Origin of the sequence: Segatella copri (genome assembly GCF_026015295.1) — a bacterium.
Taxonomy (GTDB): domain Bacteria; phylum Bacteroidota; class Bacteroidia; order Bacteroidales; family Bacteroidaceae; genus Prevotella; species Prevotella copri_C.
Window position 1 is genome coordinate 1,095,755 of the sequence record NZ_JAPDUW010000001.1, and the last position, 57,671, is coordinate 1,153,425.

Below are 57,671 nucleotides of genomic sequence, written 5' to 3' on the forward strand. Positions count from 1 at the left end.
TCTCAGGCATGATGAAACTCATCTATCCTGATGGTAAGATGACAGACCAAGAGGCCTATGAGTTGGTTGACTTTGCTGCAGAAGGTCGTAAACGTGTGAAGGATCAGCTCTATGTGATTGACGAAACTTTCATGGCAGAGCCTGCAAAGTTCAAGTACATCAACTTGAAAACTGGTTTCGAAGTGAGCATAGAGACATTGGAACAAGTAAGCAATCAGGTAGTAGAACATACTACGACTGAAGATAATACAGAAGAAGCTGAAACTTCCACAGAAAATAACGAGGCTTCTACAGAAGTTACTAATGCAGAGGGCGGTTCGAATCAGCACCCGACCAAACGTCCACGCATTCCTATTCTACAAGAAAAGAGTATGTCATTCAGAATGGGACAAACAGGCGTAAGTTATGAGAAGTTATTTGCACCTTATATGAGAGAAGCAAAGGAAATAACCGTTGAAGATCCATATATACGTGCTTCATGGCAAATCAAGAACTTCATGGAGTTTGCTCTGATGCTTATCAATACACGTCCTGTGGATGACTTGAAACTGAACCTTTTCACTAATGAAGAGGAAGACAAGATTCCAGACTTGATTGACAAGCTTGATGACATCAAGGACGACCTTGCTTCTTATGGCATTGAGTTTACATACAAGTTCAGAGACTTCCATGACAGATGTATCAAAACAGATACAGGATGGACAATTACACTTGGACGTGGTCTTGACATGTTTGAAAAGTATAGTCCCTACTCTATTGCATCATCAAAACAGGATATGCGCAAGTGTAAGGAGTTTACTGCGACATTCATGAAGACTAAACATGCGTAACACAATATCAGAGCAGCCACGGTATTCAATGAATACCAAAAGGCTGCCCTAATTGTAATTTATAGAACTGATAAGGTAGAGTTCTCTGGAGGAAATTTAATTTTAATCAGAAAGAACAAATATGAGTTTAAAAGATATAGTTACATTATTCAAGAATCACCAAATCCAATATGGACTAAATGGCGATTCTAACTTAGAAGAATTATATAAATGGGAATTGGTGTCCAAACAAAATGGACATCCAGACCCTAATGCTGTAGATTTTTCCAACGAGATTAACTCTCTTGATCTAAGCAATCTCTGCTTCAGTTCACAAATTACCGCAATTAGAAATTTTGCGAAATATGAACCAGAAGAGTATCGAAAACTCTTTAGAGTACTGTTTGATGAAAGCATCCTTCTACAGGAAAGAATAGAAAAATTCACTGATAGTTGCAAAACATTATGGGATAATAAGATTAAGGCAAAGTTCACTACTCACACGAGTGCAATGTGTGATGAACGACTTATCAGCTGTTTCTTGGCATTCTACAATCCTCAGAAATATACTTTTTATAAAAATGACGTATATAAGAATTTATGTAAGCTTTTAGAGATCAAGCCTCGAAAGGCTGGGCACAAGCTTGTTCATTTTTACGAATTATTGGAACAATATGTTATTCCTGAAATAAAGGAAGAGGAAGATTTGATTTCATCAATCAATGACGAGTTAGCAGATAATGGATATATTCAAAGTATGCCACTTACTGCCCAAACGGTTTTATGGTATTATAATAGTGCTTTATTAAAAATCACAGACACTGACTATGAAGTTATTGAAAATGAACTTGTTGAAGCAAAAACAAGCAACGCCATGATGTATCAAAAATATATTGACTTGCTTAAAGAAAGCAAGAACTTAGTTCTGACAGGTGCTCCTGGTACAGGTAAGACCTTTATGGCACAGGCCATAGCAAAAGAAATGGGATGTGGTAAAAACGAAATGTGCTTTGTGCAGTTTCATCCTTCTTATGACTATACAGATTTTGTAGAAGGACTCCGACCTATCATGATGTCAGAAGGACAGATGGGATTTGAGCGTAAAGATGGAATTTTTAAAGAGTTTTGCAAAAAAGCTATCAAGAACTTGATTGATTCTGCAAAGAGTATTGAAAATCTGTCTAAAGAATTATCTTGGGAGAATAAGTTACAGCAATTTATTGATGACTCTATAGATAACGATACAAAATTTAAATTATCAAATGGAAGTGAGTTTACGATAGATGAAATCAAAGGGAGAAACATTATAGCTCATAATGATAGTAACCCTAAAACGCCACTTATTCCTATAAACGCTGACGAAATAATAGAGTTGCTGACCAATGATGTTCCACTAAATATAGTGCGTGATATCCGTACCTATTTTAACAGAAAATTTGGTACACAACCTGATTCTTATGCATTCATTATTACGAAAGCTATTCGTGAAATGAAATATAAGACGCAAGTTATATCAGCAAACAAAATTGAGCGTAAGCCATTTGTCTTTATCATTGATGAAATCAATCGTGGAGAGGCTTCAAAAATATTTGGTGAACTATTCTATGCCATTGACCCTGGTTATAGAGGCAAGAAAGATATTCGAGTAAAGACTCAATATCAGAACCTTGTCCCTGAAACAGATGTATTTGCAGAAGGATTTTATATTCCTGAAAACGTATTCATTCTTGGTACAATGAATGATATAGACCGTAGTATCGAGAGCATGGACTTTGCTATGCGTCGCAGATTCACTTGGAAGGAAATAAAGCCAGAAGATACACAATCTATGCTCGACAAACTCGAATGTGCCACTAAGGCAAAGAATGTTATGGTAAGATTGAATAATGAGATATCCAAGATTGAAGGGCTTGGACCTGCCTACCAGGTTGGACCATCATACTTCTTAAAGTTGGGTGATAATGGTGGAAACTTTGAAAAGCTGTGGAATATGAATATCGAACCATTGCTTAGAGAATATATACGTGGTTTCCGCAAATCAGACGAAATTATGGAAAAGTTGAGAAATGCTTACTTCGATACCAAAGAAAGCAACTCAAATATTAATGATAATGAATTAGTCGATGAGAATTAACTTAACAGACAATAATATTGGACAGGTGAAAGCTGGGACATTTCTTCGCAAAGATGTCTCAGCTTTATTCCCTATTGCCGACAAGACAATAGCTCAATTATGTCATGAAAATGAGAATCTGCTAGTATTTCCCTTTAGTATAGAGGATTCAGACGACAAAGTCGGTGAAGCTTCAGTTATGACCATTCTAAATACAAGTGACTCTGAAAAGGTACGTATTACCACAGGAAATGTGATGGGGTTTATCGGTGTTGGAAACCTGCAGATAAAAATCAAATCCCGCTTTGACGAAGGACGCGACGACTATCTCTTACATTACATGCTTCAAAAGGTCTTTTCATTCAATCTCTTTGACCTTAATCACAACAACGAAAAAGAGGATGTATTTGACTTTATCATGTTTATGTTCCCTCACTTGCTAAGGAACGCAATGCGTCAGGGCATATACAGAGAGTATCAGAACTTCAAACATAACGATGCAAAATTAAAAGGTACTATTGACTGGGGGCGCCATATTGCCCAAAACATTCCGTTTGCAGGAAATGTGGCATACTCCACTCGTGAATATTCCTATGACAATGACATGACAGAGTTAATCCGTCATACAATTGAGTTTATGAAGTCAAAGAGATATGGTCAATCCGTATTAGGTTTAGACCAGGAAACTATAGACAATGTAATATCTATAATTTCACTAACTCCTTCATATAACAAAAATGAGCGTGGTGCAATTATTGGTAAGAACCTTAGACATAAGAGTCATCCTTACTATACGGAATACCAGCCACTGCAATGCCTATGCTTACAAATTCTTAGAATGGAAGAAGTAAAGTACGGAGAAACAGATGAGGAGATTTGCGGTATTCTGTTTGATGGAGCCTGGCTTTGGGAAGAGTATCTGAATACCATTCTACAAAAAGAGGGCTTCAAGCATCCAGAAAACAAGAAACATAAAGGTGGCATCTATTTGTTTGAAGATCATAGTGGAATCCGTTATCCAGATTTCTATAAAGATGATATTGTTCTCGATGCAAAATACAAGAAGCTTGAAAGTTATGAAAAAGTTTCAAAAGTTAATCGTAATGACCTTCATCAGTTAATCACATACATCACTAACTTACAGGCCTCGAAAGGAGTTTTTATAGCTCCTTTGACTGAAAGACAGCAGAAAATTCCAAAATCACGATTAAAGGACTCATCTGCATCACTATATATATTAGGTATTGAGATTTGTCATACGTCCACATCTTATGCAGACTTCTGTGAAAAGATGAAAGCAAAAGAAGCATACTTTGTAGATACATTAAGGCAATTATAATAGGTCAAAACAGCTAATTTAAGCAGGAAGAAACAGTTCTTTCTGCTTTTTTATCCAGTAATATGCACTATCTTTTTATAGTGCAGATAGACTGCACAAGACTTTCATACCTTTGCATCAGAAATTAAACATTAAATAGGAAAAGGTATGGGACTATTCGATTTTTTATTTTCAAGCGGCGTTTCAAACAGCCAAAAGAAAGCGCATCGCAACGCTGGTAATAATACAACCTCAGACCATGAAAACTATGCTCGTGGCTATGAAGATGGTTATGACGATTGCTGCTGCGACCATGATTGTTCTTATGAAGACTATCATGATAGTAGTTATTGTGATCGTGATGAGTATGAAGGCATCGAGAATGATGAGTGCTATGACGATAATTGCGGTTGGTAGTTACCTTCTGAAAATGGATATTCCACATTATTATATTATAAGGTTATGAAGAAAATAGCAATTCTTTTAGCTGCTACTATAGCTTTCGCCATCAATAGCAATGCGCAAAGTATGCAATCTGGCTATAAAGGCCATGTTGAAGCAGGTTATTCTGTTGGTATTGGTGACTATGACTTTGGTCGTTTTGAGGTCAACACAACACATGGCTATCAAGTGAATCCTTATATATTCCTTGGTGCTGGTACAGGCTTGCATTTTATGTCATCTTACAAAACAGGTGATATGGAAATACCACTTGATGTAAGAGACAGTAAAGTAGATATTCCGGTTTTCGCAAACTTCCGCAGCAATTTCACGAAAGGCAAGATTTCGCCTTTCTTTGACATCAAAGGAGGAACGTTTGTTACCAATAATGGTGGTCTATACGTGGTGGCTTCATTGGGTGTAAGATATGCTCTGAATAGCAAACAGGGACTTAGCTTATCTGTAGGATATGCTGCTGAGAAACTTGAATTTGAAACATTTGAACGTTTCAATGGCAGATATGATATGAGTTATACTCGCAAACCTGCGACATATGACAAAGAGTCAGTTAGCGTCAAACTTGGATTTGATTTTTAAAAGAATAATGTCTATCAAAACAATATAGAAGATGAAAAAGTTTATTTTAGTTACACTTGTTGCATTATTTGTATGCAGTGCGGTAGATGCTCAAATTCTGCGAGCAGAAGAGTTGGAAAAGTACGCAAAAGAAAAGTATGGAGAGAAATGGGTTGATGCAGCAACCAATCTCGGTACCCAGTTGACATTGGATAAGAATAATGCCATCACCTATACTCAGGTAATCCCTGCTGAAGGCAAGACCAAAGATCAGCTTTATGTGTTGCTTAACTATTGGTTCACCGCAACTTTCAATGATGCGAACTCCGTCATCAAATTGAATGACAAGGAATTGGGAACCATCATCGCACAGGGTTTTGTAGAGAGTATTGCACAACATGCAGGTGGTACTAACGCTTACAACGTTAATTTACGCCCTGTTATCAAATGTGATATAAAGGACAATAAGGTTCGTGTTACCTACACTGTACCATTCTATTCTGTCAATGTTGCCGTTGGTGGCGGTTGGATGGGTGCAATGGGAGGCACTATCCCTACCCGTTCTGATCAGAATTGGCCACTGGATAAATGTTATCCTTTTGCCAAGAAGGACTCTCACAAGAAGACTTCCTGCAAAGCACTTGTCATGGCTCATGCCTACTCTAATGTTGTAATGGACAAGATTGAGGAGTGCATCAAGAATGGCTTATCTGGTAATGAAAACGACAATTGGTAAATTCAAAATAACAAGAACATTATGAAAAAGTATTTATTTTTCCTTCTTACCCTCGTGGTAGCATCTTTTGCATTCATATCATGCAGCAGTGATGACGATTCAGACAATGGAGACTATGATAAGTCTATGATTGTAGGAACCTGGGAGATGACTGCAGTAAAGACATCTGAGTCTGGCACTTATGTTGATTGGCCTTTCAGAAAGACTTACGCCACATTCAATGCTGACGGTTCTTATTACGGCTCAGGATATTTCGGAACTGGTCGTGGAATATGGTCTTTGAAAGGAAACACACTAAACACATATGTTGAGGGTGAACTATTTGCTTCTTATACCATCATTACTGCGACATCTACAGTTTCAGAGATGAAAATGTCTATAGGTGACGAAGCTATTTGGGTAAAATGCAAGAAGCAATGATGCTAATCAAGCACTACATTGTAATGCTTTGAACATACTTCAGAAGGATGACAGGGTCAAACACCTTGCCATCCTTTTTTGTTGTCAGGTGCAGATGAGGGCCAGTTGACATTCCGGAACTTCCAGATACCCCAAGCACCTCTCCTGCATTGACGAACATCCCCTTTGAAACCCAGAAAGCAGAAAGATGGCAATAGCTGATGGTATAGGCAGCAGTTCTGACTGTGACATACTTGCCTGAGCGATTGTCATGGCCAACGCCAGTCACTTCCCCTGGAAACATGGAAAACACTTTCTCGTAATGAGCTGCCAGATCCACGCCATTGTGCATGATAGTCTTGTGCTTCACCGGGTGATTACGCATTCCAAACCTTGAATTGATCTGAATGCTTTTCAACGGAAACGAAGCCCGAAGATAAGGAAGAACATCTTGGGAAGAATCCGGAGGCAGAGAATCAGCCTTCATCACAGAGTCCACAGAAGCAACATGAGTTGTTTCTTGTGGACTCTTCTTTTTAGATATACTATGCTTCTTCACATACCCAATCGTATTGAATTGGGCATGTGAAGGAGTCTTTGTAAGCATCATTGTCAGTATCAATATGAGTGTCTTTATTGCTTTCATGTTGCAAAGGTAATCAGACTCAGCAAAACAACACGAAAGAAGTTACCTCTTCCCTATTATATCTAACTTTATTTATGTTTATAGTATGATAATTGAAGAATAATCATACTACTTTCATAACTATCTATAAAACTTTGATGATACTAACGTACATGTTTAACTTCTTCTATATCTACAATGTAACTTTGTTGACGGTTTGGCTTTAAGCGCAGTCTGAATAAGACCTGTCATAGGTCAGCCACCAAATAAAAAACAAATAAAACAGAAGCAAATGAATTACAATTTCGATGAGAACGAGATGCCTTATGGCATCCTTGAACGTTTCGGACTCACCCAGACAATGATTGACGACTTACCCACCGATGTCCTCCAGAACATCTACAATGGCCGCAAGTCGCCAGTCCTGCCAGTTCATATCACAGCCGATGATGGTGAGGAAGTCAAAGCACGAACCAGATTCAGCCTGGTAAGAACAGCCGAAGGTGGCGTTGATGTACTCTTCTATCCACAGCTCGATGAGTTAGACTTGAAACTCTTCAACGAGCAGCAGGAGAAGAACCTTGTTGCAGGAAAGCCTATCGTTGGCCATTTGGAGAGCAACGAGGTTGGCAAGGAACTCGGCAGTAAGTGTTTCTTCCAGCTTGATCCAGAAAGCAAGCAGGTGCTCAGTGTTCCAACCCCAGTCATCGGCAGAAACATCCAGTATGTAGCAGACCGCTACCACCTTACTGGCGCAGAGATGCAGAAGTTGCAGAATGGTGACATCCTTACCATCGTAGAGGATGACGAGGAACAATCCATCGGTATCGACCTCAACTCCAACACCGGCATCCGTTTCGCAGCAGGCAACGAACTTGTCTGGAAGAGAGAAGCCAAGCGTGACTGGGATAAGTTCAACTTTGGCATCTTCGGCTGTTGGACTATGGATGAAGATGGCAATCTCGACTACATCCCAGAAGAGAACTATACCGAAGAGATGTGGAACGAACAGAAGAAACTGGGTATGCGCATGATGCAGCGATAACCCAAAGTATTAACCCATAAAACAAGATTTCATGGCAAATGTAAAGTACTATCCAGAAGACGTGCTCGTGGAGAAAGTCCAGAGCGGAGAATATGGCTGGCTTGACTACATCAACCACCACTCCCCTGAATGGCAGGAGGAATACACTGCCTTCTGCAAAGAGAAGGATCTCATTGTCAATGAGGAATCGGCAGAGGATTTTGTCGATTGGAAGGGCGAGCAGATTGAAGCTGGCGAATAATCACACAGTACAGAATCAATAAACAGCATTAGAATATGTCAATCAGATCAAATGCATTACCAGTAGGCAGAGACCTGGCACCAGAGCTTCAGGAGATTCTCAGAAAGAATGGTATGCAAGCACATATCATCAGACAAGGAGAAGGTTATCAATTGGCCGTTCAAGGTCACGATTCCCCTCTGCTGACCTACGCCATCACCACACAACAGCACAGAGCCTTGGTTGACTGGGGAGCAAACTCAGCCAACAAGCAAGCCTACAACACCGTGGCAGAACTCGTGAAGAATGATTTCTACATGCCTCGTGACTTCGTTCATGCCAGAAATGCCAATGGCCGTGTTGCCATGGGACTCCACGGCTACCGCATAGGCGTTGGCGAATACGGCAGACTTCCCTGGAACAAACGACATGCCCACATGATGATGGATCCATATCACGGAAGATTCCTTGGTTGGACTCCACGATGCCAGGAAGGATTCCACATGCGCAGAGTTGGAGGAGCCATGTTCATGCAGGGTGCTCCAATCGTACCAGAACGTCCTGACGGCAGAATGAAGCCGGGCGAGTTGCAAAATGGCGGTTATGGCTTCTATTATAAAGGTGGTCAGCAAAACATGGTACAGCAACCTTCGCAGGATGTGTTGGCAGACCTGCAATCAGTCATTACCCCTGTAGTGGTTCGTTCACGTCCCCAGGAACCTGCCAAGCCATACAAAGAACTCATCACCTCCAAGGTCTATTTCTGCAATGACAAATGGCAGGAGTGTCTTTCGTCTCATGGCATTATCGTAGATGCAGCCAACAAGACCCTGACCATTCAGTCCACTGCTGCCAAGCAGGACTTTGTCTATGACCTCACAGAGGATGAGGTGAAGAAGTTGACCAACAATTCCATCAAGCAGGTACCAGTCCAAAACCGCATCGACATCATCAACAATGCCATCAGAAACGATTTTCAGGACAAACTGACGATGGATATGCTCAATTCCAAAGAGCAGATCAGCTTGAAGCTCAGACCAGAGATTGAGGCAGAACTCAACAACCGCCAACAGATGGTGATTGACCAGTCACTCCCATCTAATGGCGACCAGATTACTATTGAGCCAGAAGACCGCAGTGTTGCCCATGTAGATGGCAATAGCCTGTATGAGCAGAACGAAAGCAAGGGATGGTTCCGTGAAGGCAAGCATGGCAGAGAGGTTCAGGTTGATGACATCAAGGTTGAGCCAGTACGTAATGAGCAGGGAGAAATCCAGAAGGATGAGAAAGGCAACGCCAAGTTTCGCATGACAGCCGTCATCAACGGAGAGAGCATCAGCCATGAGATTACCCAAAAGCAGTATGACAAGTTCATGGCTATCGATGACTACCACCGCATGAAACTCTTCTCCCACATCTTCAAGGAGGTGGATATGAAAACCATCCCTGGAGAAGGCAAAAATATCGGGGCTCAGATTGGAGGAGCACTCCTTGCAGGACTTGCCGTGATGAGTGAACTGGGCAGAGACCGTCCAGCACCGGCAGTATTCGTAGAACACCATCATGACCATGCCCATGGGCCACATGTATATTTTAAGGGCAGCGTGGATTCACCGCAAGACCTTGCTTCACGAGCCTTCGATGCAGGACTCAATGCAGGAGAACACGGTGTAGGCTTAGGTCATGGCAGATAAACAACAATTCACATTCAAGAGATGACAGACGAACAGACATTTGCAGACTACAGAAGCCGTCTTAACATCAAGGACGTATTGGAGGACGCAGGCTACACGTTTTACAAGCGTGATGGCTTGCGCTATCCTGCGTATGTACGCCTGGGCAGCGACGGAAAAAGAATCAGTGGAGACAAGTACATTGTCATGCCCAACAAGAACTGCTGTTTCCAGCCGCCAACCATCAAGCTCTACTCTGTTACCTCCTTCATCTGGGAACATCCAGATCTTTTCAAGGAGTACAAGTATGGCATGAAGGAATCAGCCCTTGTCCATAAGGTCTGCCAACGCCTGCTTAACATCCCGGTAGAACATCGGAGTCAGGACGTGCATAATCCAACTGTCAGCAGCAAGCCATTTGATATCAATGACTACAAGATTGACCGTTTCAATCCCAAAGACTTCGAGTCACAGAAGCCGTTCTACGCCTTCTTCAAGTCAAGAGGAATTGATTTCGCCACCCGTTGTGCCTTCCATCACAGCTTCTTCCTCGCATCGAAAACAGCAAAAGATGGCAGCACCTATAAGAATCTCTCCTTCCCCATGCACATCCCTTGGCAACATGACAAATGTGTAGGCTTAGAGGAAAGAGGCTATCCACGAAAGGACGGTTCTGCCCGAAAAGGCATGGCTACCGGCACCAACGCCAGCGAAGGATTATGGATGGCAAGTCCCAAGAATACGGCACTCCAGGATGCCCGTATCGTACTTGTCTTTGAAAGCGCATACGATGCCATGGCATTTTACCAGCTGCAGATGCGCAAGGAATCAGGATTGGATCAGCGTGGACGGCAGGATCTGAAAGCCGGAGTCTATGTCTCTACTGGAGGTAACCCAAGCTATGGGCAGATACAGGGATTGTTGAAAGCTGCACCCCAAGCCACCTTCCACCTTGGCTTTGACAAGGATGTGGCAGGAAAGCAGTTTGTGGCAAACTTCGAGGATATAGCAAGCAAACAGAGTCCTGTAGCTCCAGGAAATGTACCTGCTGAAATGAGGGAGTTCATGGAAAGCTTCGACAAACAGCCGAGAACCATCAAGGAACTGCTAAGTTTCAATGATGAGAACTACAGCTTACTACCCCAAGAACTCAAACAGCTCTACCTAATTTACGATTCTGCAAAAGAAGAGGCATTGGAGTATCACTACTCTCCCTTCTTGTGTAAAGAAGACAAGCAGGAAGCTGCTGACAAGATGAATAAAGCTTTCAAGGACTTCAAGGATGCACTGCTACAGAAGCTCAACCTGCACGAAGACCAAGACCTCGCTCCCGTGAAGATTATACGGGAAGAGCCATCGGAAGGCTACAAGGACTTCAACGATGAGCTACTTGACAAGAAACAGTTCTCTATGACCGACGTAGTAGAGACCGCATTTGACGAGAACGGTGTGGACTTAACCATTGAACGGCAAGAAGAGAACGAGGAAACCAAACATCATGGATTTAAACGATAACGAATATGGCAGACCCAATCAGACGATACAACATCATCACCCTACGCCCTCATTGGGCGCAGTATATCATCTCGCAAGGGATGTCGTTCATCATCAGCTGTGCCCTGTTCCTTGTTGCCGGTCATGACAGCATCACCTACAAGATGCCTTTCGTGGTACTTGGAGGTGTGATGACCTGCATCATGCTCTATAGATGCTTATATCTCTACAAACTAAGATATATCATCACCTCTGAACAGCTCATCATCCAGCATGGAGTACTGACCAGAACCAGTGATTACATAGAGCTGTACCGAGTGGTGGATTTCAGCGAGAACCGTGACATCCTGGAACAGTTGTTCGGATTGAAGACAGTATGGATATTCAGCGGAGACCGCTCCAATCCCAAACTGGACATCTACGGTGTGAAGGAAAGGTTGGACGTGGTGAGAATCATCCGTGAACGTGTAGAATACAACAAAAAGAGAAAAGGCATATATGAAATTACCAACAGATAACAGAAGAAGCAAGGTTGTTGCAGCCATTACCTTAGCGTTAATGCTGCTACCTACTATAGCTCATGCTCAGGTTGCCTCCAGCAATCCATTGGAGTATGTTGCCTTGGCTGAGGGAAACGAACTTATCAATGGTCAGATCAAGAACCAGATAGAAGACCAGCAGAAGACTGCATTCCTGCAGAACACCATCGCAGCCGAGTTCTCGCAGATTCACAAATGGGAAAAGAAGTACAACAGCTATCTGAAAACGGCATCGGGTTATGCTTCCACGTTGAAAGCCTGCACCTCGCTCTATGACGACGGTGTGAGAATCTTCATCAACTTGTGCAATCTGAAGAAGGCCATAGCAAGCAACCCACAGGGCATTGTGGCGACAGCGAGCATGAACAATCTCTATATCGAGACGGCCACAGAGCTCGTCACGGTATATACCACTTTAAAGGATGCCATAGCCAAAGGTGGCAATGAGAATATGCTCACTGGTGCAGAACGAAGCAAAACCCTCTGGGAACTGAACGACCGTCTGGCACAGTTCAACAAGAAGTTGTCAAGGCTATGTCTAAGCATCAGATACTACACCATGGCCGATGTCTGGAACAATGTCACGGCAGGAATGCTCGACCGGAGCAATGCCGAAATAGCCAGTCAAGCCCTTGGCAGATGGCGCAGATGTGCCAGAGTTGTAACACCATAAGAAATATTATTTGAGGATAACATTTATGAAACGTCTCTATGCTCTCATATTACTTCTCTTTTCTCTCATCCTTCCCTTTGATGGGGAGGATGGGAGTTTTCTCCGTGCCCAGGGCAATGACCCTGTCCTGGCAGGTATGATATTCCAATATACCGACAAGGCCAAGAAAGAGTTGAAGCAGCAGGAACAGATGATGCAACTTGTATCTACAGGCCATATATGGATCAAGGAAGAGGTGGAAGGTACAACCAACCTACAGAAAGAGTTCAATAACTATCTTGACCGTTTCAACAGCATCATCAGCTATGCAGCTCAGATCTATGGTTTCTATCACGAGATAGACCGTCTCGTGGCACAACTCGGAACCTACAGCCACCAGCTCAGCCATCAGACGACCAATGCTCTTGCCGTGGCTCTGTCCTCCAATCGCAACAAACTCTATCGGGAACTTGTCATGAGCAGTGTCGAGATAGTCAATGATGTCAGGCAGGTATGCCTCTCTAATAACAAGATGACAGAGAAGCAGCGACTGGAGATAGTCTTTGGCATACGACCGAAACTCAAACTGATGAACCAGAAACTCAAACGGTTGATACGGGCAGTAAAGTACACCAGACTGTCAGACGTTTGGGCAGAGATAGACTATGGAGCCAGGAGTGAAGTGGACAAACCTACTATTGTACAGCGATGTAAAGAACGATGGCGAATGAATGCAAGACCTTGAAGTAAAGGTTCAACATAATCAGATAACAAATAACAATACAATAATTTAGAAATACATAACATTATGGGTTGGGGTTCATTTTTGAAAGCAACTCTCCGATTGGGAGGAAGGATGACCAGTGCAACTGCACACTCAGTGGGCAGTGCTGTGCTTCATCCTCAGCAGACCTTGAAAGGCGTAGGTTCTGCCACTAAAAGCGCAGTTGTCGGAGGAAGTCTTGGTTACATTGGTTGGGAGAAACTCACCACGGACAAAAGCGTTGTAGGCATTGTCAGCGATGCCGTCATAGGAGAAGACACCACCAAGAAGATAGGCGACACTGTATCAGGGATTGGCGATGGCGTGAAAGACCTGAAAGACTCTGTTACAGGACTCTCTGACAATGTTAATGGGGCTATCAGCAGCGTGGATTCCAAGTGGAGCGGTATGTCTGGCTTCCTTAGAGCCGTGTTCTCTGGTAATGGCGGTGACATGTTCGGAAACTTCTTCAGCAACATAGGCAAAGGAAACGTTTCAGGTCTCAGCCTTGTAGGACTTGTAGTCTCTGCCCTCCTCGTCTTCGGTCGCTTCGGATGGTTAGGCAAGATAGCTGGAGCCGTTCTCGGAATGATGATGATAGGCAACAATGCCAATCTAAGCAGCCTACTTGGTGGCAACAGTGATCGTAAGACAAGCAACCACAAGGAAGAAGAAAAGCAGCAAGAAGTAGAGCAAACCAATACTGTAAGCAGACGAAGATAACAAACATTATAACAAAGTATTATACAATGCACTATACACAAGAAATGATACTGCATTCCGACAGTGGCTATTGCATGCCATTCGAGGAAAGAAACGGAGAAGTGACCATGTCCCTGGGCTACGGCAAACAGAAGCATCCGCACACAGGAGAATCATTTTTCCATCATGGAGTTGACTTCAAGGTCAGGAACTATCTGCTGTCTGCTGTAGCTACCGGCAAGGTGACAGGTCTGGGCAACGATGCCATTCACGGCATCTACCAGATTACCCGATACGATGACTATGAAGTGACCTATGCCCACCTGAGCAACGTGTTTGCCAACTACGGCAAAGAGGTAAAGGCAGGGCAAGTCATCGCTGTCAGTGCCGACTCCCTCCATGTAGAAGTCAAATACAAGGGCGAAGAACTCAATCCACTGGAGTTCCTCACCATGATCTATAGCAATCTGAAAGTGATGGAACAGAACGGCAAGCCAGGCGCAGCACCTCAGTTCGTCACTCTTGACATGGATGTTCATACCATGTATGACAAAGACCAGAAGGAGATTGAAGACCTCATGATGCGTTTCTTCCCCGACTACATGAGCGACATGAGCCAAGGCATCTATGCCCTACCAGAGCATACGGAACTTGCACTTCGCAACATCTTCACCATGTCGGCCATGAAGAATTACTTCTATGAAACCCTGCCTTCCATGGCGAATCCATTGGGAATGGGATCAAGAAGCATTCCAATAGCCGAGCGAGTACAGAACCTCCTTATTGGAGATTTTCTAAACTATCTCGCCTTGCGCCATCAGATCTTTCTGTCAAGCATGAGCGCCATCGAAAAAAAAAAGCACAAGACCGGGCAATAGCGACAAGCGGAATAGTTGACCCACTGGCAGAACTGGACATCGATGTTCAAAGCTTCGACATTCCACGCCTGGTGAGCGTCTATCCCGACAAGTCGGGAATCAGATGGTGGACTAAGGCTTGGTTCAACAACAGCGAGAAAGGCGAAGCTGCCATTGAGATAGAAAGAAATCTGGCCATCAAGTTCATCAACGACAACATCGAGAAGGACGAATGGCTGGAGGAATATTTCCCGAAACAGATGGAAGTCTATCACAACGCCATCGAACAGACCAGGGAGCAAATTCTCAACCAATTAAACTTGTAAACATAAAGCTATGGTAGAGTCAAAACAGGATAAAATATTCAATACTAAGGTCATACCGATTATGAATAAAGTTCGGAATGACCTACAGAACAAGCTTGCAGACGAGTTGCGGTCAAACTCCAATTCGTTTGCAGGTCTGATGGCAGCAGCAGCTGGACCTGACGGTGGTATGGCATCCATGCAGGCGCAAAATGACACCCTCAAATACACAGGCAAATGGACATCCAAGACCACGGAAGACTATATTGCGATGGTCAAGAAAGAGTTGAAGCGACAGCATATCACGGTCAATGCTTCCATGGAACAGAAGATGATTGACAAGATGATAAAGGACAAAATACCGAAATCATCCATCGACTACATCATACGAAAGGCTGCCACGAGTACCATCTTCTACCTACCGCAGGAAGTCGCAAAATCGCCATTGGATCACAAGATAGACTCGGAGGCAGAGAAGCGGTATAAGCCATCGGTCTGGGAAAAGAACGCTGGTATAGCCCTTGGCTCTGTAACCGACCTTGCCTGTATGGGAGGATTGGGAGGTGGCTTGAAGACTGCTGCCACCTGGATAGGAAGCGACATGCTCGTCACTCATGTTGGTGACAAACTCAATGACCGTTCCGATGTTCCCATGATCATTGCACCGGGAAAGGAGGATGAATACAGACGAACGCAGCAGGAAAAGAAGAAACAAGCGGAGCAGAAACCACAGAACAAGCCACAATCTGAGGAAGGAGCACAACAGGCGGAACCAACAGAAGAAGTAAACCAATCTGAAGGTGAAACCAACAACACGCAGCCTGAACAGACTAACATGAACGGTTGGCAAGGGCTTCTCACGTCATTCGGCCTCAATGGTATCAGCGATATAGGTCATAATCTTGGTTATGTATTGGCCATGCTTCCAGATATGCTCGTAGGCATGTTCACCGGTAAGACCAAGTCCATCAATATCAAGGATAACATGATGCCTATTGCAAGCATTGTTGCAGGTATGTTTGTCAAGAACCCGATTCTCAAAATGGTGCTCATAGGCATGGGAGGTATGAATCTTCTCAATAAGGCAGGACATGAAGCCTTGGACAACTTCAAGACACAGGATCATCCGCAACAAGCTGGTGGCAGAGTCAACTATCGCATCTATCCCGAAGAGCCTCTGAATGCACGCATCCAGAATCCGGAGATAAGAGCCAACTGCCTAATCGCAACCATTGACAGAGTGCCATGTACCATAGCCCTTCCAGAAAAAGTTGTGGATGCCTACCGTCAAGGAGCGCTGCCTCTCAACACCCTTGCCAATGCTGTGCTGGCAAAGAATGACCAGATGCGACAGATAGCATCCGAGAAATACGAGGCTGGCGAACGACAGACTGTCATCGAGAGACCACTTGCTCAAAGATAACATAGAACAAAGATGAAAAGATACTGGTATAAATTCCGTGTCAAATATGGCAAAGCCCTTGACACAGGAAAGAACAAAAAAGTCAGTGAAGAATACCTGGTAGATGCCGAGAGCTTCACCGAGACAGAGAAACGTGCCACCAAAGCTGCTACCGAGCTTATCGGAACCAGAGACTTCGACATCACAGCCATCTCACGTGAATCTATCACGGAAATCCTGAAAGAAGATGAAAAAGAAGGCAACCACTGGTACAAGACCGTCGTCTCCCTTGTCACTGAGGATGAAGAAACTGGCGTAAAGAAGTTCTCACCACAGACCATCTACGTCAATGCTCCTTCGACAAAGGAAGCAGACCACATGCTACGTCAGCACATGAGCAGCAGTGTGACAGAGTGGAAAATCAAATCCATAGCCGAGACCAAGGTTCTTGGTGTTCTTGGCTATAAGCAATGATCACAAAAACATCATATCCATGACAGAAAAGAATCAGCAAGAAAAGATGGCTGCAGAACGTCAGGTGGAACTGTTCACCAAGGCGTTTGGGAAAGCCAAGGAAGATAAAGGCATTTGGCTGGACAACAACGGTCGCAAGGCTCCTGGACTCTACCAGAAGCATTTGCAGGTATCAGCCTTCAATGCCATCATCTTAGGAATGCACGCCGCTCAAAACGGCTACAAGACCAACCAATATACGCTTTTTTCGGAAGCGAAGAAACGTGGCGAGTCTGTTCAATCAAAAGAGAAAGGAGTACCGTTCCTCTGGTACAACTGGAACGAGTATGTCAACAAGCACAACCCTGAGGACAAAATCAGCCGTGCAGACTACCAGTCTCTCCCTTCAGACAAGCAAGCTGACTACAAAGGCATCAGAAGCCGTGAAGTAAGAGCCTTGTTCAATATCGAGCAGACTACCCTACCCATGGTTGACAAGACCGCCTTTGAAGCTACTGTCCAGAAATACGGCAGGTTGAACGACCGAAAAGATGTTGAGTCTGCCTCCACAACCATTCGCAAAGGTGTAGAAGAGCTTCTGGAGAAGGCACGTGAGAACATGGTCGAAATCCGCAGTGACTCTACAGGTGTAGCACATTACGACAGCAAGAAAGACATTGTCTTCCTGCCCAAAGCATCTTCATACGAACACTATGAGGATTATGCCCGTGATGCAGTATCGCTACTTGTTACAGCGACTGGCCATGGGCAGCGACTAGCCCGTGAAGGTATGGTAACGAAGAAAGGAAAGGTCTCTGCAGAGGATGCCATGAAGCAGGAGCGTCTGGTCACAGAGGTTGCTACAGCCGTAAAGCTTCAGGAATTGGGAATCTCAGCCAAGCTCTCCCTGGAAAGCATGGCTATGACCGATTATTGGTCAAGAGAACTGAAAGAGAACCCCTGTCTCATTGATATACTGGAGAGGGATGTCAACAATGCCGTTGATATGCTCCACAAGGCAGAACGTGGCGAAAAGGTTGAATTGAACAGCAAGACTGCCAGAAACCAGGCAGATGCCATCAAGAGCATCCTTCCAAAGCACTACTATGTGGCTGACGAGATCAAGACCCTTCCCAACAAGTCCACCAAGGAGTTTGTCCTTGTAAAGGACGCAGAGGGTAAGATGGCTGACGTAGTCCTTCCGGAAGGTGCATCCTTAGGTATGGATAACGACATCCCTGGCATGAAAAAAGGACGTATCGAGCATGCCCTACAGAAGGAAGGATATGAAACTGTCACCTTCTATAATGTTGATGGTTCCATGGGCTACCGTCCTGACGACAGTTTCTTTGACGGCAAGGCAGTCTCTGTTGCCAGACTCAACAACTGGAGCCTGGAGACCATCACCCTGCTCGATGTTTCGGATGCCGTAAAACGCTCAGGAGCCGTGGACTTCGACAAGATTCTGATGCTGCGTGACGATGAGGGCAAGTGGGCTCTCTATCTGAAGCCTGAGAATGAAAAGGCTTTCAGCGTATATCCAGACAAGGCCGATGTCAACCTGTTCTTCACCACAGTAAAGCAAGGAGACGAGGAGCTTTCAGACACTATGCGTCAGGACATGGCACAGAAATACTACATGGAAGCTTCCAATAAGCCGGAAATGAAAGTTGACCTCTTCAAGAGCAACGTTCCTGCCGAAGAGGTGGACAAAATCCAACGTGTCAACATCTTCAAGACCAAAGAGACGGACAATCAGCCGAGTGTCATCCTCTGTATGCCTACAGTGAATGGTGAAAAGCTCAAACCTCGTGAGATCTCACCATCCCAGTGGCAACGTATGTGGCTCGCCGAGAACATGCAGGATTACAAGAAACACCTTGCTGCCAGTCTTTTTGCCGATGTACTGCGCAAAGACCGGACCGATGCGGTAGCTGTAGGCACTGAAAAATCGGAGCAGGAAGCCCAGAGCAATGAGGTAAAGCAGAACACCGCTCAGCAAGAGGAAGACAAGGCTACGGAGGAACAGAAAGAGGAAACTCCAGAAAAGAAAGAGCAGAAGGAAGAAAAGGCAAAGGAAGAGAAGACGAAGGCTGAGACAAAGGCTGCCGTTGTAGCAATGACTCCGATGTTAAAGCAATTCTACGAGCTAAAAGGCAAACATCCTGATGCAGTGTTACTTTTCCGTTGTGGAGACTTCTACGAGACCTATAGCCAGGATGCAGAGAAAGCTTCAAAGATCCTGGGCATCACGCTTACCAAGAGTTCCCATACCAAGGATGCTGACGGCAAACCTTTGACCATGGCAGGTTTCCCATATCATGCTCTCGACACCTATCTGCCGAAACTCATCCGTGCAGGAGAACGGGTTGCCATCTGCGACCAGTTGGAAGCCCCCAAACGTGCCACTGAGGAAATTTCTCCCTCCAAGGTAGAGACTCCTCAGCAGGAACAGAACAATTCATCAGGAATACACAGATAACATGTAATCATCATGTCAAGGAATCAAGAATATGTAGAACAATATGCATCGTATGCCATGGAGCAGATGCGCCGATATGGCATACCTGCTTCTGTAACCCTTGCACAAGGCATCTGCGAGAGTGCAAGCGGACAGAGCGAGTTATCCCGAAAGGGAAACAATCATTTCGGCATCAAGGCTACTTCCGGTTGGGTTCAGAACGGAGGCAAGTACCTTGTATATACCGATGACCGTCCCAACGAGAAGTTCTGTCAATATGCTTCTGTTGGCGACTCATACGAGCATCATTCCCAGTTTCTGAAAGGAAACAAGAGATACAGCTCGCTCTTCAAGCTATCCCCTGATGACTACAAGGGATGGACAAACGGACTGCAGAACTCCGGCTATGCCTCCAACAAGAAGTACGCTTCAAGTCTTCAGAGCATCATCGAGAAGAACAACCTGCAGAAGTATGACCAGATGGTCATGAAGGAGATGAAAGCGCAAGGAAAATCATTCGGTACCGAAACCAATCCTCGTCAGCAAGGAGAACAAAACAGCCAGAAGACGAGAGTTTCAAAGCCTGCGGAGAGTGAAAAGTATTCCTATCCCTTGAAGAGAAACGAGTTTATGCTCGTCACATCACCCTTCGGAATGAGGAAAGATCCGCTCAATCCGGCCAACACGCAAATGCACAAGGGCATCGACATTCAAGCCAAGCATGACTATGTACTGGCTACGGAAGATAAGGGTAAGGTCACTCGGGTCAACAACAATCCGAATACTGCAGGTGGACTGTCTGTAACTGTAGAATACAACAGAAATAACGGCAGCAAGTATCAATGTACCTACATGCACCTGAGCAGCATTGCCGTAAAGACAGGCGACACTGTAAATGCCGGTCAGCGATTGGGCGTGACTGGCAATACGGGAACCAGAACCACTGGTGAGCATCTGCATTTTGGGGTGAAAAGCATCTCTGCGGATGGCAAGGCACGGGATATAGACCCAGCGGCATATCTTGCAGAAATCTCTCAAAAGGGAAACATCCAGTTGCAGACTCTCCACAACGGCAAGGACATCACCGCTCAGTACAAGGTTAGCAATCCTGCCTCACAAGGCGAAGTGACTGACACGGCACAAAGTCCTGAAGACTGGATGAAGAAACTTCTGTCATCAGAGGACAGCGGAGTGAAAATGCCAGGCGATGACCCTGTCATTGAGATGGCTATGACCATGTTCACCTCTCTCATGGCACTTGCCCTGCAGATAGACAACAAGAGCGAAGAAGAGAAAATGCAGACTGTGACCGACTCGGTTGTCAGCAAGAGCATCGACCTCTCCTCGCTCCTTCCCTCTTATAAAGCCTGCTCCGTGAACATTCAGGATGGTAAGCCTTATCTCCATGTAAATAACGGAACCGTCCAGTTTACAAGAGAAATGACCCAGGCAGAAATGACAAAGCTCCAGCAGACGCTCGGCAATGCCAATCTGAGCGATGAAGACAAGCGAAGAGGTGTTGCCTCTATCATACAGGCTGCAACCGTATCTCAGCAGATGTCACAGAACTACCAGAAAGGCGTTGACAATCAGCAGGACAAACAGGAATCTGTTCAAATTAAATAATGAAGTAAAACAATAAGCCAAGTTTATTATGATTAAATGTAATGTAACCGTATGCGGCACGGTATGTCGCCAGGCACATATGCGTGCCAACAAGGAAGGTAAGCAGTTTATCTCTTTCGGAATCAGCGTAGTGGTTCAAGCCAAGACCGGTATCAACAAGACTGTAGAAATCAGCGTAGCCAAGGATGGTGACAACCAGGCAGAACTGGTCAACTATCCAGTAGGTTCCCGTATCGAGGTGGCTGGAGTTCTCCAATTCCATAAGAAAGGCGATGCGCTTTACCTCAATCTCTCGGCTTCGGGAGTGAATACCTTCAATGCAGGAAGCCAGGACGCAATCATCGGCACCATGGAGTTCCGAGGAACCATCGGCAAGCAGGTTGAGGTGAAGACCGACAAGAAAGGCAAGCCTTATACCCTATTCTCTGCCTACAGCAGCGAGAAGGATGGTGACAGCTATGCCTACACCTGGATTCGTTTCATGCAGTTTGACACCACAAAGGCCGACTGGGTACAGGCTAAGGCTGGCATCAATGCCAAGGGTGATCTGCAGGTGGGAGCCTACAACGACCGCCTCGACCTCACTTGCCGTGTCACAGAGCTTACTCCATGGGAAAAGAAAGCATCATCCACCAACCAATAAGGAATGAGTATGGCTGATTACAAGAAATATAATACTGATGGCCGTAGCAGTGAAGACCGGGCTTTGGACAAGTTTGCCGAGATGATGATTGAGAAGATCAACACCTTGCAGAACGACTGGAAGAAGCCTTGGTTCACTGAAGGTTCACTGACATGGCCGAAGAACCTGTCTGGGCGTGAGTATAACGGCATGAATGCCCTGATGCTCATCATGCACTGTGAGAAGCAGGGATATAAGTTGCCTGTGTTCTGCACCTTCGACAGAGTGGCCGGTCTGAACTTCAATAAGGACAAGCAAGGAAGAAGACAGCAGGTTAAGGACAACAACGGCGAAGCTTTGCCTCAGGTGACAATCCTCAAAGGCGAGAAGAGTTTCCCTGTTTTCATCACGACTTTCACCGTTGTGAACAAGGAAACAAGGGAAAAAATCAAATACGATGATTACCGTCTGATGTCCGAAGAGCGACGCAAGGAGTATAACGTATATCCTAAATTGCAGGTTTACAATGTGTTTAATGTGGCGCAGACCAACTTGCAGGAGGCTCGTCCGGAACTCTATAAGAAGCTGGAGGCAGCTGCAGGAGTAAACAGACCTTTGAATCAGGGTGATGACTTCTCTTTCCCTGCCATGGATAAGATGATCAAGGAAAACGGATGGATCTGTTCTATCAAGCCTGTCTATGGCGACAATGCCTACTACAGCATTTCGAAGAATGAGATTGTCATTCCTGAGAAACGCCAGTTCAAGGATGGAGAGTCCTTCTACACCAATCTCGGACATGAGATGGCTCACTCTACGGGGGCAGAGAACCATTTGGGCAGATTGAAGCCTGCATCTTTCGGAAGCGCAGAATATGCCCGTGAGGAACTTGTTGCCGAACTGAGTGCCGCTCTGGTGGCCCAGCGTTTCGGTATGACCAAGCACCTGAAGGAAGACAGTGCCAGTTATCTGAAAAACTGGCTAGATAGCTTGAAGGAATCGCCTGAGTTCATCAAGACTACGCTTACCGATGTAAAGAAGGCTTCTCACATGATCAACCAACATATCGATGCCATGCAGCTGAAAATAGACCAAGAACAAAGTCAAGAGGCTGAGCAAAAGCAAGAGAAAGCTCCAACGATGTATTACGCTTCAGTGGCGTATCTCCAGACTACCGATGCTACAGACCGTCTCGACAAGTTCAAAAATGACGGCAACTACGATGCACTCCTTACTAAGGCTAAGGAATACGACCAGGGTGATGCTCCTGACCTCTCCAAAATCAATCTCTCACCAACTAAATACCGTGGCGATGACATTCTTATAGAGGATGAACATTATGCTGTAGTATATAATCCAACAGTAGGAGGTACATACGATGTGATGCGTAAGGTAAGCGCTGAGGAAATCAAGGATAACATCATCCGCTATGGTCTCCCTGAGGATGCTACAGACGACGTGAAGGAAGTTGCCAAACAAATGGAAAAAGAAGAGGTTGTTGCTCAGGAAGAAGAGCCGCACTACCATCGAGGACGATAATTTATCCCATTCAATTAAAGACAGTCACTATGTTGGCTGTCTTTTTTATGCAATAAATACTTTCATGGTCATTTTGAGTGCAAGCGTAAAGTTTCATAATGAAAATTAAATCGTCGGTCATGACCGACGATTTAAGTGATCAATACATTTCTTTGAATCAAAAGACTCAGATTCTCCATGACTCACATACCCAAGCTGATTCGAAACACATTGAGTATTTCCTATTATCCTGTCTATGTTACGATGAGAATGACCATAAATCCAATAATCTATTCGGCTATAAGCAATGAAGTTCCCCAGCTCTGCTGTGAAAGCACCGTTTATCGGACTTCCCTTGAAATCCGGAGACACCAGTTGAAATGATGGAACATGATGCGTTGCCACAACAATATGCTTTGCCTGGCTCTCACTAACAGCCTTTTCGATGAAAGCACGGCACTTAGCATGCTCTTGATTAAACCGTTCACTATTTATCACAACGCCACAATCCTTAATACGGTAGAAATCATTTACTCTGCGCTCGGTTGAAAAAGCATCCTGCGGCTCTATATATCCCCATAGTGTAGAAACGATGAGGTCTGTATCATCCGAAAGATGTATTACTGCATTATAATAGCATTTGATATTGTGCCGAATTTCCATGCACCATCCATCATGGAGTTGCCCCAAGTCATAACCCAAATAAAACTCATGATTACCTGGTATTACTATTACTTCCTTGAAATTCTCTGAAGCCCAATCCCAGAATGGATGCTTGACAAAGCCTTCATCATCTAAATAGCCAGTATCTCCAGCTAACACCAGGATGTCAGCAACTGGCTGAAGAGGATGAGTCTCCAAATACAGGGTATTCTCCATGAATTCCAAATGCAAATCTGAAGCATATTGTATCTTAACCATGACTACAACATTGATTTCTTAAGTTGTTCTATAATCTGCAGGCTTGTCACATTGCCAAGACCTGCTGACTTGATGAAATCGGCATTAGGCAAATCCTGCATGATAGCATCACAAAAGTCACAAACATCAGTTTTTAATGTATTGGGCAGTTCATATCTACTTGCTGGAGTAAGCATTGCTGCAAGACGAAAAACATCTTTCTTATGCTTTGCAATATGCTTGCTATCAACACTTTCACCTTTAGCTTTTCTTTGACTCAAATCCAAGAAAGCCTTGCTTTTCAAACAGATAAGACTCTCGATGTTGGCGATATGCACGCCATCTTCCTGCAAGCTATGTTCTATCGTGAAACGATAATAGTCTTCATCCATGAGTATTGCCGATAAACTTGAAAGGTCTTCATCCACTGGAATCGGTGTAATACGAGCCTCCTCTGGGAAATTCATCAAGCCAAGACTTCGTGAAAAGAGTTCAACCTGATATGGGAAAGCAGAATTAGCAGGCTTCATGAAGCGGAAATATTCATGTTTGGGCTCAACATTCTCATTAACACCCTTGTTTCGCTGCTCATAATTGCCCTTCTTTACAAACTCCCAGAATTTGGCTACAAACTCAGCCGACAAAGCTTCAACCACTAAGATAATGTCAATATCCTTAGTAGCACGAGGTACCTGAGCATACAAATCCTCATGGATTTCGCATGCCGTACCACCTATTATAACATAATTGTCCTCAAAACCTTTGAAGAACTCCTTGAATGTATCTATTCCTCTTACCATGACATTTCATTTATCAATCGTTCTAACTCTATTTGTATTCGCTCATCTTCATTGTCTTTCAATGACAGATAAAGCGAGAGCTTATCAACTACTCCTTCTGTACTTAACATTTTGGGATTATACTTCCAAACTTGGATTTCATTTTCTCCGAACTGCTTGTCGGTTGCGACGGCCAAAATTTTCAGTTCTTTCTTTGTAACAGCCCAACACTGCCTTGATTCTTCATTAAGCATCGTGTAGGAAGCCAGTGCATTCACCCCACTTATCTGTTGTCCTTCAAGTATAGCATCCGTATAGTAAAGCTGCTCTATCGGAGAGACTAACATTGGCAATGCTTTATTCCAAAGTTCCCTATTGCTTATATCAATTTGCACCGTCTTTGTCTTTACTCCTTCCAACTTAATCAGATCTTTGGAGACAAGCCAGCGCAATGATTTGTTTGCTGTCGCATAAGAAACGCCAAACTTATCGCTCAGTCCATAACCAGTTGTCCCAACAATGGATTCAATCTGCAAATGATAAAGCAACAAACATTGGGCAAAGGGAGGAATGGTTTCTTTCAAATCCAAGCCCACCTTTCTGTCTGGCTGGATGTCAAGCAAAAGAGATGGCAGGAACATTTGCCTGTTGGGGATAACAAAGTTAACTTTTTGTGCCACCAATCTTACCTTATTATAAGATGAAATGCATGGAGTGATTAATACGACGAAGAGCTGTGTCTGTCGATGTATAATATCCAATTGCTTCTTCAACTGGGCAGGTGGTACTGAGTCACCATCCTTTAGGTAAGCCATCAAAATGTGCTGCCCCAAAATACATCCTTTATAAAAAGAGAACCTGGAAGAAACATTCATAGGGATTCCTTCCAACAAATCTTTATCTGCTGGTTCCAAAGCTACTTTTTCGCCCAACATATTGCCGAAATATGCAGCTGTTTCATCTATATAATATTTAATATTGCACATAATATCGCCACTAATATTACGTGCAAATATAATGATTATATTCTGAATATCAAAACATTCTATTGAATAAATAAGTTTTTTTAAGATAATTATGGGGAGTTTACTCATCACGAGCAAACTCCCCTTGATGTATGAGAGAAGAATTTTAGTGCTTTTACTCAAAAGCTACATTCAGTATATATTATGTATATATGTGTACATGTATTCACGTATTCATGAATACACGTTTTAGCCTATTTCAGCAAAACAACGGTTGTGAAGCGGTTTGCCTCATTCGCCGCATATTTGTCGATTCCGCCTAAGTTGTAGGCTTTGATCTGGCTTTTATCTACACCTCGCTTGATGAGTGCCTTGGCTATGAACTTGGCACGTCGCTTACCCAAATCCTGGTTGCCGGACTGAGTGCCAGTAGCACTATCGGCTGCACCGGATATTTTAATCTTCAGATTTTCCTGCTTGGCCATCTTCGCAATGTCGTCGAGGTTCACGAGTTGTGACTTGTCAACCAGTTTGTCGGAGTTGAGTTTGAAGAAGAAATACACCGGAACACCAATGCTTACTTTCAAGTGGTCAGAAGATGAAAGGGAATCTGGGCGATAGCCATCTGCATGACCTGCCATGTTGCCATCACCGCTGCCCATTACACCCTGCTTGCTTTTGCCATTCATCGAGAGTCGGGCACGGAGGGAGTTGAGACCACTGTAGCTGTTTTTCGGATAGACGGTCTTGCCATCATCATTTCCTGCAAGTCGCTTTTCCAGATGAGCATTCCTATCCCTCATGTAGGCTATGTAGTCCTGAAGGGCGAGATTCTGCTCGATGTAAGGAGTAGCATCCACTACTCGCTTCCACCCCGTCTTGCCTATCGTGAAGGACAGACCGGCTGAAACGGAAAGCATGTTGTCACCGAACTTGGTAGAAGTTCCGATGCCGTCAAAGTTCCTGGCGGTCAGCATTCCTCTCACCTCTCCTACGAGATGAACACGGTCGCTGATGCGGTAACGGGCTTCCACGCCATAGGTGAAAGCAAACGGATGACTGCCACTTGAACCGCCCTGGCAGGTACAGTTGTTGATCCAGTCGGAATTATGAATCATGCCGACACCTACGAAGGGAATCACATCCCAAAGAGGGATTCCGCTTTCGTTCTGACGGATGCCGGACGTGATGTTGTACAGAAAGTCTGCATGGACAAACTGATACTTCATCGTATGGAACTCTGCGTTCTTAAAGCTGAGTCCCTGAAATCCTATTCGTCCACCGATTGCGGGCGTGAACCATTTGCCGACTCCTATCTGCAAGAGAGGAGTGACACGGTCGAACACGTCACCGCAACCAATGGGCGTCCCAAGAAAAGCTGAAGCCCCGCCCTTTGCTTCTATAAACCAATTTCTACCCCAGTTGGCTGCTTCGCTTACATGCTTGAGATATGTAGGATTCACAGGCATGAGCATCTGCTCCTGACTGTATGATTTCTGGATATAAAGACTGTCAGAACTCTGTCCGGCAGTTTGTGCCGAAGCTGTCATTGCAGCCAGGCACATCATTGCTATTGAAAATATTTTCTTTCTCATGTTGTTGTCTTTGATGATTGATTACTTGCGTAACAAATGAGCATGGTGTTACATCTTCTTTCTTCTTCCGACGGACGGAGCGCACATTTTGCGTGCCATTGCCAGGCATCTTCTTGCCCACTCCCTATCGTCTTCGTCTGGCCGTTTCCCCCATCCAGAGCCTGGACTGCCGCCTCCACCTCCATGCGTCTGTGCGATGGTCGTGGCATCATCCACGAAACCGCACACGAGGTTCAAGGCTACCTTGACGACATGGTTTCCGTCTTCAGCCAACTGACAGAGAAGCGTGCCGTCGAAGTCGAGTTTCACGCTGTCGGGAAGATTCGGGAAGCGAATGGCAAACTCATGTGCCATGGTGTCGAGCATCACTCCGTTGAGATGGTAGCTCATGTTGTGAGCCCAGGAAAGTTCAGACTGGTTGGCTTTGTCTTCCAGTTCACTTGCCTGCCTCTCAATCTCTTCCTTGTCCTTGCGGAGGGTGTCAAGCAACTGGTTGGTCTCTGAAAGTTTCTTCTCCTTGTCTGCCAGTTTATCTTCCACCAAAGCCTTCTGCTGTTCAAGACTCTGAATCTTACGGGCGATGTCGGCACTGATGTTGTCGCTATTAGCTTGCAAGGCTCTCAGCGGTTTGAGTTCTGCTTCAAGGCGGTTGATTTCTGGCTTCAGATTCTCGATCATGGAGGTGAAGGATTTCTGCTTCTTCTGGGCGATGGAGAGTTCCATATTCAGATCTTCGAGGGCTTTCCGGGTGTTCAGCATCTGGGCTTCGAGCGTCACGCACTCGTTGGCAAGCCATCGTCGATACTCTTCCGTTGAACGATGACGTGCTCCAGTCTCTGCTATCGACACCCCTCTTGTGAGTCCCCATTTTTCATTGACCTTGGCCAGTTCATCGTGCAGGGCAAGAAGATAGTTCTTGTAATCTATACGGTTCTGACCATGAAAGATTTTCTTGAAGGCGAACTTTTTATCCTTATCAATAGGCAGAAGAGCACAGTGGACATGCGGATTTTTCTCATCGCAGTGGACGATGAAGGAGACGATGTTTTCCTCTCCATATTTATCTGCCACAAAGTGGTAGATATCCTGTGCCCACTTTTCTATTTCTGGCATTCGCTGGATATGCTCATTACCACCCTTGCTTTCAAAATCTACCTTCTGATTGCCAAAGGCAAGCTCTCGCATACGTTCCGTTGAACCTCCAAAGATGAAATTCACCACGGTTCGGAAACGTGGTTCTGCCAGTCCTTCGTTGGGGTCTTTGATGCCACGTGAGGCGAGATTTTCTGCCATGCGTCTGGTAAGCGGACGGCTCTTGTCTATCGGGGCGACAATGCCACCTGGACGGATCTCGAAGTTGAGATGCTCACGGCTACGGTCGTAGTTGCCTTCACGCATGGCCTGGTTCCATCCCTTCTCCGTCCAGTCTCTCAACTCTTCGTTGCCTACCGAAGCGAGACCTTTGGTAACCTTGATGTCCATGACCTGTTTTGATAATGTTCCCATATCGTATTTTTTTCTATAGTCCTTACTCCAGGAGCCTTTTTCAGTCTTGGCAACACAAGGAAATCTGACCCAGCTTGCTGTTTATCTGGTCAGCCCTCCCGACTACTTTTGTAGGTCGGGGTATTAGGCTTCCCAAGACTGAAAAAAAGTGGCACGTGCAAGCACGCTGCCTCACGTTGCTTGAAATCATTCAGCGATGTGCTAACGGGCGTCCTGATCGCCATCAGCGTGCCTCGCATGGAATAAAGGGAATATGACTGTTGTTTTTAATCGTCGGAAGATTCCGCAGGTGCTACCTTTCCGGATGGCTCCCTGGCCTCAGTAAGAGGACGAGGGGGATTCATACAGTAGTTGGATGCGGAGCCGGAGATGTAGTGCTCGAAGATGCAATCCAGAAGTACTATCTCCGCTTTCGAATATCGGGTGGGCACTTCGTCCATATAACTCGGCTTGGTGTTGACACTGATGGCTTTAGCCAGAATGCCAAGAGAATCGATTACTTTGTGCCAGTCCCAGACGTGGTCTTTTCCGAAGAGTAGGCTCACAGAATCTGATAGCTCCTCAGGCAGTTCTTTCTCCTGATTGAGATAACGGAGAATGGAAACTGCCAGTGAATCAAACACCTGGGCCTGCTGGTTGAGTACACGCCTGGCAGGAATGCCCCCATATCCTTCCTGCTTGGCCATGTTCATCTTCAAGTCGTAATAACGGCTGTAGGAATCGGCCACTTCCTTGGCAGTGGATCTGCCTTTGATGAAGCGGATGAACTGCATGGCGCAGAAGTCGAGGATGTCGTCCGGACTCTCGATAAGAAGAGAGAGACGTTGCTCCAGATTGACAGAGAAGATGAAGCTCTTGGAGTATGGCTCTACGGAAAGCTGACCAAGTTTGGTGAGCCCGGAGATAAACTGGCGAACCGTGGCACGCTGCCATTGCCACTGACGGCCAAGTTCGGAAATGGTGGCAACGAACTGACCGGGCAACAGTTGGAGTGCTCCGTCGGTTCCCGGAGACTGATAGGCTCCTGAGGATGCTTTCGAAAGCAGGTCGCAGTAGGCTTCCAGCTTGCTGTAACGTTCCTCTGCTTTCGGCTTCAGAAACTCCAGCAACGAACGGTCAACACCTCTGCATCTGTCTGCTTCGGGAGTCTGTTGATTGGGGTGATGAGTCATTTGAGTCATTTTTGATTTTGGAATGTTGAGCAAGTGGATATGATTCTGTGCCAGTTGCAGGTGGCACCTAATAGTAATTTCTGATAATCAGCGCAAGCAGATCCTTCGGGTTGTTGATGGCCTCAGAATGGCTCTTCAGCTGAAGAACTCTTTCAGATGGATAGAAGACTGCTGCCACACTGATAGTAAAGAGGAACAGAGATATGCTGTTCATATAAGGTAAGGCGTAGCAAACCATCGAGAGCAGCAAGGTGGCGAACCACAGCTTTTTCCTCTCATGCAAAAGATGGAAGGTGCTTTCTGCAATTTTCTTGTTGAGCAATACCAGGGTCAGGAGCGTTGACACTACGACAGAGAGATTGGGAGCCGTGACATGGCAACACCAGTTGATGAAGATAAGCATCAGCACGACCAGATAGGCATAGAGATTTCTTGCACTCTGAAACATGGCCATCTTCCACATAAACCGCTTCATGAATCCATATTCCTTCCTGTAAAGACAGAAAAACGCTGTCAGCAGGAGGAACGGAAAGGCAAACCGGATGAGGGTTAATATCTGTATCATATATTCCTTTATTTTACTTGTTATTACCTTTGTCGAGTGATTCAAGTCGCTCGGCAATTCTGTTATTTAACTGGATGTTGTAACTGGGTGACATCTGGTCTATGGTCGGGTCTTTCGCCAGTTCTTCATCTGCTTCTATAAGAAGACGGAGATAGAGATCCACATTGGAATTGTGGTCTAACTTCTCTGTGGACATGGCTGCAGTCGATTTGCCATGAGGCTCTATCGGGAGCATCGTATCAGGGTCGATGTCATCAGGAAGCTGATAAGCCGTCTGAATGCTTCGCATCACGAAGATGCAGAAGACTATCATCAGTCCGACAATCGCCTTGGCCATGATGTTTAAATCAAAGAGCATCAGAACAAGCACCATTACCAGGATGGCTATTATATAGAATGTATATACTTTTCGTTTAGTACTCATAATCGCTTAATTCAAGTTTGACGATTCCGAAGGATGCTTTCTCTATAATGTATTCGACATCACGCTGGGTGAGAGTGCCCTTCTCTACTCTACCCTTGGCGCTCGGATCTTTTCTACAAAGAGCTGCCAGACCCTGGTTCAAGTCGTATTCATTGATTTTCCAGGTTCGCTTCTTTCTGAAAGAGTAATGATCTCTGTAACTCTGGAGCGAAAGTCCCTTGTAAAACAGGGTCTTCAACACCCCATCCTGCAGGATTCTCATCTCTACCAGCAGTTCCGTATCTTTAACTATTATCCATGTTCTGTATCTTTGTATGATGTCTGCAATCAGGTAATACGTCTTCTTGTTCATCTAGAGACCGCAGTTGAAATCATTCATGATCTGTACGTGTTCTCGCTTAGCCCGGAACGTGCCGCGACGCTCGTGCAGACGGAGGTCTTCAAAAAGATCTGCCGACATGAGTTCGATGGAGTTGTAAATTGTCACATTCAACTCGTGGATGAGTCCATCGGCGGAAGTCTTGCAGTTGATCTTGAACATCCTTTCGGTGACCGGATAGCAGTAGGCGCAGCATTCATGTCCGAACACCGTATGGACTGATGGCTCCAGATGGTAGAGAATGGCAAGGTCGGCATTCATTTCGAACATATCAATCACCTTGTCTATAGGTTGTGGAATATGCACTTCGTAGGGAAGAATGGCATAATCTTCGTATGCCTTTATCTCGCCAATCCAATAATTGTCAATCAGCTCTGGCAACAGCATGGGGCCGGATGCCTTGAATTTGTAGATAGCTTCCTGTAACATGATAATGAAAGATTAGAGGGTTGATATGTAAAGACGCATCAGCTGGGCTGGAATCTTGTTGGACACTTCCTTGTTGACAAGGTGCTTGCCTTCAAGTCTCGTGATGATGGCAGGATAATCCTTGGCGATGTCCGTCATCAGCTGAGCCTGCTCCGGGGTGAGCATGGCAATGGCCAGCGCATCCATCGAGAGATAGGGCTGCAATATCATCCAGAGATAGGCGTTGGCTTGCATGGCATCTTTGATTTTTCCTTGCTTCAAAACGTCACGGCAAACCTGGGCGTTGAGAATCAGACGGCGGTCTGTTCGCATCGACATGAGGACGAGGGTCTCAGAAGCTGGCAGCTTATTCCTGGAAGCAGACTTGTAGATGGCTGAGCAGATGTCTGCCGTATGGTTGGTGATTTCCGTCATTCCAATGGATGAGCATTCGTCGATATGGGCGAGGAACGTACGGAAATGGCGGTCTTCCTCATGCAGGAACGCCACGAGTTCCTTTCTGGACTTGATGCCATGCGACTTAGTGCTCAGCAGGAATTTGGAGTAGTTGGCCAAGGCTCTGTGAACTTCCAGGTCATAGGCAGCCGATTTGTCCAATGTGGCGAAGAACTTTAAGGCATTTTCCTTCAGAGAGCCGAGTTCCTTGTTGTCCTTATATAAAGAGGTGTGGAGCTTCACATAAGCCACATCACTCAAAGTACAGTTACCAGTCATCCCCAGAAGTTCTGTGCGGATGGAGTCTGAAATCAGATCATACTTCATGGAAAGCCCACTGTGCGCATTGAACGAAGGATCCTTCCTGATGTAGTTCAAGACGGTATCTCCATACTCGCGCCACTGGTTGATGTAGTCTGCAAGATGCTCTGCATCAGAGTCTGAATGCCCTTTCATAGTTTGAAAGAAAGCCTGGTATTGTTTCAAGGCATCTTCAGAAGACTTGAAATCATATTGACGACTTCCACTGCATGAGGTGATCATGAGTAAGGCACATAAAAAAAGCAAGTGAAAGAATAAACTCTTCTGAGTCGTTTTTCTTTCACTTGCTTTACTTTCTTTCATTTGGTTTTTGAGACCTGTTGCAGAAGAGTTACCGAGGTAACCGACAAAACTGTTCAACTGTACTGTATTCCCATTATCCATTGGCATGTAATTGAAAATTTTGCGTGCAAAGATACAGATAAAATTCCACATTAACGACACTACAATCAGACTTTATGTTATTTTATGTTTCATACTCTTTGCAGTATGATTCTTGAAGATGTGCTCCTATTTTATAAATTAGGTTAAATCAAGTCTGCTGAACCAACAAAAACAGGCAGTATGAATCCATTTCTGAATATAATTTGTATCTTTGCAGAAGAATCGTGCCTGAGCAGGTGTTATCCTGCCGTAAAAAGGCGCATAACTATCAAGTTATCAGTCAATAAAACATTTTGATATGGCAAAAGTAGGCTACATCATGGCTACATCCCAGTATGACAAACTGGAAGAAGACCGCAAATGGATGAACGAGTTCGGTTGTGTAAGAATCATCGAAGAAAGTGATGATAACGAACGCCACAGACCGCTGTGGAAACAACTGATGGCAGCATTGCAAAGAGGCGATGAACTCGTGATTCCGAAATTTTCCAACGCCTTGCGTGGCAGTCGTGAACTGGCAATATTCCTGGAATTCTGCCGGGTCAAGGTCATTCGCATCATCAGCATCCACGACCGGATTGACTCCAGCAACATCCTGTTTCCGGAAACCAAGCCATCTGACGTATTGGTAATGATGGGTTCCCTGCCCGACGAAGTCCTTGCTCTCAGGAAATCTGCAGAGCATGTGATAAAACTTCAGGAGAAGATGATTGTGTCCCTGCCTCCTGTTTCTGCCAGCAAGATGCAGAAACTCGACAGAGAGAAGACTGTAGTGAACCTCTATGTTGCCGGACATCCGATAGATGAAATCTGGAGAGCCAGCGGATTCAGAAGCAGAAGTTCCATATTCCGCATTCTCAACAAGAACGGAATCAAGCTGAATAGAGGCAACCACTCCGGACCTATCAAGAAAAGAGACACAAAGTAAACAAGACATTGAAGATTAGAGCATGAAGAAGATATTATTCCTACACGGATTCTTCGCTACGGGCAGCTGTCCGATGGCGAGAGCCTTGAAAGAGGCGTTTGAGGGGACGGCGGTGGTGCTGACTCCCGACCTCCCTTTGCACCCCAAGGAGGCACTGAAGGAGATTCGCTCCACCATCGACCGGGAGCAGCCCGACTTGCTTCTGGGCAACAGCTGCGGCTCTTTCCTCGCCCAAATGCTGGCTCCTGTGGTGGGCATTCCTGCCCTGCTCGGCAATCCGTATTTCATGATGACGGAGTTTCTGAAGGAGCGAATCGGCGAGCATGAATACAAGGCGCCGAGAAGGGACGGCAATCAGCAGCTGGTGATTGACGAGGCGCTGATAGAGGAGTTTGCAGAGCTGGAAGCCGTGCAATTTGACCATTGCAACCCCTATTATAAAAATCGTGTGTGGGGACTTTTTGGTGAGCAGGACACCCTGGCTCACTTCTCCCCTCTCTTCCTGCAGCATTACAACCAAGCCTTCCATTTCCCTGGCGGTCATACGCCTACTGAGCAGGAGGTGAAGACCTGGTACGCTCCCCTCGCCCAGAAAATGCTGATGGAGTTTTCAGCAAAGGAAGAAAGATATTTCCAGCACTTTAAGGGTGGCAAATACAGGTTCATCCATTCTGCCTTCGACTCTGGGACTCAGGAGCGCATGGTGGTTTATCAGGCTCTCTATGGAGACCAAGCCTATTGGGTAAGACCGGAAGATATGTTCTTCGGGAAAGTAACAAGGGACGGCAGAACTTTCAATCGTTTCACGGAAATAGACAAATAATTATGGAGACATTCAATAATGTAATAAACAGTGGCCAGCTTGTTCTGGTCGATTTCTTTGCCACCTGGTGCCAACCTTGCAAGGCGATGCACCCCATTCTGGAGCAGGTGAAGAGTGTATTGGGCGACCGCATCCGAATCATCAAGGTGGATGTGGACAAGTACGGCGTAACAGCAAGCCAATACCGCATCCAATCCGTGCCTACGCTGATGCTTTTCCGAAACGGAGAAAGTATTGTGGCGCACAAGCGGTGTGGTAGATAAAGCCGAACTGCTGGCTACGCTTGATCCATTCTTGATATAAAAGATGAAAAGAATAATCTTATGCGCATAATAGGAAACTTACTTTGGTGGCTCTTCGGAGGTCTCGAAGCTGCCATCGGTTATTTCACCGGAAGTCTGGCTCTTGCATGTACCATCATCGGCATTCCCTTTGCGATACAGACATTCAAGATTGGCCTGCTCTGCTTATGGCCTTTTGGCTCTACAGTAAGAGAATCGAATAGTCCAACTGGTTGCATTCGCATTCCGCTGAATTTACTCTGGCTGATTTTCGGGGGATTGTGGGCTTGCATCATGCATCTGTTCTTCGGCTTTCTCTTATGTATAACGATCATCGGCATTCCTTGGGGAAAACAGCATTTCAAGATGGCCGGGCTTTCGCTCGCACCATTCGGAAAGGATGTGGAGTTGGGATTTTAAAGTGATACAGATTGCGCAGATGACGTATTTGTACATAACAGACTCGGAGTATGTAGTCTGATTTCTGCATCAAAGTTTAACGGTCTGACTAAGCGACTTGTTAAAATAGCCAAAAATAGAACAGAAAAACAAATAAAAGTTCGTTTTCTATTCCAATTTTTACTATTTTTGCACCATGATAATGGATTTAGAACATATAGGTAACATACCAGTCAGTACTTCAGCTATAGCTTCATTGTTTACAAATATTGAAGCAGGGAATCAGAAAGTACGCAGTCTTGAGGCGGCTCATAAAATTATCCGACTCAAGAAGGGGCTTTATGTGGTAGCCCCAAATGTGTCTCGTGTTGCTCTATCCACAGAACTGATAGCCAATCATCTTTATGCCCCTTCGTATGTGTCAATGCAGACAGCATTACGTTATTATGGATTAATACCAGAAGCTGTTTACACTACTCAGTCTATGACACTAAAGCACTCCCGTAGTTTTGATACTCCTGTCGGGCGTTTTGAGTATAAGAACATGTCAAGAGAAGCCTTTTCAATAGGGATTACAAGCATCAACATGCAGAGTTACGCCTTTCTGATGGCAACACCAGAAAAAGCGCTCTGTGACTTAATCGCAAATTCTCCGAAGGTTAATTTACGTTACCAGAAGGATGTAGAGAACTATCTGGAGGAGGACATCCGAATGGAAATAGATGATTTCAGAAATATGGACATAAGTATATTTGAACGATATGCTCAGGTTGGAAAAAAGTCTAAATCCATAGAAACTCTAATTAAATATTTAAGGAAATGAACACAAACGAGATATTCAATCAAATGCTTTCGAGCTATGACATAACGACCGAGCTGCAAAAGCGCAATGCTATCTTTGAAGTCAACCAGCAGATTATTCTTTCTGGTCTTTACAATGGTGGCTTTTTCAACGAGGCAGCTTTCTATGGTGGAACATGTCTACGTATATTCCATGGATTGCATCGTTTCTCTGAGGATATGGATTTTTCCCTGCTTGCTCCGAATGAAAACTTTGATTTTACACATTATTTTCAGCCCATCATTGACCAATTCGCTATGGTAGGTAGAGAGGTTGAAATCAGAAAGAAGGACAAAAAGAACTTTGGAAAAGTGGAGTCTGCCTTTCTGAAAGACAACACAGATGTATATGACATTACATTCCAAACTGAGAAATCTGTCAAGATCAAGATTGAAGTTGATACTCAACCTCCTTTGAAATTCCAAACAGAACAGAAGTTGCTTCTGCTCCCCCAATCTTTCATGACACGATGTTTCACTTTGCCAGCCCTCTTTGCAGGAAAGATGCATGCACTGGTGTATCGTGCCTGGAAGAACAGAGTCAAGGGACGTGATTGGTATGACTTCGAATGGTATGTTCGCCACAATGTTCCTCTTGACTTTACTCACTTGTGCGAAAGAGCCTTACAGTTCAATCACGAAGAGCTTGACAAGGAGACGTTCCTTCAAAAACTGAATGAAAGACTTGCCACGGCAGACATGAATCAAATAAAGGCAGACGTATTGCCTTTTGTCAGGAATCCCAAAGAGTTGGATATTTGGTCGAATGACTATTTTATGGAACTTGCAAAAATGATCAGATTTGAATGAAAGAAACATTTAGAAAACATCTGGGTAGACCATTTTACAGGCAATCCTGCATCGGGAAGAGTCATGGAGAAATGCGGTTTCTCTGACACCGGAATGCTGAACAGATGCAGCCAGCTTGTGGGTGGCGACAAGGATATTGTCAAAGTGTTTAAGTACACAGGATAAAATATAAAATGAACATGAATTTTCCAGAAATATATTCAGCAACAGGCATGATGGAGCTGATTCAGAAAATCGGCTTCCTCCCCCTCCTCGACAGCGGCATTGAAGGATTCTCTGCCGAAGACATCGTGGCGGAGGATTGCGGTTACGTAAGACTTCCTGAAGGCGGTTGGGACTGGCCATTATGGAAATGGAAGGGCGAGATTGTGCAGGAAATGCCGTGTATGTACGGAAAGTTCTTCAACAAGAAAGCGGGATTCATCAGCCAGGAATGGTGGCCGGACTTCTGTAACTATAGAAGAAGCAAATACCCCCGTCCGGATGAATAATCGATAGAAGGAGCCATTCTCTGCACGCTTCAATCTACCGGCAGTCTCATCACGAGAGAACTTCGAGCTGCCTGTGGTTTTACCGGCAACCGACGCACGAAGCAAGAGCAGAGTGAAGCTTGCTTCAACACTGCCTTGCAAGAAGGAGGAAGACCGAAGGTCAAGGGAATGAGAAGCAAGTTTGACGGTTATCTCACCCGACTGGAAATGGCGACTTACATCGTGACCGAGGATTTCATCTACCCTCGCGACAAGCACAATCATGAATATGGCTGGGGGTGGTCGTTGCTCAATACTCCCGAAGATCTCTATGGCAGAGAGGCTTGCCAATGCAACCGTACTCCCCTGGAATCTTACCAGAGGATTTTCGAGCATCTGAAAGAAATCCTGCCTGACGCTTCGGATAAACAGATTATCAAATTAATAGGATAAAAATGACTTTACTTCAAGAAAGACTGTTCGCCATGCAGGATAAGCAGTATGCTGCTTTCCAAGCCAAACTGACACCGGGAGTGCCTGGGGAGAGTTTCATAGGCATACGTGTGCCTGTGCTTCGCAAGTTCGCAAAAGAGTTTACAAAGGAGACAGAATGCAAGGAATTCCTGCATCAGCTTCCTCACGAATACTACGATGAGAACATGCTTCACGGTCTCCTCATTTCTGAGGTGAAGGACTACGAGGAATGCATCCGTCTTACCGACAACTTCCTGCCATTCGTGGACAACTGGGCGGTTTGTGACATCATGTCTCCGAAGGTGTTTGCCAAACACAAAGAGGAGCTGTTGGCGAAGATCAAGGCTTGGAGTAATTCATTGCATGTTTATACTTGTCGCTTTGGAATAGAGACACTTATATCTCATTACCTGGATAAAGACTTCAAGACAGAATATCTTGAAATTCCTGCATCAGTAAGGAGCGAAGAGTATTACGTAAAGATGATGGTTGCCTGGTTCTTCGCCACCGCCCTTGCCAAGCAATGGGACACAACAATTCCCTACATCGAGCAAAACCGTCTTGCTCCCTGGACGCACAACAAGACCATCCAGAAGGCCATCGATAGCTACAGAATCACGCCTGAGCAGAAGGATTATCTGCGGACATTGAAGATAAAATAATTATGACACAAGATACTTCTACATATTACGTTTGGATAGGTGGCTCATGTGATTATGGCCATAAAGAGCGAGCTGGTGGTGCTGCCGTTGTGATTGAGCATAACGGAAGCATCATCAGCCGTGATGTAATCAGCGACCTACACACCACAGAGTTCCGCATGATGCTAACCCTCATGATCAAGGTAATGCAGAAAATCCCGGAAGGTTCCGACATTCTCTTCCTGACAAACGCTGCCTATATTCAGAACTTTGACAAGGCTCCAACATCAAAGTCTGCCAACCCGGACTTGATTATTCAATGCATCGAGGAAAAGAAAAGGCACAACTCTGTCGGGGTCAAAATCGTGCAATATCACAAAAGCCCATTGCTGATAGAGACCCATGACATGGCTACGGAAGCAATGGCAAAGACAAGGAAGGAATTTCATCAGAAGCCGTAATAAACTTTCTCCTTAAACTTTCAGGCAAGATTTGCGTCTAATTCTTAGATGGTGTTTAGAAATCCATCACAACTTAGGTATTGTAAATTTTTAATTTGTAGCTTATGAAAAGAATTTTTCGAAAATTGATGATTGCCATTTGCTGCATGGTTTCATGCAATATGGTGGCGAATGCGGGCAACGACAAGCCTATTTCTGTAAATGCACTTCCTGTCAAGGCTCAGACCTTGCTCAGTAATCATTTCAATGGTCAGAAGGTGATGCTTGCTACGATTGAGTCTGGTGTTGTCAGCAGAAGCTTTGATGTTGTTCTGCAGAATGGCACGAAGCTGGAGTTCGACAAAAAGGGAAATCTTACTGAGATTGACTGCAAGCAGGGAATCGTGCCAGCCCAGCTGATTCCGCAAGCCATCAAGAACTACTTGAAGAATAATTATGCAGGACAATCGGTGAAAAAGATTGAAATAAATAAGAATGAATACGAGGTGGAACTGACTAATGGATTGGATTTGACCTTCAACAAGCATTTCCAATTAATAGATATTGACTGATAAGCAGTTATATAAAAAAGTTACGGAGACAATTCATATTCTCCGTAACTTTTTACATTTTCATCCCATTTGTTTTTGGGAGCATTTCACTCATATTCATTTCCGGTCATGGTCATTTCCGGTCATTTTCATTCCCTATTGCCTACTTATTCTTCAGATAATAAGTAATTCCACGTTTCACATTTTCCTTTACGGCTTTGCTGGAGTAAGTAGCTCCTGTAACACCGTCTATTTGGGCAGAAGCAGCCTTGCTGGCTTTCATGCCATTCCATTTGTTGAGCAAACCCTGTTTTACTTTATTGAAGTAGTTGGGAGTCTCCCTGTTGGCAAGCGGCTTGATTTCTACAATTTTACCTTTCTTGATATAGATAGAAAGAGGGGTGTTGCCACGAAATCCTTTTACGTCTTTACACAGCGTGGTGGTGTTGACGATGTAAGTACCATCAGCTTCCTTGGTCATGACTTCAGAATGAGTACTTTTGGCTGTTGCAATCATGCTGTTAGCCATTCCCATGCTTAGCATGGCTGCTAAAATCAAAGTTATTTTCTTCATCGTATTCCGTTTGTAATCTTCTTGGTGTCCCACTTATCCTTTGGCTGCTCCGGTTCATCAGGATAACCGATGATGATGCCATTCAACGGAATCAGATTTCCCGGAAGATTCAATGTTCTTGAAATGCCGTTCACTTTCTTCTGGATAGGATAGATTGTTGTCCAGCAGGCACCCAATCCCATGGCATGAGCAGCCAGGAGAATGTTTTCGGAAACGGCTGACAGATCCTGTACCCAAAGTTCCTTGCCCTGACCTTCAGCCATACGGGTGGTGTCAGCGCAGACGAAGATGAAGAGCGGAGTCTTCTTGATGTCCTCTGCATGAAACTTGTTGGATTCTGCATATTTCTCGATGTCCCGTTGATCCTTCAGAACCACGAAGTGCCACGGTTGCATGTTGCCCGATGTAGGTGCAGCCATACCGGCACGGAGCAAGGCTTCTATCTTGGCCTCCTCTACTGGTTGCTGTTTGAATTTTCTTACGCTCGTGCGGGTCATGATATTCTCCATCACCGCCTTTGCACCAGCATTGTCCTTCACTGCTTCCTGGATGCTGCCAGGAAGTGTAGTCTGTGCTTCTGCCGAAGCAAAGCCCATAGCCGCCAAGGCGACTACGAGCATTTTATTGAGTTTATACATATGGTAAATAAGTTTTTGAAAATACAATATGATTCATTATTTAAGAATTGTAATAGCCTTGAGCAAGTCACCATTGCCGAAGGTCATGAATGGAGTTGCTACACCTGTAGTTGCATCTATCTTATAGATAGTTGGAGTAACGGTAGAAGCACTCTCGGCACGGCTAACGCTCTTTTCAGCATGATTCCAGCTTCCACCAGAACCGCTTCCTGAACCACCATTCATGCTTGTAGGTGCAGCCACTGGCAGGTAATAAGCATCAGCATAACCGTCGCCCCAGCCAAAGGATACGGCAGAGGCATCTGGAAGTCCACTTACCCATGTCAATGTCTTGGCTTCCATATCCACTACCGCCATCTTGCCAGAAGCATCCATGTTGCCATACTTGTTCTTGTCGAGATAGAATTCCAGAAGGAACTTGCTGCCACTGATGTGGAATACCTTGCGGAAACGGTAGCCGTCTGACGCAGCAAAGATATTGAACTGATAGTTCTTATCAAACTCAGTCTCACCCTTCCTGATGCGGAGAGCACCCACCTTGCCGTCAGTGGCACTGGAACCTGAGAATACATAGACATTGCCTTTGTCATCGGCTCCGCTCTGAGTGTAGCGAACAGAACGCATGGCTCCAACTGATGTGCCGATGCGATTATCATAAATCATCTTCTTGACGTTCAGGCTATAGTCGCAGATGGCAACAGCGGCAGAATCACGATTGCTGTAGTTTACGACCATTGCCACCTGGTTGTCGCCCATATCCACGATGTTTGAGGTGTTAGGGTTTACCTCATCGATGGCATACTGGGCAAGACCTACGGCGATGTTGTTGCCTGCACCGTTCTTATCTACAACCATAGAGTATGGCTGACTGATTTGGGCTGCATACGAATAGGTGCCAAACGTTCCTGTATTACCGAAAGCGGAAACCAGGACAGGTGAACCAACTTCTACCACCTTGCCATTCTCTACCTGATAACTGCGAAGACCAGCCTTCAAGCTTCCGATACCTTCGGCAGAAGCACCACGGGCATAGATGTAGCCCGTAAAGATGCCCGTAGTCTTGTTGTAGGTTACCTGGGTGAAACTGTCATAACACTTCACTGCATCTGCAGCACCATACAAGTTTTCTCCATTCTTGGCTGTTGAAAGGTCATTATAAACCTTCATATAGACTCCACCGGTAAGGTCGGTAGCAGGGTCGCCTGAAGTTACGATAAAACTCATCTCTTTCGGGTCGATGACAGAAGCACCACTACCCTGCTCATTGTTGTTATCATCAGAGCAAGATGTGAATGTCATGCATGATGTAAGCGCCATGAGTGCAGCTGAAAAGAAAAATTTCTTCATAATTCTCTTTTTTTTACTTGTAAATATGCTTGTTAATTAATAAATTCAGTTCAACTTTCCGAGTGTTCTGATTTCAGTCGCACCCTTGATGCTGATTCCCTTGGTTGCCACTCCCGTTTCAGGATTCACCTGATAGATGGCCGCATCTTGTCCAAACTGGGTGATAGGAAGATAGATGACTCCATCTGCATACATCGGAACGCCACCTGTCTCTGCACCCGATGTGATGAGATTCCTCGCAGGGATTCCACTGAGCCAGGTGAATTTCTTGGTAGCCATGTCAACGATGGCAAACTGGTGTCCGGCTGTAATGGTACTGATATTCTTCTCGTTGTAGATTTCGAGCAGGAACTTGCTGTCTGTTATGTACCAAACACGGCGGAACTTGTAGCCATCGGCTGGAGTCTGGATGTCGAAATAATAATCCTTGTCAAATTCCTCAGCTCCCTTGTTGATGCGAAGGGCACCAGCCTTGCGGGTAGTAGCCGTATTGAATGCGTTGGAGAAGACATACACCGTGCCATCGTTGGTCTTGAATACTTCGTGGAGAACCTGAGAGCGATACTGTCCGGCAGCATAGCTGATTCGGTCGTCACGATAAACCTTCAGTACGTTCAGGTCTTTATCCATCTTTGCTACCCATACACTGTCAGGATATTTCACATCACCTATGCTGGAGCCATCGCCTGTTCCCGTCTGGTGGAATGCTGATTGAACCATGGCGGTGAGGAAAGTTCCGTCGCCATTGTCGATGATGCTGGAGAAGGTAACCTGCTGACCATTTCCGGTAATATCTTCCGTCCAGATGGTCTTGGTATGATCGAGCTTCACTCCATCGCTTGTGATGTTCCAGAAGGCAAAGGTGGCTCCGTCGTTTCGCTTGCCATCGGCAGAAACCTGTCCGCCTACGCTGGTAAGTAACTGACCGTTGAAGAAGCCATAGTTGGAGAAGCGGGTATCGATGCGGAACTCACCCAGCTTCGAGAACTGCGATTCATCCGATGTCCAGCGCAATCCATATCCCAGACCGGCAAACTGCTGCTGGTAAACCATGCCGATAGCATCGTGGTTGTTGAATACCCAGGTATATTCCGTCTGTGGCAATTCCATGATGTTGTTTCTGATGTCAAGATTGCCAGCAGTCAGACTGTTGGTCTGCATGATGTATTCCGTTCCATTGTCCGTCTTTACGGCAATGAAGTAAGAACCCTTTCCGTTCTTCACAGCTTCCTCAGAACCTGAACCCGAAGATGAACCTCCTCCATTTTCGTTTTCCGAACCACTATCTGCACCCAGAGGGTCTTCACTGCTGCCACAGCTGGTAAGAGCGCAACTCATTCCGAAAAGGCACAAGAATAGCCCTGTCACTGCCATTCCCGACAGTGATAAATAAGTCTTTTTCATTCTTTAAACGTATGTTACTGATTAATTATAATATATTCTGAATCAATATTTTCCAAAGATAACGCCAGCTCTATTGCTTATAAAATACATAGCGGAACTTGATGCTGAAACTGCGACCCGGCTTCTGAAGACTATAATTGTCATAGAGCAATGCATTGGTAAAGTTGTTTGCCTCCAGCGACACGTTGTATTTTCCGCCTTGTATTGCATAAACCAGGTTTGCATCATGGCTCAACTGCTCAGGCACATAGAGCTTGGCTCCTTCGCTTGCCCATGAGCGGAAGAACTTGTGTACGTATCTCATATCCCATCCTATGGTGAGTCGGTTTGCCTTGCCAAGCACATGCTTGAAAGTATAGCTTGCGTCAGCTCCGCCAAAGGTGTAAGGCAGGTTGGGAACACGGTCGCCATAGGTTACCGATTCAGCTCCGATACTGTTGAGTCGCTCGCGGTCGCGGGTGTTCTGCATGGAGAAGTTTCCACCGATACTTGCCACATCTTTATAATAGTAATGCAAGCCCAGATCCATTCCCATTCCCAGCACCTTGCCGTGGTTGGTACTTACGGCTACACCCTTCTGACCGATGGTTCGGATGATGTAATCTGTAACATAGCGATAGTTGAAACCTGCATCTATACTCAGAGTATGCACATCATTGAATGTGTGCTGATAGCCCAGGTTGAGATTCACATTGTCGCTCTTCTCCGGGCGGAGCGTAGCATTGCCATCCTCATAATCTCCATCACCAAAGAGCTCACGGTCGGTGGGCAGACGATAGGTTCGCTCATACGACAGTTTTACCTGCAAGTCTTTGTTTAACAGGAAGTAAGTACCTGCCACACCATAGCCCAATGCGTCTGTAGAACGTTCCTGCTCCTGATAGTCGGCGCGTCCGGAAGAAGCGATATTCACAGGGCCTCTTACATGCGAATCGTAGTACTTCAGGAAAGCAACCAGATTCCAATGCTGGTTGGGGATAAACTTGTAGGATACTCCCAAGGTGTTCTTGGCATTGATGCGGCGCATGAAGGTGGCTGCAGAACTCTGAACACTATTGGAGGCAGCATTGGTTGTACGACGGCGATAATGGGTATAGGTATCGTTGAGCGTAAAGAAATGCTGGTCGCCAAGATGATAGGTCAGGTTGGCAACGGTAGCCAGGGTGTAGCCCTTGAATTCGGCAAGCGTAGGAACTCCCTCGCCCTGATAGGCATTCACCTTATACTCACCCGTCCAGCTATAGGTGCGGCTGAGCGTATCCACATTATTGGTCTTCACCATGTCGTAACGTGCCGACAATCGGAAGTTCAAACCTGGGATAGCAAGATTTCGCTTCTCGTAGAGCAGCGAGGGAGTCCATCCTTGCGCTGTGCGATACTTGCCGCCAAACACGATTTTCATCAGGTTGGCGTTCTGTATCTGTGCATATTCATGGCTATAGTTCAAGCCGAAAACGAGCTTGTCGGCCCATTTCTTATCTACCACACCCAGCTGGAAGATAACAGCCTCGTTGTGGTATCTGTCGTGAAACCGGCGGAACCATGCCTCGTCGTTACTTACCGCATTGGTCTCCAAATCAGTCCATTGCGTCTTTACCTTATAGTCGTTGTCTGAATAATTCTGATAGGCGTTCAGACGGAGCATAAGCCCCGATCTGCCCGTCCATCCTAGAGAGAGATTACTACGATGTGTGTTGAACGAACCATAGCTATAGCTGGCGTCAACATATGTGTGCGGAGAGTGGTCGGTTACGATATTGATGGCTCCTCCAAGGGCATCGCCGCCGAAATCTACGGGCACAACACCCTTATACACCTCGATGCGGTTGGCAAAGCTCGCAGGTATATTATTGATGCTGAAACTGGATGATGCACCATCCATGGGCACACCATCGATAAAGAGTTTCACGTGCTTGCCCGTAAAGCCATTCAGGTTGATGCTTACGCCAGAGCCAAGACCTCCATCCTCACGCACTTTCACGCCCGATACACGGTCGAGAACATGCGCCAGGTCGAGGTTGGTATTGCGCAGGCGACGTGTATCTACCGCCATGACATTGAATGCCGACGAGTTGACACGCTTCACCTGGTTGCCACGAACCACTACTTCGCCCAGATGCTGGGTTTGTTTTAACTTGTCACCATGCAGTTTCTTTCTGTAGTTATCCTGCTGATGTGACTTACTGAAATCATTTTTGAGGGAGTCTGAATCGTGCTGTGCCCATGCTGCCATCGTCATGATGATCATGCATAGAGCCAATACGCCCCTACGTATATAGTTGCTTCTTATCATATCAAAGTTATTTTCGTTTGATGGAAAATAATTTGTGGTACCATAAGGAGTAATTGTACGTCGGGCCTAGCACATTCTTTAGTGATATAAATACAAAAGGCAGTTACACCTTATTATATAATATGTTAGGAATGATATGGGCAATGACTGTTTCTCACTTATCCGTTGCTTTATTCCATGCTTTCCGGCAAAGCAGAATACGTATCATTCCGCATCATCCGAATTGCGGGTGCAAAGGTACGGCTTTTTCTGCAAATTCGCAATACCTAAAAATGATGATTTATACAGCAAGCATATAAAAAGTACCCACAAAAAGTGGGTACTGCATACTATCATTTTACGATTTCTGCCATCCAGGCAAAGCATAATATAAGTTAAATTATTGCGGTAAAGACTTTTTCTTTATTGCTGGGTTTCCAGCGATGAAAGAATCAGCAGGAAATGATTTTGTGACAACACTTCCAGCGGCAATGACACAACGGTCCCCAATGGTAACTCCGGGGCAAATAGTCACATTCCCACCTAACCAGCAATCCTCTCCAATGGAAATTGGAAATGCGGTTTCAATTTTTTTTCTACGCTCGATATAGTTTATAGGGTGTTGTGGAGTATATAACTGGCAATTTGGGATTATACTCAGTAAATAATTGGATGAAACTTTTTGCTCGTTTTCAGCAATATATTTCGGAGAAAAATGACTATCATTTGCAACCATTGAAATCAGTTCCTTATCATAGAATTTTATATTCAATCTTTCAGCAAGCATTTTCCCCAACAAATGCCCACCACTTCCATATTCACGAGCAATAGTAATAATTATCGGTTGATTATCAGTATATGAAGCCTGATATGGTTGTATAGGTTGCAACCAACTATCAAATATTCTCCAATAAGGCAATAACAAATGCGATATAGGACCTACTACCAAAGCCGCAATTACTGTACCCTCACGAACTCCCTCTATATTGGAAAGGAAAGTTACAGATAAAGCACAAGCAATCAAAACTAATGAAACATCGAAGCAGACTTTGATAAAACCAAACTCCTTATGGACAAATTTGGCAATGACTTGAACCAAATATTCCCCAGCCACCATCGAAACATTGGCTTTGACTTCTAAACTTATGCCTAATCCTAAAATAAAGCAACCGACAAGCAAGGCTACTATTTGTGCAAGATAGTAGTCGGGAGATAACCATACCAGCAAATAGTTCATGGAAATATCTATGAACAAGCCAAAACAAAAACCAACTGGGATTTGGCTTATTAACTCATAACGTTTCATAACTATTTCTTTCTTTTTCATCATGGTCATTTCCAGCAAAATGAAAAGAAGATTCAAGTAAATTGTATATTGCCCCATCGTGTAAGGTGTAAAGAGGCTTAATACAAATGGAACACTGGAAATAGCAGAAGTTCCCAACATGGCTTTAGTTATAACAGAAATACCAAAAGCATTTACAAATACGGAGCACAGAAATAGTGCATATCTTCTAAATAATTCGTTTCTAATCATTTGTATGTTCCTTATTTCCGCAACACTATAATTTACAATGTTTTTTATAAGTACCTGAGCAACAAAAAGTTGCTCAGAATTTTGTCATGTCAGAAATTTCACTTATCCTAGTGTCGCTTTTTAAAACAAACAAAATTCTGAATGACATTGCAAAATATACAAATAAAATTCGAGAAACTCACTATCTGTTCCTTCGTACCTGCTGTGCGGACACCATATTGCGTGCATTTTTCCAAGCGCCAACAATCTGACCCAGATACATTGTATGAATGCCTGCAGGAAAGTTGGCGTACATTTTCTTAGGCACGTCGTTACGAAAATGCTTCTCCTCGAAAGGTGCACTATACATGGTCTCACATTCTATCACGACATCAGCCTCCTTAAAATAAGGAGTACCATTTTTAGTATAAGCCACATGCAGAGAAAGAGCCTTGGCCTTGTCTCCATCTCTACCGCTGTGCTTGCCCATATACTGAATAACATCAGCATCGGAGAACTGCATCACCGTGAAATACTTCGATTTCTCCATAAATTCATGCGTGTATCTTTTCTGAGCTACATAAACTGTCATCAAAGGCAAGCTTCTGCCCCAGATAGTTCCCATGCTTCCCCACCCGATGGTCATCGCATTATAGCTTTCCTGGTCTCCTGCAGCTAAAATCAGTCCATTCTGAAAGAACGTGAATGGATTAACATAAAAACTGTCCTGTACTTCAATCTCCTTGAAACCATTCTCTGTCTGGGCAGAGATTCCCAGCGAGCAGAAAGCCATGAACATGGCTATAAATATTTTCTTCATATTATTATTTTACTCCCCTCCATATACGTTGTACGAAATATTTTCCTTCTTCCATTTATCCTTCGGAGTTGGCTTTGTGTCTGGATATCCAATCACGATGGTATTTAACGGAATTAACGACTCTGGCAGTTTGAGTGACTCAGCCACAGCTGCACAACGCTCTTTTGAGGGATAAGTGCCAGTCCATACGGCACCAAGTCCCATTCCCGTGGCTGCCAGAAGAATGTTTTCTGTGGCTGCTGAGCAATCCTGAATCCAAAACTCACGTGCATCACCTTCAAGAGCCTTGTCCATATCGCCGCAGACTACGATAGCCAGCGGAGCCTTGGCAGCCATTCCGGCATTTGGATTAGCCTCGGAAAGTTTCTGCAACTGGTTCTTGTCCGTAACAACAATAAAGTGCCAAGGTTGTTTGTTTGCTGCAGTTGGAGCTGCCATTCCTGCCCGAAGCAGCTTTTCCACCTTCTCGCTTTCAACAGCTCTGTCCTCATAGGAACGGACAGATGTGCGATTGAGAATATTGTTGATTACTACTTCCGAACTATCCTGTTCCATCACTTTTCCATCTCCTGCCGGTGCAAGTTTATAACAGAGGAACACTAATGCAATAGCGAGTACTACATTGAGAATCATTGAAATCTTCATATCTTTTATTTTATTTTGAAAATTGACAGTATTTTAAGAGCGAACCTGTTGGACAGACGAAGCGGCAGTAAGGTCGCATAACTACCGTTGAGAGTGCTACGAAGACAATAGCAAGGGCAATAACCACCCATGATGCAGATTGGAACACAAAGGCAGAGAAGGGTTCGTAATCAATCCAGTCGAACCATACACCCGTCCACAAACACAACATGAGCATTGCCCAAAGTATCTGGCGAAACTTATCAAGTCGCTTGGCTGTGGCTGGTTTTATCCTGACTTTATATCCTACGCATTTTCCTGCAAGCTCCTGCAAAGAACCAAAGGGACACACCTGCGTACAATAGTATGATTTCTTGCCAAAGAGTGGGTATACGAATGCGGTGATAAGCATAATTACCGGCACTATCAACGCCACTATGTTCATGCCGTTCGACATGTAGCTGATGATTGACGTGTAGTTAAGAAACGAGCCACACCAGAAACCAAGCACTACGACATTCAGGATTTGCTGACCTGTCCTATAGCGTCTGTCTTTAATGAATAGCGGCACGATGGCAGCCAAAAGCACAACGACAAGTCCGGCCATAGCCTTGGCAGAAAAATCAAACTCGGCCCATACCGAAGTCTTTACTGGATTCTTTGCTGCATACTGCAGTCCACGCTGCACGTTTCCGATGATTGCCTTTGATGAGAACGTTGCACCAGACACGGCGTCCACCTTCATCTTCTGTGCATCTTCCACGGTCTGCCCATTCCATTTGGTAAGAAGCACAGAAGCTTCCTTGAAGAAATCGGGAGTCTCTGAATTGGCAAGGGCTCTGATATTCTCCACCCTACCCTCATGCAGGGTAATCTCCAACGGCACAGTGCCTCCATAGCCTACAATGTCTTTTCCAAGTTCTGTAGTATTCAATCGTACAGAACCATCTTCAAGCACCACCATTGGCTCAGTCTTTTGCGAAGCTGTCTGATGATCCTTCACATCCTGTCCTGCCACCTTGCTGTCTCTTCGAATACTGACAGCCACAACCATCAGTACACACGTCAGCAAGCATAGCAGTTGTTGTAGTTTTCCTGAATAATTTTTCATTTTTTGTCTTTCTTATAGCAACTAATATTACTTATTAAAGCGCTCATTCAACCAATTATCCACATAGTCAAAGAGTTTTTTAACTGTATCTCCGTAACTCGTCTTGTTGTATTTCTCGGCTTCTCTTTCTGGCGTGAAATTATGTCCTGCACCTTCCACAAAAGCGATTGTCTTGTCTGTAGATGCACTATGATTGTAAATCTCCTCCGCAGCCAGATACTCATAACTGCCAGTCATTCCCATAAACAGAGATGGCACAGTCACACCCTCGATATTGCCAATCGGACTGTTGATATTCGAGTTCCAGTGAACGCCCTGCAATCCATCAGCATTCACACGGAAATCATCATCCGTCGTGATGGCACATGTGCTGAGAAAACCTCTTACGGTAGTATTGAGAGAGGCTGTCAAACGTTCAGAACTGCCGATGATGCCGAAGGGAGCTCTGACACTCTTTACCACTTCCTTCTTGACACTTCCATCAGCCTTGATAACAGACCATACTTTCTTGGTATGAGCCAGAAGTGACAAGTCCTGCGGAAAGAGTTTGTTATAGAATCTCATCTGTGCCGCTCCAGCCACAACAAATGGCTCATCGTCAGCAAAGTGCCCTTTTCCTGCTTCAATCTTTAACAGTCTGTCGTTGGCTATTGCCATTAAGGTCTGCAGACGATTTCTCTGAGCCTGATTATAACTGGCAACAAAAGCGTCATTGTAAACAGAATTTCCTCCGACTACATATCCATTGGCAGGATCTTTCAGGTTGAAACGTCCGGTTTCATTCATTCCCTCATTCTGTTTGCCGATATTCGCATCGAGACTCAGAAGGGTCATGAGCGAATTTCCAAAGTTCGCATCCAGCAACATCACGCCATCTGTCTTTGGCAAACCAGCCAGCTTCTCGTTCCAGTCATTATATAGCTTTCCCTCAAAGGCAGCCTTTCCTTTTTCTGCCACCAGCTGATAAGCAGTCATGACAGTGGCTCCACCGGAATGCCCCAGAAGAATCACTTTTCTGATATTCGGATCCTTACGGAGATACTCCACACACGCCTTGATATTGAGTAATTTCTCGCTGATAACCTTACCCTGAGTAGGAACGGTTGCAATAACCGTATAGCCACGCTTAGACAACTCCGGATTAGGAATGAAACCCATATAATCCTCATCAGAGTGCATCACTACTATACCAATACCTGCTTTGGCTGTTTTTTGAGTTGGCTGATACACTACAGCCGACTGATGTCCTAAACTCACGAAACGGGCAGAATATCCTTCGCCTTCTGCCAGGGCTGGAACCATGTTCAACATGAATCCCAAAATAAACAACATAATTTTTCTCATCGGATTAAACTCCTATTATTCTTATTAATTTTTATACACAACAAGTATTACACTAAAATGGAGTTAATTCGACACAAATAGAGTCATGGTTTCTACCAAAACCATTTCTTAGACTCATAAAACTCTATAAGGTTTATTGCATTAACGGTATTTAACGAGTTTCCCATACTTCATCATCTCTACATTCCTATCGGTCTCGTCTGAAATCGTTGCGTCCGTCTCCATGCCACCATGCGCCCAGGAAGGCGAGGATGGCACGGAGAACGATGTAGATAACGATGATGTCAACAAATTCATTCATAAGCTTGATATTTAACGAGTTATTTAATATATATTTACAACCGGAATGCCCAAACAGTTGGCTTTCTTGAAAGTGTAGTAGGTTCCACCCTTCTCTCTCCCATCATAGAAGGAAATGAGGAGGGATGCATTCTCAACCATGAACTCGTCTCGGTCAAGAAAACATCGGGTGTAATAGTATTCTGAAAGGATGATCACCTCATCTGCTGAAGCCATCAATCCATCATAAACCATCCTAACGCTGGGCTTGAACCTATCTGCCTGACCTCTGAAAGGAATGGCTGCGGTAAGCGTCATTCCCGGGCAGGAAGATTTCAGCGACTGCACTATCTGGGCTGCCATCAAGTCAATACCGATGGCGAATCCCGAAATAAAATTACTGATGCCATGCTCGTAAGCTTCGAGGATGGCTTTGGTCAATCGCTCTCTTATGACCTCCTGCTGAGAGAAGTTGTAAAAGCGATGACCTGTAAAGGCTGCCGAAACAGCCTTGGCAAACTTTGTCATATTCTTTCTTTTCATTGCTGTACATATTTATATGATGTTTTGCCGAGGAAAATGCCGTTTGTTACGTGCGCCCCTACTTGTTCCAATTGTGCAGTGTAGGCACAGAATGAAGTGCCGGTAGTGACCACATCGTCCCAAATGCAGACTATCTTGTTTTTGAAGAAGTTCGCATCCACCTCAATATTATTCTTTTCCTTCAAGCGCTTTGCTCGCTCTTCCTTCTTGACCTTTGTGCCATGAACTGCGGTACGTTCGCCAACAACCTTGACATGGGAAAAGCCGTTGATTGCTCCAGAAAACTTGCAGACAAGTTCAGAGAAGTTCTTGTTGCGTGCCTCGTTACGTTCCTGGCTGCTTGCAGGAACGCAAGAGAAGACAACGCTGCGAACCTTACGACCAAACTTTTTGACAAGCATCTTTGCCACGCACTTCGCCACATCTGCATGGTTTCGACCATCCTTGAAATCATAGATAACCTGGCGGTCAAAGAAAGCATCCATACCGATGTTCTTGATTCGTACCGGATAATAGCGCAAAAAGCAGTTCAACTCCTTATCCTCCTGTCCCTTGATGTAAACCTGTACCATGTTCATTGCTTTAAGTGTTGTTACTTGGCAGGTAGCAGCCATCAGCCACTACCCACCGAGAAAAATGTTTTCAATCGTAAAGTCTGCTGAGGAAAGACTGCAACTCTCTGTCGAAGATTTCAGAAAGCTGACATGGTTGGAATGGCTTTCTCTGCTCCACTCTGACCTTGCCGAGTCCGAACTTGGTTACGTCAAACTCCACACTTGCCATTTCATTGGCAGAAATGTAGCTGTACTCAGTCTCAGCCAAACCTACAACGATGCCAAAGAGCACAAAATCATCATTCTCTCGCTGTCCTTCAAGAATGTACCAGCGAGCATTGCCGATGAAAAACACTGCGATGCAAACTGCATCCTTCTTCTTACTATCCTGAGAATAAAGCGGATAGTCCTGCATTGCCTTCTCCAATTCTGGAGTAATCAGGCGGTTGTTGAAATCTTTTGCCATAGTCTCTAAAATTTATTTTCTCCCTTTCGTTAAGTCCTTTCGGACTTGGGATCGGGAAGCTTTTTCTGCTTTTCAAAGTGCGTACAAGGCAATAAGGCAAGTCTGATGGGAAGAATACTCTTTTGCATGTTTCATGGAAAAGGAAGATTGTTACCGAATCACGACTTGCTATTTGCCAGATACGCGATAACTTTGCAGAAAAAGAATCCCGAAATCCCAAAGACGATACGGAATCAAAGACTTCTGGTTTCAGTAAGAAGAAAATAGTATAACAGAAAATGACTGTAGGGATAAAAAAGCCGGGTGGGAATAGGCCAAGCAAGTATCAACAGTTTAAAAAGCCAGCGTGTTGCTCCTTCGTAAGTCGATAAAATCGGCCTGCGAAAGAACAACACCCTGGCTAACTGTTCATGCTTACTGGACTATGGCGTTTGAGGTGTTTTATTCTATAAAACAATAATGGCATTAACGTTACCATTACTCCCGAAGGTTATAAATATACGATATATGCAATCTATGAAAACAAAGCTAGTACAGAAATGCATAGATCTCTTAAAATATTTTTTGTAATATGACTATGAGAAAAACTACAGAGGTACTTATTCTACAAATACTATCCGTTGTGCGATAAAACACGCTATAGATAAATACACACAAATTGCACTCTTAAATAATAGACATTTTTTCCAATAGAAAAGAAATTGATGGCGAAATAAAATCTATTAATCAAGACATAAAATTTGGAACAAAAAAATGTAAAATCGAATATTAAAACAAGTATCAAAAGGTAGTCTGTAAACATCATTTTAAAATAATAAAACACTACTGTCCCGTTAAAGTGGACTAATCGCTCTTTGAATTAATTGAAATACAGTCTATTAGGTGGTGTTTGGGAATGAAACGGACTTGATTTCGTAACTTTGCAGTCAAATTAAAATGACTGCTATGTTCCAAGACAAATACGTTTTTGCCCAGCTCACCGCTTTTTTGAACAGAACTCAGTTTAACAACTATGTTCGCAAGTATGATGGAAACCGCTATGTGAAGCATTTCACATGTTGGAATCAGTTGCTTGCTATGATGTTTGGTCAACTGAGTAATCGAGAGAGTTTGCGAGATTTGATTGTTGCTTTTGAAGCACATAGAGCAAAGCAATACCATCTTGGATTAGGGCGTAAGCCTATTGCGAAAACGACATTTGCTTCTGCCAATCAGAATCGTGACTACCGTATCTTTGAAGACTTTGCTTTCTATATGATGGAGCAAGCCAGGAAGAAACGAGTAACGGATATCTTCAAGTTGAAAGGCAATGTATATGCTTTCGACTCAACGACCATTCCATTGTGTTTGTCGGTCTTCTGGTGGGCAAAGTTCCGTAAGAAGAAGGGAGGAATAAAAGCACATGTGCTATATGACCTCGAATCTCAGGTTCCAGCTTTCTTCCATATCTCTACAGCATCAGTTTACGACTCAAAGGCTATGAAGGAAATTCCTTATGAATCAGGTTCTTACTATGTTTTCGACCGTGGATACAATGCATTCAAGGAGCTTTTCAAAATACATCAGCATGAATCGTTCTTTGTTGTGCGAGCCAAGAAGAATCTGCAATACAAATGCTGTAAATGGAGGCGCAGGTTGCCAAAGAATATATTGACAGATGCTGTGATTGAATTCACTGAATACAATTCATACCGGAAGTATCCAGAGAAACTCAGACTCGTCAATTTCTATGATGAAGAACAAGGTAGGGAGTTTGCCTTCCTGACAAATGCTTTTCATCTAACAGCTCCTGAAATCGCCAACCTTTACAAGAACAGATGGCAGATAGAGCTGTTCTTCAAATGGCTAAAGCAGCACCTCAAGATCAAGAAGTTTTGGGGTACTACAGAGAATGCTGTGAGAATCCAAATCTCATCGGCAATCATAGCCTATTGCCTTGTTGCTATCGTACAACATGATTTGCAACTTAAGCGATCAACTTATGAGGTTCTTCAGATTCTAAGCATTTCTCTTATGGATAAGACACCACTCGTAGATCTCTTCGAAAGGACTGATTTCAATAATTTCAAAGAACTCGATTGTCCCCTCTTTCCGGGGTTATTTGATTAATATTTAACTGGTCCCGATTTTAACGGGACACTAATGATAATAAAAAGCAAGGAGCATAAGGCGATGCCACCATACTGTGCTCCTAAGACACAAGTCGGGCTGCTGACATCTTCGCTACCGACTACCCTTTGTAATTGCAAAATTAATAAAAACAAATGATATAACAAAAAGAAATAGGGAAAAATATTCATCAAGGCAAAAAAAGCAGGAGAACGCAGATTGTCATAAGCAGAACATCCTATGAAAGGAGGCATGCTTACCTTTTTTGAAACTCCTTCTATAGAACTTTCTATTATAATAGGATGCTATATAATAAAGTAAAGACAGAATGCCAATAAAAGAGGAATACCATTATATTATAATAAGGTGGAAGGGAGGGAAAATGAAGGTTGATGCTGTGAGCCAGTGCCCTCCTCGACGAATGGACATGCAGTAGTGTCAAACTGATTAAGTGGGAATCGCTTGTGTCCCACCTACTTAGTTTGTAAGCTACCGCATGTCCATTCGTGGGCACCTTCCGACTGAGGGGCTTTGCACTTACGTCATGCTCTGCTGACATAACTGCAAAGTCTATCAGGTGGAACTCCAGTAGCATCCTTCATGGTATGGGGCGAAGCATTATCATCTCGTTTATAAAAATGCAAATCTATAAAGGCCTGCTACTCATCATGGAATGAGGGCTTCAAGTTGTATTCATGTGTACACGTACACACCTATCCATGTATATATGTATTCACGTCCACATGAATACATTTTAAAAGAGGAAGGCCAGGATATTATAATAAGGTTGGAAGGGAGGGAAAATGAAGGTTGATGCTGTGAGCCAGTGCCCTTCTCGACGAATGGACATGCAGTAGTGTCAAACTGATTAAGTGGGAATCGCTTGCGTCCCACCTACTCAGTTTATAAGCAACCGCATGTCGTTTCGTGGGCACCTTCCGACTGAGGGGCTTTGCACTTACGTCATGCTCTGCTGACATAAATGCAAAGTCTATCAGGTGGAACTCCAGTAGCATCCTTCATGGTGTGGGGCGAAGCATTATCATCTTGTTTATAAAAATGCAAATCTATAAAGACCTGCTACTCATCATGGTATGAGGGCTTCAAGTTGTATTCATGTGTACACGTACACACCTATCCATGTATATATGTATTCACGTCCACATGAATACATTTTAAAAGAGGAAGACTATAATGCCTATAAAAAGGAAAAGCATTATATTATAATAAGGTGGAAGGGAGGGAAAATGAAGGTTGATGCTGTGAGCCAGTGCCCTTCTCGACGAATGGACATACAGTAGTGGCAAACTGATTAAGTGGGAATCGCTTGCGTCCCACCTACTCAGTTTGTAAGCAACCGGATGTCGTTTCGTGGGCATCTTCCGACTGAGGGACTTTGCACTTACGTCATGCTCTGCTGACATAAATGCAAAGTCTATCAGGTGGAACTCCAGTAGCTTCCTTCATGGCGTGGGGCGAAGCATTATCATCTTGTTTATAAAAATGCAAATCTATAAAGGCCTGCTACTCATCATGGTATGAGGATTTAAGTTGTATTCATGTGTACACGTACACACCTATCCATGTATATATGTATTCACGTCCACATGAATACATTTTAAAAGAGGAAGACCAGGATATTATAATAAGGTTGGAAGGGAGGAAAAATGAAGGACGATGCTGTGAGTCAGTGCCCTTCTCGACGAATGGACATGCAGTAGTGGCAAACTGATTAAGTGGGAATCGCTTGCGTCCCACCTACTCAGTTTGTAAGCTACCGTATGTCGTTTCGTGGGCACCTTCCGACTGAGGGACTATGCACTTACGTCATGCTCTGCTGACATAAATGCAAAGTCTATCAGGTGGAACTCCAGTAGCATCCTTCATGGCGTGGGGCGAAGCATTATCAAGATGTTTATAAAAATGCAAATCTATAAAGGCCTGCTACTCATCATGGTATGAGGGCTTCAAGTTGTATTCATGTGTACACGTACACACCTATCCATGTATATATGTATTCACGTCCACATGAATACATTTTAAAAGAGGAAGACCAGGATATTATAATAAGGTTGGAAGGGAGGGAAAAAGAAGGACGATGCTGTGAGTCAGTGCCCTTCTCGACGAATGGACATGCAGTAGTGGCAAACTGATTAAGTGGGAATCGCTTGCGTCCCACCTACTCAGTTTGTAAGCAACCGGATGTCGTT

General features: G+C 44.5%; 57 protein-coding genes and 3 pseudogenes (1 of these 60 cut by a window edge). 34 read left to right on the forward strand and 26 right to left on the reverse strand.

Annotated features, from left to right (window positions below):
- The 7 genes from brxL to ONT18_RS04550 form a co-directional block, all read left to right on the forward strand.
- A protein-coding gene (gene brxL / locus ONT18_RS04520) for a BREX system Lon protease-like protein BrxL (protein ID WP_118139870.1) crosses the window boundary here: on the forward strand, nt 1-830 show its end. It extends 1,249 nt beyond the left edge of the window; the window shows 830 of its 2,079 coding nt (coding positions 1,250-2,079); its start codon lies off the left edge, out of view; it ends in the stop codon at nt 828-830.
- A 121-nt stretch (nt 831-951) separates the two neighbouring features.
- The gene (locus tag ONT18_RS04525; protein WP_264904338.1) at nt 952-2,943 is read left to right on the forward strand and encodes an AAA family ATPase; all 1,992 of its coding nucleotides are present in this window, start codon (nt 952-954) and stop codon (nt 2,941-2,943) included.
- The gene (locus ONT18_RS04530) at nt 2,933-4,261 is read left to right on the forward strand and encodes an McrC family protein (RefSeq protein WP_264904339.1); all 1,329 of its coding nucleotides are present in this window, start codon (nt 2,933-2,935) and stop codon (nt 4,259-4,261) included. The genes ONT18_RS04525 and ONT18_RS04530 overlap by 11 nt, the downstream gene beginning before the upstream one ends.
- 147 nt (nt 4,262-4,408) lie before the next feature.
- Entirely contained in the window at nt 4,409-4,657 is a 249-nt protein-coding gene (locus ONT18_RS04535) for a hypothetical protein (protein ID WP_217745562.1), read from the forward strand.
- Between the two features lie 45 nt (nt 4,658-4,702).
- Complete coding sequence (locus ONT18_RS04540; protein ID WP_264904340.1) at nt 4,703-5,278, forward strand: hypothetical protein; 576 nt, start codon at nt 4,703-4,705, stop codon at nt 5,276-5,278.
- Between the two features lie 31 nt (nt 5,279-5,309).
- Nucleotides 5,310-5,993, forward strand: a complete 684-nt coding sequence (locus ONT18_RS04545; protein ID WP_264904341.1) for a DUF4468 domain-containing protein — start codon at nt 5,310-5,312, stop codon at nt 5,991-5,993.
- 21 nt (nt 5,994-6,014) lie between these two features.
- Nucleotides 6,015-6,413: a lipocalin family protein gene (locus tag ONT18_RS04550; protein WP_264904342.1), complete on the forward strand. Its 399-nt coding sequence runs from the start codon at nt 6,015-6,017 to the stop codon at nt 6,411-6,413.
- Between the two features lie 13 nt (nt 6,414-6,426).
- Here the strand turns inward: ONT18_RS04550 and ONT18_RS04555 are convergent, their stop codons facing one another.
- On the reverse strand, nt 6,427-7,038 hold the full coding sequence (locus ONT18_RS04555; RefSeq protein WP_264904343.1) for a M23 family metallopeptidase: 612 nt from the start codon (nt 7,036-7,038) through the stop codon (nt 6,427-6,429).
- 271 nt (nt 7,039-7,309) lie between these two features.
- Here ONT18_RS04555 and ONT18_RS04560 point away from each other — a divergent pair, with 271 nt between their 5' ends.
- The 16 genes from ONT18_RS04560 to ONT18_RS04635 all read left to right on the forward strand — a co-directional run bounded on the left by ONT18_RS04560 (nt 7,310) and on the right by ONT18_RS04635 (nt 23,370).
- Nucleotides 7,310-8,062, forward strand: coding sequence for a DUF4099 domain-containing protein (locus tag ONT18_RS04560; protein ID WP_218486598.1), 753 nt, complete (start codon nt 7,310-7,312; stop codon nt 8,060-8,062).
- 31 nt (nt 8,063-8,093) lie between these two features.
- Nucleotides 8,094-8,303: a hypothetical protein gene (locus ONT18_RS04565; RefSeq protein WP_264904344.1), complete on the forward strand. Its 210-nt coding sequence runs from the start codon at nt 8,094-8,096 to the stop codon at nt 8,301-8,303.
- A gap of 35 nt (nt 8,304-8,338) precedes the next feature.
- The gene (locus tag ONT18_RS04570) at nt 8,339-9,976 is read left to right on the forward strand and encodes a hypothetical protein (protein ID WP_264904345.1); all 1,638 of its coding nucleotides are present in this window, start codon (nt 8,339-8,341) and stop codon (nt 9,974-9,976) included.
- 21 nt (nt 9,977-9,997) lie between these two features.
- Nucleotides 9,998-11,470 (forward strand): toprim domain-containing protein, encoded by a 1,473-nt coding sequence (locus tag ONT18_RS04575; RefSeq protein WP_264904346.1) that lies wholly within the window; start codon nt 9,998-10,000, stop codon nt 11,468-11,470.
- 5 nt (nt 11,471-11,475) lie between these two features.
- Nucleotides 11,476-11,967 (forward strand): PH domain-containing protein, encoded by a 492-nt coding sequence (locus ONT18_RS04580; RefSeq protein ID WP_094880504.1) that lies wholly within the window; start codon nt 11,476-11,478, stop codon nt 11,965-11,967.
- Nucleotides 11,948-12,661, forward strand: coding sequence for a hypothetical protein (locus ONT18_RS04585; RefSeq protein ID WP_264904347.1), 714 nt, complete (start codon nt 11,948-11,950; stop codon nt 12,659-12,661). The genes ONT18_RS04580 and ONT18_RS04585 overlap by 20 nt, the downstream gene beginning before the upstream one ends.
- A gap of 25 nt (nt 12,662-12,686) precedes the next feature.
- Nucleotides 12,687-13,385, forward strand: a complete 699-nt coding sequence (locus tag ONT18_RS04590; protein WP_264904348.1) for a hypothetical protein — start codon at nt 12,687-12,689, stop codon at nt 13,383-13,385.
- A 63-nt stretch (nt 13,386-13,448) separates the two neighbouring features.
- Nucleotides 13,449-14,126: a hypothetical protein gene (locus tag ONT18_RS04595; RefSeq protein ID WP_264904349.1), complete on the forward strand. Its 678-nt coding sequence runs from the start codon at nt 13,449-13,451 to the stop codon at nt 14,124-14,126.
- Nucleotides 14,127-14,152: 26 nt separating this feature from the next.
- Nucleotides 14,153-14,983, forward strand: coding sequence for a M23 family metallopeptidase (locus tag ONT18_RS04600; protein WP_118139884.1), 831 nt, complete (start codon nt 14,153-14,155; stop codon nt 14,981-14,983).
- A 23-nt stretch (nt 14,984-15,006) separates the two neighbouring features.
- Nucleotides 15,007-15,288 (forward strand): hypothetical protein, encoded by a 282-nt coding sequence (locus ONT18_RS04605; protein ID WP_094880505.1) that lies wholly within the window; start codon nt 15,007-15,009, stop codon nt 15,286-15,288.
- A 61-nt stretch (nt 15,289-15,349) separates the two neighbouring features.
- Nucleotides 15,350-16,690: a hypothetical protein gene (locus ONT18_RS04610; RefSeq protein WP_264904350.1), complete on the forward strand. Its 1,341-nt coding sequence runs from the start codon at nt 15,350-15,352 to the stop codon at nt 16,688-16,690.
- A 12-nt stretch (nt 16,691-16,702) separates the two neighbouring features.
- On the forward strand, nt 16,703-17,143 hold the full coding sequence (locus ONT18_RS04615) for a DUF4494 domain-containing protein (RefSeq protein ID WP_264904351.1): 441 nt from the start codon (nt 16,703-16,705) through the stop codon (nt 17,141-17,143).
- Nucleotides 17,144-17,162: 19 nt separating this feature from the next.
- Nucleotides 17,163-19,604, forward strand: coding sequence for a zincin-like metallopeptidase domain-containing protein (locus ONT18_RS04620; protein ID WP_264904352.1), 2,442 nt, complete (start codon nt 17,163-17,165; stop codon nt 19,602-19,604).
- Nucleotides 19,605-19,616: 12 nt separating this feature from the next.
- Nucleotides 19,617-21,209: a glucosaminidase domain-containing protein gene (locus ONT18_RS04625; RefSeq protein WP_264904353.1), complete on the forward strand. Its 1,593-nt coding sequence runs from the start codon at nt 19,617-19,619 to the stop codon at nt 21,207-21,209.
- Between the two features lie 28 nt (nt 21,210-21,237).
- Nucleotides 21,238-21,852 (forward strand): hypothetical protein, encoded by a 615-nt coding sequence (locus tag ONT18_RS04630; protein WP_264904354.1) that lies wholly within the window; start codon nt 21,238-21,240, stop codon nt 21,850-21,852.
- Between the two features lie 9 nt (nt 21,853-21,861).
- Nucleotides 21,862-23,370 carry a zincin-like metallopeptidase domain-containing protein gene (locus tag ONT18_RS04635; RefSeq protein ID WP_264904355.1) on the forward strand — a complete coding sequence of 503 codons (1,509 nt, stop codon included), beginning with the start codon at nt 21,862-21,864 and terminating at the stop codon, nt 23,368-23,370.
- Between the two features lie 117 nt (nt 23,371-23,487).
- Here the strand turns inward: ONT18_RS04635 and ONT18_RS04640 are convergent, their stop codons facing one another.
- From ONT18_RS04640 to ONT18_RS04690, 11 genes are all read right to left on the reverse strand, one after another.
- Nucleotides 23,488-24,270, reverse strand: coding sequence for a metallophosphoesterase (locus ONT18_RS04640; RefSeq protein ID WP_144153317.1), 783 nt, complete (start codon nt 24,268-24,270; stop codon nt 23,488-23,490).
- 2 nt (nt 24,271-24,272) lie between these two features.
- Nucleotides 24,273-25,049, reverse strand: coding sequence for a hypothetical protein (locus tag ONT18_RS04645; protein ID WP_094880467.1), 777 nt, complete (start codon nt 25,047-25,049; stop codon nt 24,273-24,275).
- The gene (locus ONT18_RS04650; RefSeq protein WP_144153319.1) at nt 25,043-26,125 is read right to left on the reverse strand and encodes a hypothetical protein; all 1,083 of its coding nucleotides are present in this window, start codon (nt 26,123-26,125) and stop codon (nt 25,043-25,045) included. The genes ONT18_RS04645 and ONT18_RS04650 overlap by 7 nt, the downstream gene beginning before the upstream one ends.
- Before the next feature lie 122 nt (nt 26,126-26,247).
- Entirely contained in the window at nt 26,248-27,588 is a 1,341-nt protein-coding gene (locus ONT18_RS04655; protein WP_144153321.1) for an OmpA family protein, read from the reverse strand.
- A 48-nt stretch (nt 27,589-27,636) separates the two neighbouring features.
- Nucleotides 27,637-29,094, reverse strand: coding sequence for a MobV family relaxase (gene mobV / locus ONT18_RS04660; RefSeq protein ID WP_264904356.1), 1,458 nt, complete (start codon nt 29,092-29,094; stop codon nt 27,637-27,639).
- A gap of 266 nt (nt 29,095-29,360) precedes the next feature.
- Nucleotides 29,361-30,275 (reverse strand): hypothetical protein, encoded by a 915-nt coding sequence (locus ONT18_RS04665; RefSeq protein WP_264904357.1) that lies wholly within the window; start codon nt 30,273-30,275, stop codon nt 29,361-29,363.
- Nucleotides 30,276-30,333: 58 nt separating this feature from the next.
- Complete coding sequence (locus ONT18_RS04670) at nt 30,334-30,831, reverse strand: hypothetical protein (protein WP_264904358.1); 498 nt, start codon at nt 30,829-30,831, stop codon at nt 30,334-30,336.
- Nucleotides 30,832-30,844: 13 nt separating this feature from the next.
- Nucleotides 30,845-31,255: a hypothetical protein gene (locus ONT18_RS04675; protein ID WP_094880473.1), complete on the reverse strand. Its 411-nt coding sequence runs from the start codon at nt 31,253-31,255 to the stop codon at nt 30,845-30,847.
- Entirely contained in the window at nt 31,245-31,607 is a 363-nt protein-coding gene (locus ONT18_RS04680; protein ID WP_264904359.1) for a hypothetical protein, read from the reverse strand. The genes ONT18_RS04675 and ONT18_RS04680 overlap by 11 nt, the downstream gene beginning before the upstream one ends.
- Nucleotides 31,608-32,063: a hypothetical protein gene (locus ONT18_RS04685; protein WP_094880475.1), complete on the reverse strand. Its 456-nt coding sequence runs from the start codon at nt 32,061-32,063 to the stop codon at nt 31,608-31,610.
- A gap of 12 nt (nt 32,064-32,075) precedes the next feature.
- A complete protein-coding gene (locus tag ONT18_RS04690; protein WP_264904360.1) occupies nt 32,076-32,954 on the reverse strand; it encodes a hypothetical protein in 879 nt (292 codons plus the stop codon).
- Between the two features lie 547 nt (nt 32,955-33,501).
- On the opposite strand from ONT18_RS04690, the gene ONT18_RS04695 reads away from it, so the two are divergent.
- The 10 genes and pseudogenes from ONT18_RS04695 to ONT18_RS04740 all read left to right on the forward strand — a co-directional run bounded on the left by ONT18_RS04695 (nt 33,502) and on the right by ONT18_RS04740 (nt 39,881).
- Nucleotides 33,502-34,131, forward strand: coding sequence for a recombinase family protein (locus ONT18_RS04695; RefSeq protein ID WP_264904361.1), 630 nt, complete (start codon nt 33,502-33,504; stop codon nt 34,129-34,131).
- 22 nt (nt 34,132-34,153) lie between these two features.
- Nucleotides 34,154-34,954 carry a YqiA/YcfP family alpha/beta fold hydrolase gene (locus ONT18_RS04700; RefSeq protein ID WP_264904362.1) on the forward strand — a complete coding sequence of 267 codons (801 nt, stop codon included), beginning with the start codon at nt 34,154-34,156 and terminating at the stop codon, nt 34,952-34,954.
- Between the two features lie 2 nt (nt 34,955-34,956).
- Nucleotides 34,957-35,257: pseudogene (gene trxA / locus ONT18_RS04705) on the forward strand (thioredoxin).
- Between the two features lie 20 nt (nt 35,258-35,277).
- Nucleotides 35,278-35,655 (forward strand): YccF domain-containing protein, encoded by a 378-nt coding sequence (locus ONT18_RS04710; RefSeq protein WP_203040493.1) that lies wholly within the window; start codon nt 35,278-35,280, stop codon nt 35,653-35,655.
- Nucleotides 35,656-35,830: 175 nt separating this feature from the next.
- The gene (locus ONT18_RS04715; RefSeq protein WP_117728316.1) at nt 35,831-36,457 is read left to right on the forward strand and encodes a type IV toxin-antitoxin system AbiEi family antitoxin domain-containing protein; all 627 of its coding nucleotides are present in this window, start codon (nt 35,831-35,833) and stop codon (nt 36,455-36,457) included.
- Nucleotides 36,454-37,284 carry a nucleotidyl transferase AbiEii/AbiGii toxin family protein gene (locus tag ONT18_RS04720; RefSeq protein ID WP_238405716.1) on the forward strand — a complete coding sequence of 277 codons (831 nt, stop codon included), beginning with the start codon at nt 36,454-36,456 and terminating at the stop codon, nt 37,282-37,284. The genes ONT18_RS04715 and ONT18_RS04720 overlap by 4 nt, the downstream gene beginning before the upstream one ends.
- 179 nt (nt 37,285-37,463) lie before the next feature.
- Nucleotides 37,464-38,207: pseudogene (locus tag ONT18_RS17390) on the forward strand (AlkZ-related protein).
- Between the two features lie 2 nt (nt 38,208-38,209).
- Nucleotides 38,210-38,890: a DNA alkylation repair protein gene (locus tag ONT18_RS04730; RefSeq protein ID WP_264904363.1), complete on the forward strand. Its 681-nt coding sequence runs from the start codon at nt 38,210-38,212 to the stop codon at nt 38,888-38,890.
- Nucleotides 38,891-38,892: 2 nt separating this feature from the next.
- Entirely contained in the window at nt 38,893-39,330 is a 438-nt protein-coding gene (locus ONT18_RS04735) for a ribonuclease H (RefSeq protein ID WP_264904364.1), read from the forward strand.
- A gap of 104 nt (nt 39,331-39,434) precedes the next feature.
- Nucleotides 39,435-39,881, forward strand: coding sequence for a PepSY-like domain-containing protein (locus ONT18_RS04740; RefSeq protein ID WP_264904365.1), 447 nt, complete (start codon nt 39,435-39,437; stop codon nt 39,879-39,881).
- A 142-nt stretch (nt 39,882-40,023) separates the two neighbouring features.
- On the opposite strand, the gene ONT18_RS04745 is transcribed toward ONT18_RS04740, so the two are convergent.
- The 14 genes and pseudogenes from ONT18_RS04745 to ONT18_RS04810 form a co-directional block, all read right to left on the reverse strand.
- Nucleotides 40,024-40,434 (reverse strand): FMN-binding protein, encoded by a 411-nt coding sequence (locus ONT18_RS04745; RefSeq protein WP_264904366.1) that lies wholly within the window; start codon nt 40,432-40,434, stop codon nt 40,024-40,026.
- Nucleotides 40,431-41,072 carry a nitroreductase family protein gene (locus tag ONT18_RS04750; RefSeq protein WP_264904367.1) on the reverse strand — a complete coding sequence of 214 codons (642 nt, stop codon included), beginning with the start codon at nt 41,070-41,072 and terminating at the stop codon, nt 40,431-40,433. Before ONT18_RS04750 ends, ONT18_RS04745 begins: the two co-directional genes overlap by 4 nt.
- A gap of 36 nt (nt 41,073-41,108) precedes the next feature.
- Nucleotides 41,109-42,419, reverse strand: a complete 1,311-nt coding sequence (locus tag ONT18_RS04755) for a DUF4374 domain-containing protein (RefSeq protein WP_264904368.1) — start codon at nt 42,417-42,419, stop codon at nt 41,109-41,111.
- A gap of 45 nt (nt 42,420-42,464) precedes the next feature.
- Nucleotides 42,465-43,823 (reverse strand): DUF4374 domain-containing protein, encoded by a 1,359-nt coding sequence (locus ONT18_RS04760; protein ID WP_264904369.1) that lies wholly within the window; start codon nt 43,821-43,823, stop codon nt 42,465-42,467.
- Nucleotides 43,824-43,893: 70 nt separating this feature from the next.
- Nucleotides 43,894-46,116 (reverse strand): TonB-dependent receptor, encoded by a 2,223-nt coding sequence (locus ONT18_RS04765; RefSeq protein ID WP_264904370.1) that lies wholly within the window; start codon nt 46,114-46,116, stop codon nt 43,894-43,896.
- A 379-nt stretch (nt 46,117-46,495) separates the two neighbouring features.
- Nucleotides 46,496-47,044, reverse strand: a complete 549-nt coding sequence (locus ONT18_RS04770; RefSeq protein WP_264906796.1) for a cytidylate kinase family protein — start codon at nt 47,042-47,044, stop codon at nt 46,496-46,498.
- Nucleotides 47,039-47,632 (reverse strand): annotated as a pseudogene (locus ONT18_RS04775) (YczE/YyaS/YitT family protein); the annotation flags it as partial. The pseudogene ONT18_RS04775 and the gene ONT18_RS04770, both read right to left, overlap by 6 nt.
- A gap of 181 nt (nt 47,633-47,813) precedes the next feature.
- Entirely contained in the window at nt 47,814-48,431 is a 618-nt protein-coding gene (locus ONT18_RS04780; RefSeq protein WP_264904371.1) for a flavin reductase family protein, read from the reverse strand.
- A gap of 9 nt (nt 48,432-48,440) precedes the next feature.
- Nucleotides 48,441-49,076, reverse strand: a complete 636-nt coding sequence (locus ONT18_RS04785; protein WP_264904372.1) for a nitroreductase family protein — start codon at nt 49,074-49,076, stop codon at nt 48,441-48,443.
- 10 nt (nt 49,077-49,086) lie between these two features.
- The gene (locus tag ONT18_RS04790; RefSeq protein ID WP_264904373.1) at nt 49,087-50,166 is read right to left on the reverse strand and encodes an FMN-binding protein; all 1,080 of its coding nucleotides are present in this window, start codon (nt 50,164-50,166) and stop codon (nt 49,087-49,089) included.
- A 27-nt stretch (nt 50,167-50,193) separates the two neighbouring features.
- A complete protein-coding gene (locus ONT18_RS04795) occupies nt 50,194-51,498 on the reverse strand; it encodes an alpha/beta hydrolase (RefSeq protein WP_264904374.1) in 1,305 nt (434 codons plus the stop codon).
- A 336-nt stretch (nt 51,499-51,834) separates the two neighbouring features.
- The gene (locus ONT18_RS04800) at nt 51,835-52,332 is read right to left on the reverse strand and encodes a DUF1273 domain-containing protein (RefSeq protein ID WP_264904375.1); all 498 of its coding nucleotides are present in this window, start codon (nt 52,330-52,332) and stop codon (nt 51,835-51,837) included.
- Nucleotides 52,329-52,910, reverse strand: a complete 582-nt coding sequence (locus ONT18_RS04805; RefSeq protein ID WP_119229690.1) for a ribonucleotide-diphosphate reductase subunit alpha — start codon at nt 52,908-52,910, stop codon at nt 52,329-52,331. The genes ONT18_RS04800 and ONT18_RS04805 overlap by 4 nt, the downstream gene beginning before the upstream one ends.
- Nucleotides 52,911-52,974: 64 nt before the next feature.
- Nucleotides 52,975-53,352 carry a DUF2958 domain-containing protein gene (locus ONT18_RS04810; protein ID WP_264904376.1) on the reverse strand — a complete coding sequence of 126 codons (378 nt, stop codon included), beginning with the start codon at nt 53,350-53,352 and terminating at the stop codon, nt 52,975-52,977.
- A gap of 945 nt (nt 53,353-54,297) precedes the next feature.
- Between ONT18_RS04810 and ONT18_RS04815 the strand changes: the two genes are divergently transcribed.
- Entirely contained in the window at nt 54,298-55,461 is a 1,164-nt protein-coding gene (locus ONT18_RS04815) for an IS4 family transposase (protein ID WP_118192664.1), read from the forward strand.
- The last annotated feature ends 2,210 nt before the right edge of the window (nt 55,462-57,671 follow it).

Excerpts from the sequence above, each read along its gene's own strand:
- ONT18_RS04525 (WP_264904338.1), top strand. The coding sequence starts at position 952 with ATGAGTTTAAAAGATATAGTTACATTATTCAAGAATCACCAAATCCAA.
- ONT18_RS04530 (WP_264904339.1), top strand. The coding sequence starts at position 2,933 with ATGAGAATTAACTTAACAGACAATAATATTGGACAGGTGAAAGCTGGG.
- ONT18_RS04535 (WP_217745562.1), top strand. The coding sequence starts at position 4,409 with ATGGGACTATTCGATTTTTTATTTTCAAGCGGCGTTTCAAACAGCCAA.
- ONT18_RS04540 (WP_264904340.1), top strand. The coding sequence starts at position 4,703 with ATGAAGAAAATAGCAATTCTTTTAGCTGCTACTATAGCTTTCGCCATC.
- ONT18_RS04545 (WP_264904341.1), top strand. The coding sequence starts at position 5,310 with ATGAAAAAGTTTATTTTAGTTACACTTGTTGCATTATTTGTATGCAGT.
- ONT18_RS04550 (WP_264904342.1), top strand. The coding sequence starts at position 6,015 with ATGAAAAAGTATTTATTTTTCCTTCTTACCCTCGTGGTAGCATCTTTT.
- ONT18_RS04555 (WP_264904343.1), bottom strand. The coding sequence starts at position 7,038 with ATGAAAGCAATAAAGACACTCATATTGATACTGACAATGATGCTTACA.
- ONT18_RS04560 (WP_218486598.1), top strand. The coding sequence starts at position 7,310 with ATGAATTACAATTTCGATGAGAACGAGATGCCTTATGGCATCCTTGAA.
- ONT18_RS04565 (WP_264904344.1), top strand. The coding sequence starts at position 8,094 with ATGGCAAATGTAAAGTACTATCCAGAAGACGTGCTCGTGGAGAAAGTC.
- ONT18_RS04570 (WP_264904345.1), top strand. The coding sequence starts at position 8,339 with ATGTCAATCAGATCAAATGCATTACCAGTAGGCAGAGACCTGGCACCA.
- ONT18_RS04575 (WP_264904346.1), top strand. The coding sequence starts at position 9,998 with ATGACAGACGAACAGACATTTGCAGACTACAGAAGCCGTCTTAACATC.
- ONT18_RS04580 (WP_094880504.1), top strand. The coding sequence starts at position 11,476 with ATGGCAGACCCAATCAGACGATACAACATCATCACCCTACGCCCTCAT.
- ONT18_RS04585 (WP_264904347.1), top strand. The coding sequence starts at position 11,948 with ATGAAATTACCAACAGATAACAGAAGAAGCAAGGTTGTTGCAGCCATT.
- ONT18_RS04590 (WP_264904348.1), top strand. The coding sequence starts at position 12,687 with ATGAAACGTCTCTATGCTCTCATATTACTTCTCTTTTCTCTCATCCTT.
- ONT18_RS04595 (WP_264904349.1), top strand. The coding sequence starts at position 13,449 with ATGGGTTGGGGTTCATTTTTGAAAGCAACTCTCCGATTGGGAGGAAGG.
- ONT18_RS04600 (WP_118139884.1), top strand. The coding sequence starts at position 14,153 with ATGCACTATACACAAGAAATGATACTGCATTCCGACAGTGGCTATTGC.
- ONT18_RS04610 (WP_264904350.1), top strand. The coding sequence starts at position 15,350 with ATGAATAAAGTTCGGAATGACCTACAGAACAAGCTTGCAGACGAGTTG.
- ONT18_RS04615 (WP_264904351.1), top strand. The coding sequence starts at position 16,703 with ATGAAAAGATACTGGTATAAATTCCGTGTCAAATATGGCAAAGCCCTT.
- ONT18_RS04620 (WP_264904352.1), top strand. The coding sequence starts at position 17,163 with ATGACAGAAAAGAATCAGCAAGAAAAGATGGCTGCAGAACGTCAGGTG.
- ONT18_RS04625 (WP_264904353.1), top strand. The coding sequence starts at position 19,617 with ATGTCAAGGAATCAAGAATATGTAGAACAATATGCATCGTATGCCATG.
- ONT18_RS04630 (WP_264904354.1), top strand. The coding sequence starts at position 21,238 with ATGATTAAATGTAATGTAACCGTATGCGGCACGGTATGTCGCCAGGCA.
- ONT18_RS04635 (WP_264904355.1), top strand. The coding sequence starts at position 21,862 with ATGGCTGATTACAAGAAATATAATACTGATGGCCGTAGCAGTGAAGAC.
- ONT18_RS04640 (WP_144153317.1), bottom strand. The coding sequence starts at position 24,270 with ATGGTTAAGATACAATATGCTTCAGATTTGCATTTGGAATTCATGGAG.
- ONT18_RS04645 (WP_094880467.1), bottom strand. The coding sequence starts at position 25,049 with ATGGTAAGAGGAATAGATACATTCAAGGAGTTCTTCAAAGGTTTTGAG.
- ONT18_RS04655 (WP_144153321.1), bottom strand. The coding sequence starts at position 27,588 with ATGAGAAAGAAAATATTTTCAATAGCAATGATGTGCCTGGCTGCAATG.
- mobV (WP_264904356.1), bottom strand. The coding sequence starts at position 29,094 with ATGGGAACATTATCAAAACAGGTCATGGACATCAAGGTTACCAAAGGT.
- ONT18_RS04665 (WP_264904357.1), bottom strand. The coding sequence starts at position 30,275 with ATGACTCAAATGACTCATCACCCCAATCAACAGACTCCCGAAGCAGAC.
- ONT18_RS04670 (WP_264904358.1), bottom strand. The coding sequence starts at position 30,831 with ATGATACAGATATTAACCCTCATCCGGTTTGCCTTTCCGTTCCTCCTG.
- ONT18_RS04675 (WP_094880473.1), bottom strand. The coding sequence starts at position 31,255 with ATGAGTACTAAACGAAAAGTATATACATTCTATATAATAGCCATCCTG.
- ONT18_RS04680 (WP_264904359.1), bottom strand. The coding sequence starts at position 31,607 with ATGAACAAGAAGACGTATTACCTGATTGCAGACATCATACAAAGATAC.
- ONT18_RS04685 (WP_094880475.1), bottom strand. The coding sequence starts at position 32,063 with ATGTTACAGGAAGCTATCTACAAATTCAAGGCATCCGGCCCCATGCTG.
- ONT18_RS04690 (WP_264904360.1), bottom strand. The coding sequence starts at position 32,954 with ATGAAAGGGCATTCAGACTCTGATGCAGAGCATCTTGCAGACTACATC.
- ONT18_RS04695 (WP_264904361.1), top strand. The coding sequence starts at position 33,502 with ATGGCAAAAGTAGGCTACATCATGGCTACATCCCAGTATGACAAACTG.
- ONT18_RS04700 (WP_264904362.1), top strand. The coding sequence starts at position 34,154 with ATGAAGAAGATATTATTCCTACACGGATTCTTCGCTACGGGCAGCTGT.
- ONT18_RS04710 (WP_203040493.1), top strand. The coding sequence starts at position 35,278 with ATGCGCATAATAGGAAACTTACTTTGGTGGCTCTTCGGAGGTCTCGAA.
- ONT18_RS04715 (WP_117728316.1), top strand. The coding sequence starts at position 35,831 with ATGATAATGGATTTAGAACATATAGGTAACATACCAGTCAGTACTTCA.
- ONT18_RS04720 (WP_238405716.1), top strand. The coding sequence starts at position 36,454 with ATGAACACAAACGAGATATTCAATCAAATGCTTTCGAGCTATGACATA.
- ONT18_RS04730 (WP_264904363.1), top strand. The coding sequence starts at position 38,210 with ATGACTTTACTTCAAGAAAGACTGTTCGCCATGCAGGATAAGCAGTAT.
- ONT18_RS04735 (WP_264904364.1), top strand. The coding sequence starts at position 38,893 with ATGACACAAGATACTTCTACATATTACGTTTGGATAGGTGGCTCATGT.
- ONT18_RS04740 (WP_264904365.1), top strand. The coding sequence starts at position 39,435 with ATGAAAAGAATTTTTCGAAAATTGATGATTGCCATTTGCTGCATGGTT.
- ONT18_RS04745 (WP_264904366.1), bottom strand. The coding sequence starts at position 40,434 with ATGAAGAAAATAACTTTGATTTTAGCAGCCATGCTAAGCATGGGAATG.
- ONT18_RS04750 (WP_264904367.1), bottom strand. The coding sequence starts at position 41,072 with ATGTATAAACTCAATAAAATGCTCGTAGTCGCCTTGGCGGCTATGGGC.
- ONT18_RS04755 (WP_264904368.1), bottom strand. The coding sequence starts at position 42,419 with ATGAAGAAATTTTTCTTTTCAGCTGCACTCATGGCGCTTACATCATGC.
- ONT18_RS04760 (WP_264904369.1), bottom strand. The coding sequence starts at position 43,823 with ATGAAAAAGACTTATTTATCACTGTCGGGAATGGCAGTGACAGGGCTA.
- ONT18_RS04765 (WP_264904370.1), bottom strand. The coding sequence starts at position 46,116 with ATGATAAGAAGCAACTATATACGTAGGGGCGTATTGGCTCTATGCATG.
- ONT18_RS04780 (WP_264904371.1), bottom strand. The coding sequence starts at position 48,431 with ATGAAGAAAATATTTATAGCCATGTTCATGGCTTTCTGCTCGCTGGGA.
- ONT18_RS04785 (WP_264904372.1), bottom strand. The coding sequence starts at position 49,076 with ATGAAGATTTCAATGATTCTCAATGTAGTACTCGCTATTGCATTAGTG.
- ONT18_RS04790 (WP_264904373.1), bottom strand. The coding sequence starts at position 50,166 with ATGAAAAATTATTCAGGAAAACTACAACAACTGCTATGCTTGCTGACG.
- ONT18_RS04795 (WP_264904374.1), bottom strand. The coding sequence starts at position 51,498 with ATGTTGTTTATTTTGGGATTCATGTTGAACATGGTTCCAGCCCTGGCA.
- ONT18_RS04800 (WP_264904375.1), bottom strand. The coding sequence starts at position 52,332 with ATGAAAAGAAAGAATATGACAAAGTTTGCCAAGGCTGTTTCGGCAGCC.
- ONT18_RS04805 (WP_119229690.1), bottom strand. The coding sequence starts at position 52,910 with ATGAACATGGTACAGGTTTACATCAAGGGACAGGAGGATAAGGAGTTG.
- ONT18_RS04810 (WP_264904376.1), bottom strand. The coding sequence starts at position 53,352 with ATGGCAAAAGATTTCAACAACCGCCTGATTACTCCAGAATTGGAGAAG.
- ONT18_RS04815 (WP_118192664.1), top strand. The coding sequence starts at position 54,298 with ATGTTCCAAGACAAATACGTTTTTGCCCAGCTCACCGCTTTTTTGAAC.